The sequence below is a fragment of the Nostoc paludosum FACHB-159 genome (assembly GCF_014698835.1).
GTDB lineage: Bacteria > Cyanobacteriota > Cyanobacteriia > Cyanobacteriales > Nostocaceae > Nostoc > Nostoc paludosum.
Window position 1 is genome coordinate 1 of sequence record NZ_JACJTU010000012.1, and the last position, 57,671, is coordinate 57,671.

The 57,671-nt window shown below is 41.5% G+C and carries 49 protein-coding genes and 1 riboswitch (1 of these 50 running past the window's edge); of the genes, 34 read left to right on the top strand and 15 right to left on the bottom strand.

Going from position 1 to position 57,671, the window contains the following annotated elements; translation table 11 throughout:
• The first annotated feature begins 162 nt into the window (after positions 1-162).
• Positions 163-912: an SDR family NAD(P)-dependent oxidoreductase gene (locus H6H03_RS14160; RefSeq protein WP_190955732.1), complete on the top strand. Its 750-nt coding sequence runs from the start codon at positions 163-165 to the stop codon at positions 910-912.
• Between the two features lie 235 nt (positions 913-1,147).
• Here the strand turns inward: H6H03_RS14160 and H6H03_RS14165 are convergent, their stop codons facing one another.
• The 3 genes from H6H03_RS14165 to H6H03_RS14175 all read right to left on the bottom strand — a co-directional run bounded on the left by H6H03_RS14165 (position 1,148) and on the right by H6H03_RS14175 (position 3,821).
• On the bottom strand, positions 1,148-2,059 hold the full coding sequence (locus H6H03_RS14165) for a fatty acid desaturase (RefSeq protein ID WP_190955733.1): 912 nt from the start codon (positions 2,057-2,059) through the stop codon (positions 1,148-1,150).
• 587 nt (positions 2,060-2,646) lie between these two features.
• On the bottom strand, positions 2,647-3,255 hold the full coding sequence (locus tag H6H03_RS14170) for a TetR/AcrR family transcriptional regulator (RefSeq protein WP_190955734.1): 609 nt from the start codon (positions 3,253-3,255) through the stop codon (positions 2,647-2,649).
• A gap of 326 nt (positions 3,256-3,581) precedes the next feature.
• Positions 3,582-3,821, bottom strand: coding sequence for a hypothetical protein (locus tag H6H03_RS14175; protein ID WP_190955735.1), 240 nt, complete (start codon positions 3,819-3,821; stop codon positions 3,582-3,584).
• An 880-nt stretch (positions 3,822-4,701) separates the two neighbouring features.
• Between H6H03_RS14175 and H6H03_RS14180 the strand changes: the two genes are divergently transcribed.
• The 12 genes from H6H03_RS14180 (at position 4,702) to H6H03_RS14235 (ending at position 24,183) form a co-directional block, all read left to right on the top strand.
• Positions 4,702-6,441 (top strand): ShlB/FhaC/HecB family hemolysin secretion/activation protein, encoded by a 1,740-nt coding sequence (locus H6H03_RS14180; RefSeq protein ID WP_313931846.1) that lies wholly within the window; start codon positions 4,702-4,704, stop codon positions 6,439-6,441.
• Positions 6,442-7,079: 638 nt separating this feature from the next.
• Positions 7,080-9,536 carry a beta strand repeat-containing protein gene (locus H6H03_RS14185; protein WP_190955736.1) on the top strand — a complete coding sequence of 819 codons (2,457 nt, stop codon included), beginning with the start codon at positions 7,080-7,082 and terminating at the stop codon, positions 9,534-9,536.
• Between the two features lie 67 nt (positions 9,537-9,603).
• Entirely contained in the window at positions 9,604-12,099 is a 2,496-nt protein-coding gene (locus tag H6H03_RS14190; protein WP_190955737.1) for a two-partner secretion domain-containing protein, read from the top strand.
• A 615-nt stretch (positions 12,100-12,714) separates the two neighbouring features.
• Complete coding sequence (locus H6H03_RS14195; protein ID WP_190955738.1) at positions 12,715-13,458, top strand: pentapeptide repeat-containing protein; 744 nt, start codon at positions 12,715-12,717, stop codon at positions 13,456-13,458.
• Positions 13,459-13,647: 189 nt separating this feature from the next.
• The gene (locus H6H03_RS14200; RefSeq protein WP_190955739.1) at positions 13,648-15,123 is read left to right on the top strand and encodes a pentapeptide repeat-containing protein; all 1,476 of its coding nucleotides are present in this window, start codon (positions 13,648-13,650) and stop codon (positions 15,121-15,123) included.
• Positions 15,124-15,391: 268 nt separating this feature from the next.
• Complete coding sequence (locus H6H03_RS14205; protein WP_190955740.1) at positions 15,392-15,646, top strand: helix-turn-helix domain-containing protein; 255 nt, start codon at positions 15,392-15,394, stop codon at positions 15,644-15,646.
• A complete protein-coding gene (locus H6H03_RS14210; RefSeq protein ID WP_190955741.1) occupies positions 15,636-17,645 on the top strand; it encodes an ATP-binding protein in 2,010 nt (669 codons plus the stop codon). Before H6H03_RS14205 ends, H6H03_RS14210 begins: the two co-directional genes overlap by 11 nt.
• Positions 17,642-18,106 carry a response regulator gene (locus H6H03_RS14215; RefSeq protein ID WP_190955742.1) on the top strand — a complete coding sequence of 155 codons (465 nt, stop codon included), beginning with the start codon at positions 17,642-17,644 and terminating at the stop codon, positions 18,104-18,106. Before H6H03_RS14210 ends, H6H03_RS14215 begins: the two co-directional genes overlap by 4 nt.
• Before the next feature lie 11 nt (positions 18,107-18,117).
• Complete coding sequence (locus tag H6H03_RS14220; RefSeq protein WP_190955743.1) at positions 18,118-20,085, top strand: hybrid sensor histidine kinase/response regulator; 1,968 nt, start codon at positions 18,118-18,120, stop codon at positions 20,083-20,085.
• Between the two features lie 91 nt (positions 20,086-20,176).
• Positions 20,177-21,214 (top strand): serine/threonine protein kinase, encoded by a 1,038-nt coding sequence (locus H6H03_RS14225; RefSeq protein ID WP_190955744.1) that lies wholly within the window; start codon positions 20,177-20,179, stop codon positions 21,212-21,214.
• 654 nt (positions 21,215-21,868) lie between these two features.
• On the top strand, positions 21,869-23,179 hold the full coding sequence (locus tag H6H03_RS14230) for a serine/threonine-protein kinase (RefSeq protein ID WP_190955745.1): 1,311 nt from the start codon (positions 21,869-21,871) through the stop codon (positions 23,177-23,179).
• A 182-nt stretch (positions 23,180-23,361) separates the two neighbouring features.
• Entirely contained in the window at positions 23,362-24,183 is an 822-nt protein-coding gene (locus H6H03_RS14235) for a DUF4351 domain-containing protein (protein WP_190955746.1), read from the top strand.
• Positions 24,184-24,325: 142 nt separating this feature from the next.
• Here the strand turns inward: H6H03_RS14235 and H6H03_RS14240 are convergent, their stop codons facing one another.
• From H6H03_RS14240 to H6H03_RS14250, 3 genes are all read right to left on the bottom strand, one after another.
• A complete protein-coding gene (locus tag H6H03_RS14240; RefSeq protein WP_190955747.1) occupies positions 24,326-25,543 on the bottom strand; it encodes a M20 metallopeptidase family protein in 1,218 nt (405 codons plus the stop codon).
• A gap of 484 nt (positions 25,544-26,027) precedes the next feature.
• Positions 26,028-26,702 carry a dethiobiotin synthase gene (gene bioD / locus H6H03_RS14245; RefSeq protein WP_190955748.1) on the bottom strand — a complete coding sequence of 225 codons (675 nt, stop codon included), beginning with the start codon at positions 26,700-26,702 and terminating at the stop codon, positions 26,028-26,030.
• Positions 26,703-26,948: 246 nt separating this feature from the next.
• Positions 26,949-28,679, bottom strand: coding sequence for a serine/threonine-protein kinase (locus tag H6H03_RS14250; RefSeq protein WP_190955875.1), 1,731 nt, complete (start codon positions 28,677-28,679; stop codon positions 26,949-26,951).
• Positions 28,680-29,335: 656 nt separating this feature from the next.
• Between H6H03_RS14250 and H6H03_RS14255 the strand changes: the two genes are divergently transcribed.
• A complete protein-coding gene (locus tag H6H03_RS14255; RefSeq protein ID WP_190955749.1) occupies positions 29,336-30,352 on the top strand; it encodes a ribose-phosphate pyrophosphokinase in 1,017 nt (338 codons plus the stop codon).
• Between the two features lie 175 nt (positions 30,353-30,527).
• A complete protein-coding gene (locus H6H03_RS14260; protein WP_190955750.1) occupies positions 30,528-31,103 on the top strand; it encodes a Uma2 family endonuclease in 576 nt (191 codons plus the stop codon).
• A 49-nt stretch (positions 31,104-31,152) separates the two neighbouring features.
• On the opposite strand, the gene H6H03_RS14265 is transcribed toward H6H03_RS14260, so the two are convergent.
• Complete coding sequence (locus H6H03_RS14265; protein WP_190955751.1) at positions 31,153-32,457, bottom strand: chloride channel protein; 1,305 nt, start codon at positions 32,455-32,457, stop codon at positions 31,153-31,155.
• A gap of 410 nt (positions 32,458-32,867) precedes the next feature.
• On the opposite strand from H6H03_RS14265, the gene H6H03_RS14270 reads away from it, so the two are divergent.
• From H6H03_RS14270 to H6H03_RS14285, 4 genes are all read left to right on the top strand, one after another.
• Positions 32,868-33,629: an LmeA family phospholipid-binding protein gene (locus H6H03_RS14270; protein ID WP_190955752.1), complete on the top strand. Its 762-nt coding sequence runs from the start codon at positions 32,868-32,870 to the stop codon at positions 33,627-33,629.
• Positions 33,630-33,780: 151 nt separating this feature from the next.
• The gene (locus H6H03_RS14275; RefSeq protein WP_190955753.1) at positions 33,781-34,332 is read left to right on the top strand and encodes a DUF2231 domain-containing protein; all 552 of its coding nucleotides are present in this window, start codon (positions 33,781-33,783) and stop codon (positions 34,330-34,332) included.
• Between the two features lie 115 nt (positions 34,333-34,447).
• The gene (locus tag H6H03_RS14280; protein ID WP_190955754.1) at positions 34,448-34,858 is read left to right on the top strand and encodes a ribosomal maturation YjgA family protein; all 411 of its coding nucleotides are present in this window, start codon (positions 34,448-34,450) and stop codon (positions 34,856-34,858) included.
• The gene (locus H6H03_RS14285; RefSeq protein WP_190955755.1) at positions 34,842-35,069 is read left to right on the top strand and encodes a DUF167 domain-containing protein; all 228 of its coding nucleotides are present in this window, start codon (positions 34,842-34,844) and stop codon (positions 35,067-35,069) included. The genes H6H03_RS14280 and H6H03_RS14285 overlap by 17 nt, the downstream gene beginning before the upstream one ends.
• A 111-nt stretch (positions 35,070-35,180) precedes the next feature.
• Here the strand turns inward: H6H03_RS14285 and H6H03_RS14290 are convergent, their stop codons facing one another.
• The gene (locus H6H03_RS14290; protein WP_190955756.1) at positions 35,181-35,810 is read right to left on the bottom strand and encodes a glutathione S-transferase family protein; all 630 of its coding nucleotides are present in this window, start codon (positions 35,808-35,810) and stop codon (positions 35,181-35,183) included.
• A gap of 197 nt (positions 35,811-36,007) precedes the next feature.
• On the opposite strand from H6H03_RS14290, the gene H6H03_RS14295 reads away from it, so the two are divergent.
• The 5 genes from H6H03_RS14295 to H6H03_RS14315 all read left to right on the top strand — a co-directional run bounded on the left by H6H03_RS14295 (position 36,008) and on the right by H6H03_RS14315 (position 39,822).
• On the top strand, positions 36,008-36,685 hold the full coding sequence (locus tag H6H03_RS14295; protein ID WP_190955757.1) for an SOS response-associated peptidase: 678 nt from the start codon (positions 36,008-36,010) through the stop codon (positions 36,683-36,685).
• A gap of 104 nt (positions 36,686-36,789) precedes the next feature.
• A complete protein-coding gene (locus tag H6H03_RS14300) occupies positions 36,790-37,311 on the top strand; it encodes a photosystem I assembly protein Ycf3 (protein ID WP_096538254.1) in 522 nt (173 codons plus the stop codon).
• Positions 37,312-37,380: 69 nt separating this feature from the next.
• Positions 37,381-37,671, top strand: coding sequence for an Asp-tRNA(Asn)/Glu-tRNA(Gln) amidotransferase subunit GatC (gene gatC / locus H6H03_RS14305; RefSeq protein ID WP_190955758.1), 291 nt, complete (start codon positions 37,381-37,383; stop codon positions 37,669-37,671).
• Between the two features lie 546 nt (positions 37,672-38,217).
• On the top strand, positions 38,218-38,484 hold the full coding sequence (locus H6H03_RS14310) for a hypothetical protein (protein ID WP_190955885.1): 267 nt from the start codon (positions 38,218-38,220) through the stop codon (positions 38,482-38,484).
• An 825-nt stretch (positions 38,485-39,309) separates the two neighbouring features.
• Entirely contained in the window at positions 39,310-39,822 is a 513-nt protein-coding gene (locus H6H03_RS14315) for a hypothetical protein (protein ID WP_190955759.1), read from the top strand.
• A 136-nt stretch (positions 39,823-39,958) separates the two neighbouring features.
• On the opposite strand, the gene H6H03_RS14320 is transcribed toward H6H03_RS14315, so the two are convergent.
• Together H6H03_RS14320 and H6H03_RS14325 are read right to left on the bottom strand one after the other, a co-directional pair.
• Positions 39,959-40,540, bottom strand: coding sequence for a thioredoxin family protein (locus H6H03_RS14320; RefSeq protein WP_190955760.1), 582 nt, complete (start codon positions 40,538-40,540; stop codon positions 39,959-39,961).
• A gap of 142 nt (positions 40,541-40,682) precedes the next feature.
• Positions 40,683-40,898 carry a chlorophyll a/b-binding protein gene (locus H6H03_RS14325; RefSeq protein ID WP_190955761.1) on the bottom strand — a complete coding sequence of 72 codons (216 nt, stop codon included), beginning with the start codon at positions 40,896-40,898 and terminating at the stop codon, positions 40,683-40,685.
• A 195-nt stretch (positions 40,899-41,093) separates the two neighbouring features.
• On the opposite strand from H6H03_RS14325, the gene thyX reads away from it, so the two are divergent.
• Together thyX and H6H03_RS14335 are read left to right on the top strand one after the other, a co-directional pair.
• Complete coding sequence (gene thyX, locus H6H03_RS14330) at positions 41,094-41,816, top strand: FAD-dependent thymidylate synthase (RefSeq protein WP_190955762.1); 723 nt, start codon at positions 41,094-41,096, stop codon at positions 41,814-41,816.
• A gap of 15 nt (positions 41,817-41,831) precedes the next feature.
• A complete protein-coding gene (locus H6H03_RS14335; RefSeq protein ID WP_190955763.1) occupies positions 41,832-42,689 on the top strand; it encodes an Rpn family recombination-promoting nuclease/putative transposase in 858 nt (285 codons plus the stop codon).
• Positions 42,690-42,772: 83 nt separating this feature from the next.
• On the opposite strand, the gene dcd is transcribed toward H6H03_RS14335, so the two are convergent.
• Both dcd and H6H03_RS14345 read right to left on the bottom strand, forming a co-directional pair.
• A complete protein-coding gene (gene dcd / locus H6H03_RS14340; protein WP_190955764.1) occupies positions 42,773-43,420 on the bottom strand; it encodes a dCTP deaminase in 648 nt (215 codons plus the stop codon).
• Between the two features lie 56 nt (positions 43,421-43,476).
• Positions 43,477-44,013 (bottom strand): P-loop NTPase family protein, encoded by a 537-nt coding sequence (locus tag H6H03_RS14345; protein ID WP_190955765.1) that lies wholly within the window; start codon positions 44,011-44,013, stop codon positions 43,477-43,479.
• A 343-nt stretch (positions 44,014-44,356) separates the two neighbouring features.
• Between H6H03_RS14345 and H6H03_RS14350 the strand changes: the two genes are divergently transcribed.
• The 5 genes from H6H03_RS14350 (at position 44,357) to H6H03_RS14370 (ending at position 51,267) form a co-directional block, all read left to right on the top strand.
• Entirely contained in the window at positions 44,357-44,980 is a 624-nt protein-coding gene (locus H6H03_RS14350) for an adenylate kinase family protein (RefSeq protein ID WP_190955766.1), read from the top strand.
• Between the two features lie 158 nt (positions 44,981-45,138).
• Positions 45,139-45,885, top strand: coding sequence for a ribonuclease PH (gene rph / locus H6H03_RS14355; RefSeq protein WP_190955767.1), 747 nt, complete (start codon positions 45,139-45,141; stop codon positions 45,883-45,885).
• A gap of 824 nt (positions 45,886-46,709) precedes the next feature.
• Positions 46,710-48,704, top strand: a complete 1,995-nt coding sequence (locus H6H03_RS14360; RefSeq protein WP_190955768.1) for a hypothetical protein — start codon at positions 46,710-46,712, stop codon at positions 48,702-48,704.
• Between the two features lie 657 nt (positions 48,705-49,361).
• Positions 49,362-50,084, top strand: a complete 723-nt coding sequence (pgl, locus tag H6H03_RS14365) for a 6-phosphogluconolactonase (RefSeq protein ID WP_190955769.1) — start codon at positions 49,362-49,364, stop codon at positions 50,082-50,084.
• 304 nt (positions 50,085-50,388) lie between these two features.
• Positions 50,389-51,267, top strand: coding sequence for an FHA domain-containing protein (locus H6H03_RS14370; protein ID WP_190955770.1), 879 nt, complete (start codon positions 50,389-50,391; stop codon positions 51,265-51,267).
• A gap of 197 nt (positions 51,268-51,464) precedes the next feature.
• Here H6H03_RS14370 and H6H03_RS14375 read toward each other — a convergent pair whose 3' ends face one another.
• From H6H03_RS14375 to H6H03_RS14385, 3 genes are all read right to left on the bottom strand, one after another.
• Positions 51,465-52,736 carry a glycosyltransferase gene (locus H6H03_RS14375; protein ID WP_190955771.1) on the bottom strand — a complete coding sequence of 424 codons (1,272 nt, stop codon included), beginning with the start codon at positions 52,734-52,736 and terminating at the stop codon, positions 51,465-51,467.
• A gap of 161 nt (positions 52,737-52,897) precedes the next feature.
• A riboswitch (cyclic di-AMP (ydaO/yuaA leader) is annotated at positions 52,898-53,134 on the bottom strand.
• 139 nt (positions 53,135-53,273) lie between these two features.
• Positions 53,274-54,743 carry an ABC transporter ATP-binding protein gene (locus tag H6H03_RS14380; protein ID WP_190955772.1) on the bottom strand — a complete coding sequence of 490 codons (1,470 nt, stop codon included), beginning with the start codon at positions 54,741-54,743 and terminating at the stop codon, positions 53,274-53,276.
• A 272-nt stretch (positions 54,744-55,015) separates the two neighbouring features.
• On the bottom strand, positions 55,016-56,062 hold the full coding sequence (locus H6H03_RS14385) for a BMP family protein (RefSeq protein ID WP_190955773.1): 1,047 nt from the start codon (positions 56,060-56,062) through the stop codon (positions 55,016-55,018).
• A 122-nt stretch (positions 56,063-56,184) separates the two neighbouring features.
• Here H6H03_RS14385 and H6H03_RS14390 point away from each other — a divergent pair, with 122 nt between their 5' ends.
• The 3 genes from H6H03_RS14390 to H6H03_RS14400 all read left to right on the top strand — a co-directional run.
• Complete coding sequence (locus H6H03_RS14390) at positions 56,185-56,391, top strand: glycogen debranching protein (RefSeq protein ID WP_190955774.1); 207 nt, start codon at positions 56,185-56,187, stop codon at positions 56,389-56,391.
• 391 nt (positions 56,392-56,782) lie between these two features.
• Entirely contained in the window at positions 56,783-57,340 is a 558-nt protein-coding gene (locus H6H03_RS14395) for a methylmalonic aciduria and homocystinuria type D protein (RefSeq protein ID WP_190955775.1), read from the top strand.
• 203 nt (positions 57,341-57,543) lie between these two features.
• A protein-coding gene (locus H6H03_RS14400) for a heme-dependent oxidative N-demethylase family protein (protein ID WP_190955876.1) crosses the window boundary here: on the top strand, positions 57,544-57,671 show its start. The gene runs 820 nt beyond the window's last position; 128 of the gene's 948 nt are visible here — the first part of the coding sequence; it begins with the start codon at positions 57,544-57,546; its stop codon lies off the right edge, out of view.

A 57,671-nucleotide genomic window follows, 5' to 3' on the forward strand; every position in this document is an offset into this window, starting at 1 on the left:
GGGGAGTGTGGGGGGAAAGAGAATTAATGCTTCCCCATCCTCCCACACCTCCCACACCTCCCACACCTCCCACACCTCCCACACCTCCCACACCTCCCACACCTCCCACACCTCCCACACCTCCTGCTTGCCCAATGACAAATGACAAAGGACAAATAACAAATGACAGGTAAATTAAAAGAAAAAGTAGCAATTATTACTGGAGCTTCTTCAGGAATTGGAGAGGCAACAGCGATCGCCTTAGCGGCAGAAGGGGCAAAAGTAGTCCTGGCTGCTAGGCGTGGTGAGCTTCTTGAAGCATTGGCACAACGCATCGAAGCTAGTGGAGGTAAGGCACTGTCCGTTGTTACTGATATTACTGATGAGACTCAGGTAAATAACTTAGTGAACAAGGCAAATGCAGAGTTCGGTCGGATAGATATTGTAGTTAATAATGCTGGCATTGCTTTGCTTGGTACTATTGAGACAGGAAATCCGGCAGACTGGCGGCGATCTTTTGATATCAATGTTCTAGGGCTACTGTATGTTACTCACGCAGCTTTGCCGATTTTGAAACAGCAACAATCGGGGCATATAGTTAACATTTCTTCGGTTGCTGGCCGGACAGCACGGGCTGGTGTAGGTGTTTACAATGCTACTAAATGGGGTGTAAATGCTCTCTCGGAAGCATTGCGTCAAGAAGTTTACAAGGATAATATTCGTGTCACCATCATCGAACCTGGCTTAGTTGACACAGGTATTGATGACCATATTACCGATCCCGTTAGCAAACAGCGTATCCAAGAACGACGTAAATCAATTACACCTCTGCAAAGTGAAGATGTTGCTGCTGCGATAGTTTATGCTGTTACTCAACCACCCCGCGTGAATGTCAATGAAATCCTGATCCGGCCAATTGGACAAGAAAACTAACATAAATAACTAGCAAGAAAGTTAGGGTAGCACACCAGTGCCACCCTAGCTATATACTTAATAGGCTTCTTGCAAAAGTGGGTAAAGCGGTTCAGATAAAACCTTTTCCCCTTTTGCAAAACTATTTTTGCAAGAGACTCCATGAACAAAATTCACAACGAAGGAATGAAAATATTTCTTTCCTAGTCACCAGTCCCCAGTCCCCAGTCCCTATTTTCAAGGCAGCCTTAATTAATTATTCAGGATTAACAACTAGGCATTTACCTCTAAGCATATCTTTGAGGATTACTAAATATTCAGGGAATGAAATATACACCGTTCTTTCTGGTAGAAGATTTGTTTGAGGAAAGGGTCGAGTGTAAATATTAGACATAGAGTGATGTAATGAATGTTCTAGACAATGGTTATGGGTAATAAACAGAAAAAATCTTTCTAAGATACCAGAAGGTTTCAAGTTTCTAGTTTGTAGATTACGTTCTTTTAAGTTTCCTTCCACAATCAGATTTCCATGCTCTATCAATTCACAATGATGAACCATAAAAGATCCCATCCAACAGGTAATAAAATAAGAAATTAATATTTGACCTGTAGTTACTCCTAATAGTAAATGTGAAGTGTATCCAACTCCCCCCCAAATAATAATCCGCATCAAGATAGAAATTATTAATTTTTTAAAGCAGTACTGCTGTTTGAGTTTTGGATGCCGCGATATTTGGAAACTTGCCACAATTAAAACAAATATGTTTCCGAAACATATTTCCAAAAAGTTATAAATAATTCGCAATGATTTATTCTTAATCTCTCCTAAAGGATGAAATTCTATATCGTTGTAAGTATTGACTTGAGAATGATGATAAGGATGTACTATATCAAAAGTTTGTGGGTCGAGCAAGATGAGCCAAGATAATATTAAGTAAAAACGCTTATTGTTGATATGTGGTAAATATTCATGCCAACATTCATGCATAAACTGTGCTAATAAGCAAAGAAGATAAACTCCGGGGAAAAGCATAAACAAGAGTGAAAAAATATTTAAGTAAGCATATACATAAGGCAAAAAAAACAGATATATCAGCCAAACTGCTACAGTAGATATGAGTTTTGTCGGCTGTTTTTCTACTATTGAAATAGTATTAATAGCTGTCATACAGAATTCCTCTCAATATTTATTTAAACCAGAATTAACACATCCTCAAATAGAAGATTTTCCGGTTGTCACCGTTCATTAGATATTAACCATAAAGCTAAAAAATAAGCTATATCAATTCAACAATTACTGAATATTGTTAGACATAATACTTAATTCTTAAGTTAGAAAATATGAGCTTTAATTAGCACAATACCTTTCTAGACATAATCGTGAGGCAATACCTGATAAATAATGTTGCATTAAATACTTATATATCCCTCTAAATCCCAATACTGCTCAGGTTTTGCATTTTGAACTCGGAATTTGGTTTGGGGAAAAGGGTAACGGTTTTTTCTTTCCCCTTTCCCCTTCCCCTTAACCGACAAGTATTGCTCTAAATCTTACTTACTTCCTAATAGAGGCTTTGAGAATGTAATGTTATTCCCCTGTTGTTTTAGCAAAGATAATTTAATCCATAAGGTAAAAATTTTGTCAATATGTATAATTCAGTATCAGGCGTAGACACGTTAGCCAGTCTTCGAGCGTCAGTGGCTTGTCGAAGACATCGCACTGCTAACTAATACTAAAGTAAATTTGGAAGTCCCTTAAAGGGGAGTGATGCTGATACCACGCACAAAAATATCTACGCAAGTTTCAATATAGTCCTCACAGCTATAGTTGCCTTGATTGAATTTTGCAGTACGACATAGCATTCCAGCTAACAGCATTCCTGTAAACATATCGACTGCTGGAAAAGGATCGATATCTGCTCTGACTATGCCTCGTCTTTGACTACATTGCAAGTAAGCTACTAGTTTTTCCCTTAATGGCTTGGCAGCTTCTTGAATCACTTGTCTGGCTGCTTCAGGATGACGCTTGGCTTCTCCAATGAAGGTGCGAATTAAGTCTTCATGCCCCTCTAACATAGTATTGTAAAGTTGGGCATAGCGTTTTAAGTCAATTTTCAAATCCTGTGTCCACGCTTGTGGGTGTGCAAGAGCTTCTATCTGGAGTGCCAAAACATTTTCGATTACTGCTCCCAAAAGCTGTTCTTTGCTAGCAAAGTGGCGAAATAAAGTCACCTCATTCACACGAGCAAGACGAGCTATTTCACGGGTGGTTGCTCCTTGAACCCCTAAACTAGCAAATACCTGCGAGGCTGCTTCAATCAAACGTCTACGGGTAAGAGCTGACGAACGGATGGCTTTATTCATTTATGCTGGCAAATACTTACTGATATCACTAGGTTATGTTGAAAAGGATAATTAATAATGCAATTTCTAAAATTTATAACAGTTTGAAATCCTATGAAGTATCGTAATTCCTAAGGCTCAACTCACGAGTAACTGTCATAAGGAGGCGTATTTATGAATAAATTCTCTTTTTCCTGACAATTACGTATCAGGCCTGCAAAAAAACTATTCTTTACTCCCGACTTTTGAGTCAGTATTCCTTTTTCTCCTTTTATTCTAACATTTGCAGTATTTTTTTGTAACTAAAACACTCAAGTCAAAAATCCCAATGACTAATGACTAATTTGCTATACAAATAAAAAGAAAGCAATGAGAACGGCACTCAAAATAATAGCGAATACAATAGCGTATTCGACTCTGCGGCTAAAAAACCCCACAGCAGCAATCAGGGCGATCGCTAGCCCAATAATGCCAATGTACTGTTCTTTTTGTAAGTTGCGTGCAATTAGTGGATCTTTGTTTGTACTAGGTGGCGGAGTTTCTTGAATTGCTATTTGTGATGGTAATTTCTGTGTTAATAATTTCATAAATTTACTCCAGAAAAACTTTGATTTTTGAGATACTCCACAGGAACATCGTGATTGTATTGTGCATAGAAAATAAGCCTTTTAAAGGGGCGATCGACTACATTTACGGTACGAATAAACATTGCTAATAACTACCAATCACGAACAAAATGGAAATCGTTACTATCTGCTGAACACCGATAATTTTAAAATATGCCTCAATAAATAGTTTCTGAAACTGGTCAGCAAAAACACTATCTTTGGAATGATTTACGTCAAATAAACGAGAATAGGGAACAAAAAATCTACGATAGATGCCTACTGAGTCTTATTCAATAAATTAAATAGGAGTCCCATAGCAATTCAAGAAGAATTTTGGGCAATGTTGATTGCCCAAAGCCTTGAAGTACCTGAGTTTTTACTCAACACTGGCTTAATGCCCCACTACCAGTAACAACACTCATAAAGCACACGAAATTGGCTACAGAATACAAAGTTCTTCATAGATAGTTTGTATTCCATCGCCCGCAACTTAAGTTAATCTTCAAAAATCAGTATTTACACTGACGGCAAGTGTAAATAATACAGAGAATATGATATAAAATAATATAACACTTATTACATTAAAACCTCGTATATTAACTAGCGAGGCTGAAACATTATTGAGGAAAAAACAAACCTCAAATCTTTACATATCGAGGAAAATATATTAAATGCTCAAAAACGCTTGAAACCTAGATATATCAGGCAACTAGGCTAAATGATGCCAAGTCTTGTGTGTAAATACATACGAAGATTTTTTATCAGCGATTTTAACGTTTTGAAAATCAACTAAGTATTTATACGCAGGATTTAAAATGTGAAGAGAGAATCGATAATTAACTCTACGCGAGGACAGCAAATAACTCGTAAACCCCGCGTCGCAGTACTGAATATTCTAAAATTCGGCTTTGTTTTAGCACCAATATTGTGCCAGTATCATCAGGCCATCGCCCAAACTTCCAATCCTCAAACATTACCACCTGGCCGGATCGAAAATGTCCCAGTCACTCCCTTACCTTCGGATGTGCTACCGCAGCCATCAGAGCAAAATCAATTAGTTCCTTCCCCAAAACTACCGGAGCGGCCAATTCTAGGAGAGAACGATCCTAATGGCAAATTCCGAGTCGATCGCATTGAAGTTGTAGGCAGTACAGTTTTTAAACCAGAAGATTTTGCCCCTATTACGACTCCGTTTGTAGGACGAGAAATATCGTTTGCAGAGTTGTTGCAAGTCAAAGATGCCATCAGCAAGCTCTACACTGATAAAGGCTATGTAACTACCGGAGCTTTAATCACACCGCAGACAGTAGAAGGTGGAGTCGTTAAAATTCAGGTAGTCGAAGGTAGTTTGCAAGAAATTAAAATCGTTGGCAATCGGCGATTGCGTAGTCAATACATTCGCGATCGCATTCGACTCGGCGCTGGCCAACCTCTGAATGTCCCACGTTTAATAGAAAAACTGCAACTGCTTCGCCTCGATCCCCGCATTCAAAACCTATCAGCTGAGTTGCAGATGGGTGTACGTCCCGGAACCAATATATTGGAAGTCGAGATTCAAGAAGCCGATACTTTCTCCCTGACAACAAGTTTAGATAATGGGCGATCGCCCAGTGTTGGTAGTTTTCGCCTGGGTGTGGATCTCCAAGAAGCCAATCTACTCGGCTTTGGTGATACTCTCAGTGTGGGATACGCCAATACAGATGGCAGTAATACAATCAATCTGAATTACACACTACCGATTAATGCTCGTAATGGCACTGTCTGGTTTGGTTTTAACCAAGGGTGGAACCGGGTAATTGAAAAACCATTCAGCGTCCTTGATATTCAATCAAATACTAGCTCTTACGAATTCGGTTATCGTCAACCATTAATCCAAAAGCCAACTCAGGAATTAGCAGTTGGATTGTCGTTCTCACGCCAAGAAAGCCAGACAGAGTTAGGTCTTGATAATATTGGCGGGTTTCCTTTATCACCCGGTGCGGATGCCAACGGAAGAACCAAAATTTCCGCCCTGCATTTTACCCAAGAGTATACCCAACGCAGCAATCAACAAGTTTTTGCAGCGCGATCGCAATTTAGCGTTGGGGTAGATTGGTTTGATGCCAATACCAATGAAAATGCACCAGACAGCCGCTTTTTTGCTTGGCGGGGGCAGACACAATGGGTGCGACAATTGGCACGAGACACACTATTTTTAGTCAGAGGCGATTTACAATTAGCAACAGATTCCCTCGTGCCTTTAGAGCAATTTGGCCTTGGCGGACAGCTAAGTGTGCGGGGCTATCGCCAAGACACATTGCTTACAGATAATGGCATATTATTTTCAGCAGAATTACGGCTGCCTATTGTGCGTGCGCCAAAAATCGGCGGAATACTACAACTGACACCCTTTATTGATGTCGGCACAGGTTGGAATACCAAGGGCGAAAATCCATCACCAAGTACATTGGTGGGTACTGGTTTAGGGTTACTATGGAAACAAGACAATAACTTATCAGTTCGTCTTGATTGGGGGATTCCGCTAACATCAGTGGAAGGTGAAAAGCGATCGCTCCAAGAAAATGGTTTGTACTTCTCGGTGCAGTATTCACCGTTTTGATATTTGAGGATATTCAAGGCCATTAATTTAAGTGGCATTGCTGAATCTAGGGATGATTTTTACCTCACGCAAAGGCGCAAAGGCGCAAAGAATCTACCTTTAGCCTTCGTCAAAAATCTTAATTCATCCCGCATTTATGCAACGCCCATTAATTTAAGTAATTTCAGGAAGTGAGGAGCGATGTCTGCGGTAAGTCCTGTTTTCAGCTAGATTAAAACGCAAACTAATCGTCATATCGTGTCCGGTTAAAGACTTATCATTAAGATGGCAGGGGAGTAGGGGAGCAGGGGGAAAGAGGGTTTCCTGGTTTTTGCACAGATGCACCGAATTATAACTAATTAGGCGGACATGATATCAAATCCCCACATCGACAGACTTTCTTTGCCTATTGCCTATTGCCTGTTCCCTGCTAAGTAAACGGACATAATTAAATGTAAAATACAACTCACCGAAACCCTTTACTATTGAGGGTTTTACCTACTGCCTCCTGCCTTCTGCCTCCTGCCTCCTGCCTCCTGCCTCCTGCCTCCTGCCTTCTGCCTCCTGCCTCCTACCTTCTACTTATAAAACTGCGGATGGTGTTCAAGCCCAATGCCATTTAGGGAACCCTATTTATATATATTGATGGAAACCGAGTGATGAAAGCACCCTCTGTTTGCTGGGGTTTAGTTTATGCAACTTTGACAGCTGGGATGTTCCTGTGGTGCGGCTTTGCCAACGCTCAAGTGACCGCAGATAATACCCTCAAGACCACTGTTTCCCAAAGTGGCAATAACTTGATCATCACTAACGGTAGTGCCGCAAACAGTAACTTATTTCACAGTTTCCAGCAGTTTACTGTTCCCACTGGTACTTCAGCCATCTTTGATTTAATGAATACGCCTAATATATCCTCTATATTTGCTCGTGTTACAGGAGGTAGCGTTTCTCAGATCGATGGCATGATTCAAACCATCAACAGCAATAATCCGGTTAGCCTGTTTTTGATCAATCCCAGTGGTATTATCTTTGGGCCTAATGCCAGTCTGAATATTAGTGGATCGTTTCTTGGTACAACTGCAAATAGCATTGAGTTTGCTGATGGTTTAAAGTTTAGTGCTGCTAACACCACAGTAGCTCCCCTGTTAACGATCGCCGTGCCGGTTGGCTTGCAGTTTGGGCAGAACTCAGGCACTGTAGGCATCGCAGTACAAAACTCGATTAATGGCATCCCCCAAACTCCACTAGGTTTACAAGTAACTTCCGGTAAAACCCTTGCTTTGCTGGGAAATGGAATTAACTTAGAGGGTGGCGTTCTCAAAACAGTAAATGGCTCTATCGAAGTTGGTAGCGTCCAGTCGGGAGAAGTTCGCCTCACACAAGTGCCCCAAGGATGGACATTTGACTATTCTAATAGTGTTGGACTAAGCGATATCCAGTTGACTAAGCACTCACAAGTATCTGGTTCTGGGACAGGAAATAGTAGGATTCAAATGCAGGGTAGAAACATTAGCCTTTTGGAAGGTTCAACTGTTACCCTTCAAAATCAAGGTGGTCTTTCATCGAATCAGATTACAATTAATGCCATAGAGTCCTTTACCCTCGCAGGAACAAACTCAACAGGAACTATAAGCAGCCAATTAGCAAGCGATACAATCGGGATGGGGCAGGGTGGAAATATTACCATCTCAACTGGGGAACTATGGGTGCGGGATGGAGGGCAAATTAGGTCTCATAGCTACAGTTCGGGGCAGGGTGGGGATATCTTTGTGAAGGCTTCCGAGTCAATCTTTGCCAGTGGATTTAACCCTGCCAATCCTTCAACCATGACATCGATTCTAACAACCTCGTTTGGTTCTGGAAAGGCAGGAAACGTTACCCTTTCAACCCAAAAACTTATAGCTGCTAATGGCACTAGTATTGGATCAACTGCTCTGATAACTGGTGATAGTGGTAATGTCCAAATTGATGCCTCAGATTCGATAGATGTTTCTGGAATTAATCACGTTACATTGCTTCCTACTACTGTAGCGTCATCAACAGTAGGAAGTGGAAATGCTGGAAATCTAACTATCACAACTGCACGATTAACGGTGCGAGATGGCAGCTTAGTTACCTCTTCAACTGGTGCAATGGGAAATGCTGGCAATGTCAAGATTTTGGCTTCAGATTTCATCGAGGTGAGCGGCACAGCACGCGATAGTATGCTCAGTAGCAGCATTGGCTCTAATGCACTACGCCTCGATCCTATTACCCGTGCAACTTATCGGCTACCGGAATTTCCTAGCGGTAATGCAGGAGGGGTTATCATAATGACTCCTCAATTGCGCGTTCTGGATCGAGCTGACATAGGAGTGAAAAATGAGGGTACGGGCAATGCAGGTAATTTCGAGGTTTATGCTGACTCGATTCTCCTAACTAATCGCGGAACGATTTCCGCAGCTACACAATCTGGAAACGGAGGGAACTTAGTTCTCAATGCCCAAGAACTGTTGCTAATGCGCGATAATAGCAAAATTTCTGTGGAAGCGAAGGAAGCAGGGGATGGCGGTAATATCACCCTCAAAGCTCCTGTGGTCGTAGGTTTAGAAAACAGTGACATTATTGCTAATGCAGTCAAAGGTCGGGGGGGCAATATTCAAATCACTACTCAAGGCATTTTTGGATTGCAGTTTCGCGATCGCCTCACTCCAGAAAACGACATCAGTGCCAGTTCGCAATTTGGCGTTAGTGGCACTGTTCGAGTTAATACTGTCGGTGTCGATCCAAATTCGGGTTTAGTGGAACTGCCAGCAAATGTCACCGATCCATCCCAGCAAATTGCTACAGGCTGTTCCGCGAATACTGGTAATAGTTTTATCGCTACGGGACGGGGTGGTGTGCCCCAAAATCCCATTCAGGAGTTGAGGAGCGATCGCACCTGGTCTGATATCCGCGACATCTCTGCATACCGCAAAACAGGCGAAGTGATAGCCCAAATACCCACAAAAGAGGCAGTTCTTGTCCCGGCTACTGGTTGGCGACTTAATACACAAGGAAAAATTGAGTTAATTGCAGATAAATCTCTGACTCAGGTGCAACAACCATTAACCTGTGCTGCCATTACAAAAAGTTAATCATCCACTCGATAACACCTGCAACGGGAATACTAACTTGAAACCAAATATTGGGTAATGTTTAGTCATGAGAGTTTTAACCTTTTTACTTCTCTTTACTAGTGGGTTATTAACTCCAGGGATAATGCAAACGGCGATACTCCCTTCGAGTGGCTTTGCCAACGCTCAGGTGACATCTGATGGTACTACCAACACTACTGTCAACCCAAGCGGTAATAATTTTAATATTCTTAACGGTATAGAAAAGGGTAATAATTTATTTCACAGTTTCAGTAATTTCTCTGTGCCTACAGATGGTTCAGCGACTTTTGATTTAACCAACACACCAAATATTACAACTATATTTAGTCGGGTGACAGGTAGAAATGTTTCTAATATTGATGGTTTAATTCAGACTATTAAAAACACCAATCCCGTGAGCCTGTTTCTGGTCAACCCCAGCGGAATTATCTTTGGAGCCAATGCCAGCTTAAATATTGGGGGGTCATTTATTGGTACAACTGCCGACAGCGTATTATTTGCAGACGGGTTTAAGTTTAATGCTACCAATGCCACACCACTACCCTTATTAACTATGAGTGTACCTGTTGGCTTGCAATTTGGCAGCAATCCAGGAGCGATTGCGGTTCAAGGGTTAGGACACAATGCCCAATTAGGCGACTCACTTCAGGTTTCTGGACTGAATCTTGGTACAAGAGGATTACAGTTGCAATCTGGAAAAACATTAGCACTGCTAGGTGGGAATGTTGCCGTGGAAGGAGGGTTGCTCTCCGCACCGGGAGGACTAATAGAACTGGGTAGCATCACTAGCTCAAGCGTCACCCTCAATTCCATCCCTCAAGGATTCGCCTTTAATTATCCCAATACTGCGGCGAGTTTTGGCAATATTCAAATAACCCAACGAGCTTTAGCATCTACACGTGACCTCAGTGGGGGAAGTGGGGGGGCGATCCAAATTCAGGGTAAACAAGTCAGTATCCGAGATGGTTCGCTGATATTAGTACAAAATCGCAGCAACCAAACTGCTGGTAATATTGCCATCAATGCCACAGAGTCCCTCCAGATTATCGGCAAGTCTCCTAATTTTCAGAGTTCCAGCAGTTTAGTTAATGAAACTATATCGTCCGGTGCATCTGGGAATATTACCATTACCACCCCACAATTGAGTATCGATCGGGGTGGGTATATTTTCAACCGCACCTTTAGCGCAGCGCCGGGTGGCAACATTGTAATTAATGCCGAACAAATGCGCGTGAATGGTTTTGCATTTGGCGATCCTTCTCCTTTTCGAGCAGTCAGCCAGATATTAGCTGCTTCTTATGGAACTGGGAAAGGTGGAAATGTTAACATCTCCACTAAAAATCTTTCTATTTTAGCTGGCGGCAATATAGCAGCAAGACCCTACGCTTCTGGCAACGGCGGCGATCTCATTGTGAAGGCAGATACGATTCAGGTGACAAATGAGGGAGCGCCAAAGGGTTCGTATTTTAGTCTGTTGTCTACTGCCACATTTGGGTTTGGTAATGCAGGGAATTTGAAAATCGATACCCGCAAGCTGTCGGTTCAAGGTGGCGGCAGAGTGTCAGCTTCTAGCATAGTTTTAGGAAATGCAGGTTCACTGACTATCAATGCATCTGAATCGATTGATGTGAATGGTGTCAAAGATGCAGCAAATCCCAGCTATATTGGTACTGCTGTTCGTTCTGTTTTTGGAGTTTCCAGCGCTACTTCAGGTAACACCACGATTAACACCCCACTGCTTAACATCAGTAATGGTGCAACAGTTTTTGTCCAAAACCTTGGCTCCGGTAAAGCTGGTACCCTGAACATTCAGGCGAACACCCTACGACTCGACAATGGGGCAAGCATTTCAGCATCCACAAAAGCAGGCGGTGGTGGTAACACTAATTTACAACTGCGGGGTCTACTACTGATGCGTCATGGTAGTTTTATCAGTGCAGAAGCAGAGGGTAGTGGTAATGGTGGCAATCTCACGCTTAATGCTCCGAATATCGTGGGTTTAGAAAACAGTGACATTATTGCCAATGCAGTTGAAGGAAAGGGTGGCAATATCCAGATTGCTACTCAGGGAATTATCGGCTTAGGGTACCGTAATCTCCTCAATCCTAGAGAAGTTTCTAGCAATGACATTACCGCTAGTTCACAATTCAATGTCAGTGGCACAGTCCAAATTAATAATATCGGCGTTGATCCCAGTTCTGGTTTAGTACAACTACCAGTAAATCTAACAGACCCATCACAGCAAATTGCTACAGGTTGTTCTGCAAATACTGGCAGTAGTTTTGTGGCAACGGGACGGGGTGGTGTAACGCAAAATCCTACACAGGAAGTGAGGAGCGATCGCACTTGGTCTGATATCCGCGATATCTCTTCATTCCAGCAAAATAGCACAGTTACACCACAAATATCCTCATCTCCAGAAGTACTTGTGCAAGCTACATCTTGGCAACATAATGCAGAAGGAAAAATTGAGTTAATTGCAGATATATCTTCTACTTTGGTGCAACCATCCTTAACCTGTGCAGCAATTCTCAAAAATTAGTTACAGATTAGGGCGTTGCTGAATAATGGGATGATTTAGGCTGACGCGGGGATACGGAGACACGGAGACACGGAGATTATGTCTTGATGCAAACTCTCAAATCATCCCGCAATTATGCAACGCCCAGATTAGTCATATCCCTCTTTCAATAAACACGGGTGTAAGGGTGTGGGGGTGTAGGTGAAGAAAAAGTGTTTTTTTCATTCGTAGTATGTGGTGCGCCTGCTCCTAATAAAACAGAATTACAAGTATTAAATTAAACGCGATATCGGAATCATATTTAATTTCTGAAAGAACTAAGTACAGTTCTACTCTCTTTTTGCTGTTCTCTACTTACGCAAGTAAATTCTCCGAATCAAACCTGATTCCTATATAAATTTTGCAACTTATGAATTTTGACAAAATTATCATGACCGGGGTCAATTGTTAGTGAAGAATGAAAAACCCTGGGTACAACTAATGACTGATGACGACAGGCAGTATGTATGTTAGCAGCTACTTATGAAACAGTTATATTATCTACTTGGTTGATTGCGCTAGCATATTCCAATATTGCCTATGGATAAAACAATATCCATAACAAGGAAATTGTTAAAACCCTCTGGGTATTTTTTGATGTTTACAGTAATCACTAATACCTTTGATATCATGAAAAATATTTTACCAATCAATGACAAACTGTTATCAACAATATTCCTTAAGATATATGATTTTCAGGAACAGATTAAACAAATTCCCCATTCCTCACCAAAAAAACGTTTAAAAATAGCAATCGAACAATTAGGCGATCGCACAATAGAAAGCACTATCGTTATAATTAATGATTTAGAGCAAATTGCCCATAATCATCCACAGTACCACTGGATAATCATGGACATTCTGACTAGCTTTATTCGCAAAAATGCTTCTGACACACCCCAAAAGCAAGTTATTATCAACCCCTCAGCAAAACTTCGTAGAGATATTCAAGCAGCTCTTACCGTTATCGCTCGAAGAGATGTAAACCAAGACCCAGAAAATGAGCAGCTTGATTTGAGTCATACAGACATCAGAGGAGCAAACCTGAATCAAGCTAACTTAGAACAAATAAATCTTTATCAAGCTAATCTTGCTGGCGCTAACTTAAAAGAAGCCAATTTAGAGGGAGCAATCCTTAGTGCAGCTAATTTAGAACGAGCTAACCTCTATTCAGCTAACCTCAAAGGCGCAATCCTCAGTGCTAGCAACCTGCAATGGGCGAACCTCCAAAAAGCGAACTTGCATTGTGCCAGCTTATATTTAGCTAACCTGCGTGGGGTAATTCTCAATGATGCCACACTTGATGGAGCAAATTTCAGGGAAGCTAAATTTTCTGAGTAATTTGTAATTCCTAATTGCGATACTGTAAGGGTTTCGCTGATTTATTTACACGGTGATTTTCTAGTATATCGAATCTCATTGGTAAGTTAAATGATTCTTGTGACCATATTATAATTTTTTTGCTAAATGCTATACTATTTTGTCCAAATAACTAAGTAATAATTCTAGGTTGTAAGGAAAATTTTTACCATGTCTTCTAAAAAGACAGACACTCTGTTGAATTGGTTGATAAGTATAACAGTTATATTTGCTGGTTCATTGACTGTCATTTTCTTCGCATTGTCCAGTGTTAAAGAATTGTCAATTCAGGAGAAAATCCAGTATAGAAGCCAAGCATTAACAACCACTGCAATAGTTTTTCTCGCATCGGCAGCAATGTTCAATGCTTATTATGCAGCGAAGCGTACCCAAGCTTTGCAGAAAAATGCGATCGCTGCTGAGAAAAACTTAGAAATTGACATTCAAAATGCAAAACTCAATCAAGACAGATTGATTGCAGAACGGTTTATGGGAGCAATTTCCCAGCTAGGACATGAAAAAGTTGAAACTCGCACAGGCGCAATTTACGCATTAGAAAGAGTTGCTCAAGATTTCCCCAAAGAACACTGGACAATCATGGAAATCCTCACGGCTTTTGTGCGAGAAAATACACCAATTAAGCAAGTAAAACCAGAGCAACCAAAGCCAGAATACTCACCAGAAATCTATTCTAGTAGACGCAAAGGTGGGTCACGTCCGACACAGCAATTGCAGCCAAGCTTTCATGACGAAACAACAAAAATACGCACTGATATTCAAGCAGCTTTAACTGTCATCGCCAGACGGAATTTACTTGAAGACCCAAAAGATCAGAAACTTGATTTACGTAATACCGACATTAGGCGAGCAGATTTAGTAGGAGCTAACCTGCAACAAGCTGACCTCCGTGGAGCAGACTTGAGTGGGGCTGATTTGCGGGGGGCAGATTTATCTGAAGCTGACCTGAACGGCGCTAGACTCGTTCGAGCTATTCTTTATGAAACCAAATTGCTCAAAACCAGCCTGTGTGGTGCCGACCTTTGTTGGGCTAACCTCAACCGCGCCAATCTCTGCGGTGCAAATCTGCGCTCGGCCAATCTTGCTGGAGCAAGTCTGCGTGCAGCCAATCTCCAGGGAACAAACCTGTATAAAGCCAACTTGCAACAAGCAACCTTGAAAATTGCCAACCTCTCAGGAGCAAAGCTGTTTTTAGCTAACTTGCAAGGAGCAAAACTCGGTAAAGCTAATTTGCACATGACTGGTTTGATTGGTGCTAACCTTTCTGGAGCTAACTTGAACGGTGCTAACCTTTCTGGCGCTAACTTGAATGCAGCCAAACTCCAGCAAACAGAAGTTTATTTTGCCAACCTTTCCGAAGCTAGTTTAACCGAAGCAGATTTGTATCAAGCAAACCTCATCGGCGTTAATCTCCAAAGGGCAACTTTGCATCAAGCTAATCTAACTCAGGCAAATCTCATGGGAGCTAACTTTTTCCAAGCGAACCTGAGTGATGTGAAACTTGAAGGAACAATTTTGACAGGAGCAAAAAACCTAGAGTTGCAGCAGATTAAAAAAGCACTTGGCGATCGCACTACTCGCCTACCCGATTATATGGAAGCACCGAGCCATTGGCGACAATCAGGGTGATAGGATTTTGGATTGGGAATCCCTTGTGCATCTTTTTTGGTTTAAGTCCATCTATCGCAATCATTCATTAAATTGGGATTACCTGAGCATCAATTAGTTATCTAGGCGCATTCTACCAGTTTCACAAAATAATATAGTTTTTATCCACAACATCTCAATTTTTCAAAAAAACTCAACAACCATCAACCCAGAAAATATTCCCTAAGTAAGAGACAAAGTATAGGACAAGTGTCCTATTTTAGTCATACCGGAGGAATAGGAAAAGGAGATGTCCGTAACAAAACAACTGGAAATTTTAGATTTAATTCGGCAACTGCGGCAGCAACTCAATCTTTCTCAGAAACAGTTTGCTGTTAGACTGGGAGTCTCATTCAAAACAGTCAATCGTTGGGAGAATGGCCATACAGTGCCTTCACCGTTAGCGCTAAAACTCATAGAACAAATGATACGGCAGATGGGTGAACCCGGCAAAAGACTGCTAAATCAGTATTTTCCAGAAGCAGAATCCGGTTATGACTCATAAGATGAGGGTTTCTCAACCCGAACACATCTTTATTCGTAAAGCAAAAAAAAGCGGACTCATTCTTGAGCAGTTGCTACACTACTTTGTTGCTTTCCTATCTGTTTTCTTAGCAGTGGCAGCCACCCTCCTGCTAAATCCATATATCAACGCCACGCCTGCGGCACTGCTTTTTGCTGCGGTTATGGTAAGTGCTTGGTATGGTGGCTTAGGGCCGGGATTATTCGCAACTGTTTTGTCTACTTTGACACTCTACAACTTTTTATTAAAGCGCCTTTATCTAGTAAAAACTACAAATTTGAACATTTTAGTTTCCTTAGCTGTGTTCATATTGGCAGCAGTGTTAATCAGTTCCCTCAATGAATCACGCCGCACAGCTGTCCGCAAAGCCGAAGAAAGCTTGAGGTTTCTGTCGGAAAGCGAGGCAAAGTTCGATCGCTTCGTCGAGTCTAATGAAGAGATACTGTGGCGGCGAGAAACAGAATTTCACTCAATTACCGATACACTGCCAGTTTTGATTGCTTTTGTGGATTCACAACAGCGCTACCGCTTCAACAACCGAGCTTACGAACAGTGGTTTAGACAACCGGCCGCAGAAGCCTATGGAAAGTATCTTTGGGAAGTTTTGGGTGAATCTGCCTATGAAGTAATTCGTCCCTATGTAGAACAAGTTCTAAAAGGAGTGCAGGTTACTTTTGAAACTGAAATTCCTTATAGAAATCTTGGAACACGCTACATTAAAGCTATTTACGTTCCGCAATTCGACCGACACGCAACGGTTGAAGGGTTTGCGGTGTTGATTACTGATATTAGCGAACAGCAAGCAGCATTGCGCGATCGCTTTTTAGCAGAAGAAGCCTTGCGCGAGAGCGAACAACGGCTAAGATTTGCCCTACAATCAGCAGAATTAGGCGATTGGGATTTAGACTTGACCAATGGAACTGCTCGGCCTTCGCTGCGATACGACCAAATCTTTGGCTACGACTCTCTGCAACCAAAATGGACATATGAGATGTTCTTAGAACATATCTTACCTGAGGATCGCCCTTTGGTTGAAGCAAAATATGTGAGTGCCTTAACTAATAACGATATTTGGGATTTTGAGTGCCGTATTCACCGCGCTGATGGAGAGTTACGCTGGATTTGGGGGCGCAGTCATGTTTATTATAACGAGAGAGGAGAAGCAATACGGATGCTGGGACTGATTGGCGACATTAGCGATCGCAAACTTGCCGAAACTAAACTACAACAATTAAACGAAACCCTAGAGCAACGCATTCAAGAGCGCACAGCCCAGTTAGAAGCCGCTAACAAAGAACTAGAATCCTTCTCCTATTCAGTTTCTCACGACTTGCGAGCGCCATTCCGCCACATCGCCGGATTTGTAGAATTGCTTAACAAGCAGCCTAGCTCCAGAAACTTAGATGAAACCAGTCAGCGCTACTTGAGAATTATTGCCCAAACCGCAAAACAAGCAGGAATACTAATTGATGAGTTGCTGACATTTTCCCGCATGGGACGCACTGAGATGCGTTATGTCACCCTGAATATTGAAGAACTAGTGCAAGAAGTAAAACGAGATTTGCTCGCAGAAGTCCAAGGACGCGTCATTCATTGGCAGATCCAGCCATTACCCCAAGTGCAGGGCGATCCTTCGATGTTGCGCCTGGTGCTTAACAACCTGATGGGCAATGCCGTTAAATATACCCGGACTCGCACCATAGCAGAAATCACCATTGGCAGTATTGATAATGAAAACGAAATAATCTTTTTTGTGCAAGATAACGGCGTTGGCTTTAATATGCAATATGCCCACAAGCTTTTCGGAGTATTTCAACGCCTGCACAGCGACCCGGAATTTGAAGGCACAGGTGTTGGATTGGCAAACGTGCAGCGGATTATTCATCGGCATAATGGTCGAGTTTGGGCAGAGGGTAAAGTTGACAACGGAGCCACCTTCTATGTCTCACTGCCAAAGTTGTCGAACAAGGAGAGGGAATGAAAGAACTCAAGAGAATTCTGCTGATTGAAGACAGTGCTAATGATGCAGAATTAATATTGGCTGCCTTGTCAGAAAACCATCTAGCAAATGAAGTGGTGGTGGTACGCGATGGAGAAGAAGCTCTAGATTATCTTTATCGTCGGGGACTTTTCCGGTTGCGGATGGAAGGGCATCCTGTTGTCGTACTGCTGGATTTAAAATTACCTAAAATCGATGGACTAGAAGTGCTAGCACAACTTAAATCTGACCCAGTAATGCAAGTGATTCCGGTGGTGGTGCTAACTTCTTCTCGTGAGGAACCGGATTTACTTCGATGCTACAAACTAGGCGTTAATGCATATGTCGTCAAGCCCGTAGATTACCATGAGTTTGTCAATGCTATCAGGGGTGTAGGACTGTTTTGGGCAGTGATTAATCAGCCACCCCCTGGTGCTTTACCTCCTGCACCAAATCGTCAATAGGAGAGTAAGTGATGAATGTCCTTCGTTTCCTCCTTTTAGAGGATAGTCTCTTGGATGCAGAGCTTAGCCAAGCGATGCTAGCCGAAGGAGGAATTGATTGCCAAGTAATAAGAGTCGAGACTGCGGCTGAGTTTTTGGCTGCTATTTCCACAGAGGCTTTCGATTTAATTCTTGCCGATTATGCCTTGCCTGCTTTCGATGGCATTTCTGCCTTGGAAATTGCTCGAAACAAATGTCCAGAGACTCCTTTTATTTTTGTTTCTGGGGTATTGGGTGAAGAATTAGCCATCGAAGCTTTAAAGAATGGTGCAACAGATTATGTTTTGAAGCAACGTTTAGGGCGGTTAGTTCCCTCGGTGCAACGTGCATTGCGGGAAGCCAAAGAACGGCGCGATCGCCAGGTGATAGAAGAGTCTTTACAAAAAAGCGAAGCCAAGTATCGCCGAATTGTCGATACCTCTTATGAGGGAATTTGTACCATCGACTCACTCGCCCGAATAGAATTCGTGAATCAGCGGATGTTACAAATGTTAGGTTATGCAGCAGCAGAAATGCTCGGTCGCTCGATATTTGATTTTATCGAACGAGTTGATGGTGTTGATGTCCAAGAACAACTCGAATGGCTCAAAAAACAAGAGAGTGATTTAAAAGAAGGCCGATGGCGCTGCAAAGATGGTTCTTATATTTGGACGCTGATTTCTGCTAGAGCTATTTTTAACGAACAGGGTGAATTCTTGGGGGCGATCGCCATGTTAACTGACATCACCGATCGCAAACGCACCGAAGAAGAACGCGATCGTCTGTTGCAACGGGAAAAATTAGCGCGTGCAGAAGCAGAAGCCGCCAACCGCATCAAAGATGAATTTTTGGCGGTGCTTTCCCATGAATTGCGATCGCCCTTAAATCCGATTCTCGGTTGGGCAAAACTCTTGCAAAGCCGTAAATTTAGCGAAACAGCCCTGCAAAAAGCACTCTCAACCATTGAGCGCAATGCTAAATTACAAGCTCAACTCATTGAAGACTTGCTGGATGTTTCTCGCATCCTCCAAGGTAAACTCAATCTGAAGATGGTATCAGTAGATTTGGCATCCACCATTGAAGCAGCAATGGAAACGGTGCGTTTAGCAGCAGAGGCCAAAACCATTCACATTGAAACGTTGCTCGATCCGGCAGTCGGCAGAGTTTTGGGCGATCCAGCTCGCTTACAGCAAGTCGTGTGGAATTTATTATCCAATGCCGTCAAATTCACAGCTACAGGTGGACGAGTAAATGTGCAATTAGAGTGCATCGACGGTCACGCGCAAATTACCGTCACCGACACAGGAAAGGGAATTAGCCAGGATTTCTTACCCCATGTGTTTGACTATTTCTGTCAAGACGACAATACAACGACCAGAAAATTTGGGGGACTGGGATTAGGGTTAGCGATCGCTCGTCACTTAGTGGAAATGCACGGCGGATCGATTTGGGTGCAAAGTTTTGGCGAGGAGCAGGGAGCCACCTTCACAGTTAGATTACCACGAATTAAGGACAGTGCAACAATTAACTATGAAGTCAATGATAATCCTGCAACTGTCGTTTCTACCTTCTCGCCGCTGCTGGGGATACAAGTCTTGATTGTAGATGACAATGACGACAGTCGCGACTTTTTCACCTTTGTACTTGAAGAGTTTGGAGCCACAGCGATCGCAGTTGCATCGGCAAGTGAGGCACTAAATATCTTAGCACAATTAAAACCAGATATCTTGCTCAGCGATATTGGAATGCCAGAAATGAACGGCTATATGCTGATGGAAGAAATACGTGCTTTCGAGGTACAAACGGGGAGAGAAAAGATTCCAGCGATCGCTCTGACAGCTTATGCAGGCGAAATCGATCGGCAACAAGCACTTCGAGCAGGCTTTCAACAGCACCTCGTTAAACCCGTGGCACCAGACGAATTACTCATGGCGATTTCGAGTTTAATCAAACATAACTAATGACAATTTTAAAAATGATTGCGATAGATGCATCGCCAAACAAAAATCGCTTTATGCAAAAATTAATACAAGTCTTTGAGATAATTGATCGATGATCTGGGCATCTGGGCAGAAGTTACACAGTAACAGCTATGAAATTAAAAAACTCTTAGGACAGGACGACTTTGTGATTAGTTATCTCGCAGAAATGCAAGATGGCAAGAATGTTATGATTAAGACATTGGATGCTAATTTGCTTAACCTACTGAGTCACGACGAAAGCGATCGCTTAAAATCAGGTTTTGCAGATGAATCCCGTAAACTAGCAATATGTAAACACCCCAATATTGTCAAAGTCTTTGAAACCTTCTATGAAGGGGATTTACTGTGCATGGTCACGGAATATATTCCAGGAAATAATTTAGCCAACATTATCCAACCGCGAGGATTTTTACCAGAAAAAGAGGCTGTGGAATACATCCAGCAAATTGGGAAGGCACTAATAGAAGTACATAAACAAGAATTCTTGCATCGAGATGTGAAACCAAAAAATATTATTCTGCGGGCAGGTACACATCAAGTTGTTTTGATTAACTTTGACTTAGCACGAAAATTCGTTGAGAATCCCGTGTCAAGTCGTGGTAACTTAGTTGACAAATTTACACCAATTGAACTGTATTCAAACTCCGCCAGACAACAGCGGCAACGCGGCCCTTGGACTGATGTTTATTCTCTAGCTGCAACTTTATATATTTTATTAACAGGGCAACCACCAGAAAATGCGATTGATCGCCAGGATAACAATAAGCGTTTAATTCCACCTAAAGAATTGAATCATGAGATTAGCGATCGTGTCAATGATGCCATTCTCCACGCAATGGAACTACAACCCGATAACCGTCCCCAAACAGTAGAAGACTTCTTAAAAGAATTGGGTTTAAAAACAACAGGTTTTTCTCTTCCCCAGTTTCTTTGGGCACAACCTCTATGGGCAAGGATACTAGAGATTATGGGTGTATTAACATTATTTGCAGCCTTGATCTCAGGAATCAAAGATGGCACAGACTTATTCAAAGATTGGTTTCCAGACAAATCACCACCCCCGACACAACAAACGCCATCGTCTTCCACTCAACCACAAAATAGGTAATATAGCTAGGGACTGGGTGAAAACATGCGTAGGTTGGGTTTCACTCCGTTAAACCCAACAAAGATAAGATTTTGAGGTGTTGGGTTTATTGAATTCGGGATGCCGTTTATTGAATTTGGGATGTCGTTTATTGAATTCGGGGTGTCGTTTATTGAATCCGGGTTGTCGTTTATTGAATTCGGGATGTCGTTCATTGAATTCGGGGTGTCGTTTATTGAATCCGGGTTGTCGTTTATTGAATTCGGGATGTCGTTTATTATTTTTGTTCAATTTTAATTTCAGAAGGATAAAACTCAAACTCTTGCCCCAAAATCGTTTTACCCCACCCCCAACCCCTCCCCTTGGCAAGGGGAGGGGAGGTTTTGCGTCAGCAAAGCCGGGGTGGGGTAACGCGGATGGAACTCGTAAATGAGTGAATTCAAAACTACGTCATGACAAAGGTTTCACGTTAAGTTGACACCACTGGGCATTGCCGTGCCCCAACCAACGTATTTGTATCATCATTAAAGTGAAACGGTATTACCCTGCGGGAAGCAAGCTACGTTCCTCAACCCAACCTACACAATTTATTTTTTGGGCTTAACTGAACCGTCTTGCACCATAACTCACAAAAAGCGTGTCAAAATCAACATTAGCCATCAAGAAATCTGGTATATGTTCTGGCAAGACGGACAGCTAATATACAACGGCAAATACAAAATAGAAAAATACTTAGGTGGTGGCGGTTTTGCAGTCACCTACCAAGCAATGCACACCAAGCTAAACCGCCGAGTCGTCATCAAACCCCCTAACATTAGCGTCCAACAAGATCCAGACTATCCCAAGTACGTTGAACGTTTCAAAAAAGAAGCCCAAATGCTAGCAATGTGTTGCACAGATTCACATCCTCATATTGTGCAAGTATTCGACTTTTTTGAAGCAGATGATCGTTACTGCTTAGAAATGCAATACATAGCAGGCCAGAGTTTGTGGGACTATGTGCGACGCCAAGGTGCATTACCCGAAACTGAAGCTATAAAATACATCCGCCAAATGGGTTTAGCTTTGGTAGATGTGCATAAAAAAGGAGTCTTACATCTCGATGTCACTCCTCCTAATATTATGCTCAACTTCGATCCAGCAATTCCTAACTCAGGCAAAGCAGTGTTGATAGACTTTGGTATTGCGGGTGATATGTCCCCACCAAGTACGCTTTCCAGGTCTTTTGGTAACAAAGCATTTGCACCCTATGAATTAACACGCAAAGGGATTCGCCGCCCAACAGTTGATGTCTACTGCTTGGCTGGGTCTTTGTACTATGCTATCACTGGGCAACGCCCCACCAATTCCTTTGACCGCAAGTATGAACAAGAGGAATTAGTTCCACCAAAGCAACTTGTCCCAAGTCTTAGCGATGGAGTAAATCAAGCGATTCTGCAAGGCATGGCATTAGAAGCAAAAGACAGACCCCAGACAATGGAAGAATGGTTGAATTTACTCTCCTCCTCGCAAGCTAATCTCACAAGAGTAATATTGGCTTCAGATGTGGGGGTAAATTACCAAAACCTAGAGAATTTACTTAAAGCGGGGAAATGGAAAGCAGCAGACGAGGAAACTACCAGAGTCATGCTGAAGGTAGCCAAAAGAGAACAGGAAGGCTGGCTTAATTTTCAATCAATTGAAAATTTTCCCTGCACAGACTTACGCACAATTGACCAATTGTGGGTAAAATACAGCAATGGTCATTTTGGCTTTAGCGTACAAAAACGTATATGGCTAGAGTGCGGCGGTAAAGTCGATTATGAAACGGAGTGTCTTTTGGGCGATCGCTTAGGCTGGCGCGTAAAAAGCAGCTGGCTATCCAAAGATAAATACAACTATTCCCAAAATGCCCTGGCAGGGCATCTCCCATCGGCTTACGCTGCTCGCTTGTTAAGCTTTCTTAGTTATCAGTGGTTACTTCTTCTCTCGCGTCCAGACTTGTAAATTGTAATCTATAAAGGTTTCAGAGATTTGTAAAAGTTTCTAAACAACGTATATTCGACGAAGCTTTGCGGATTCTAGCTTTTCGATACCTGGCACTGCGGCTCAGGCGCACGCCTCGCAAACACAAAAAGCTGCGACTGCCATTAGATAAGATATAAATCAATATAAATTAGGTGTAAATAGTGTCCTTTGACAATGTTTGTAAAATATTAGCAGAAAAATATCCAAAAGATTTTGCCCGGTGGCTGCTACCTGATGAACCGCAAACAATTAAAGTATTAAAAACTGAATTAAGCATCGAACCAATTCGAGCAGATTCTGTGATATTTTTACAAACAGAAAATCGTATTTTACATTTGGAATTTCAAACAACACAAAAATCAGATACTCCTATTCCCTTCAGGATGTTGGATTACTTTGTTAGATTAGTCCGAAAATATGATGTTCCAATAACGCAGGTAGTAATTTTTTTACAAGAGACAAGTAAGGAAATCGCTTTTACCGAAGAATATGTAAATGAGATGACACATCATCGCTATCGTGTTGTACGAATGTGGGAACAAGATTCAGCGTTATTTCTCAATAATCTTGCATTATTACCGTTAGCACCTTTAACACAGACAAATTCCCCCCAAGGGTTATTATCCCAAATTGCCCAGAGTGTTGCTAAAATTTCAGATAGGGAAACAAGGCAAAATATCGCAGCTTACACAGAAATATTAGCAGGTTTGCGATTTGAAAAGGATTTTATTCGTCAGTTATTGAGCGAGGATGTTATGCAGGAGTCAGTGATTTATCAGGATATTTTGCAGAAAGGAGATAAGCAAGGTGAAGAACGTACAATTATACGCCAGCTAAATCGGCGTTTTGGTGAAATAAATTCATCATTGATTGAGAGAATTAGAGTGCTATCTGTGGAAAAACTAGATGATTTAGCAGAAGCATTATTAGACTTTTCACAAGTATCTGATTTAGTAGCTTGGTTAGATGAACAAAAAAGCTAATAAAAAACAAAATAACCCCAGCTAAACCTGGGGACAGAGCATACCTTAACAGGTTCTACAGCTGAAGATTTATTAGAATTTGTGGGCACTTGGGAAGGTTGAGATATTAGAGAATGCCTACAACTAGTTGATGACATTTTCCTCAACTAAAAAACTTCTCCACGCATCTGACAAATATTTCGACACCCATTCCCAACGCTGTTTCATCAAAATCAAACCGTGGGTGATGATGTGGATAAGCCAAATCTTTCTCAGGATTCGCAGAACCCAAAAAGAAATAGCAACCAGGGACTTCTTCTAAGAAAAACGACATATCTTCAGCAGCCATAGTTTGGCATTCTGGTACAATTCCCACAGGAGTTTCTACCACTTCTTCTGCTACAGACCGCACCAATTGAGCCATTTTCACATCATTAATTACTGGTGGATAAAGTGACCAATAATCTAACTCATATTTTGCACCCTGACTCTGACAAATTCCGGCAATAATCTGCTCAACCCGCTGATGGAAAAAGCCTTTAAAATTCGGATTGAAATACCTGACAGTAGCACTCATTCTCGCTGTGTCAGCAATTACATTCCGCTTGGTTCCAGCATGAAGTTCGCCTACTGTCACCACAGCCGAATCAATAGGATTCACATTCCGAGCAACAATAGTTTGTAAAGCATTGACAATTTGGGCAGCAACGACAACGGAATCCACAGTTTGATGAGGTAGTGCGCCATGTCCACCTTTGCCCAAAATTGTGCAGTTAAAGCACTCCACAGCTGCCATCAAAGCCCCAGCACGAACGCCCACCGTTCCTAAGGGCAAATTATTCCACAAATGCAAACCGATAATTGCATCAACATCAGGATTTTTCAGCACCCCAGCTTCAATCATCGGCTTTGCGCCTCCTGGTGATTCTTCTGCTGGCTGGAAGATGATTTTCACCGTACCAGAGAAGTCTTGACGATGCTGTTGCAGATAGTAAGCTGTACCCAAAGCGATCGCAGTATGTCCATCATGTCCACAAGCGTGCATCACTCCATCATGCTGCGATTTGTAAGCCACTTCGTTCAGTTCTTGAATTGGCAAAGCATCCATATCGGCTCGAATTGCCAAAACTTTCTCAGTGGGGAGTTTGTTACCTTTGATGATGGCGACAATACCAGTTTGGGCAATGCCGATTTTATGCTCAATTCCCCATTCTTGCAATTTCTGTGAGACGAATTCAGCAGTCAGTTTTTCCTGAAAACCCAACTCTGGTTGTTGATGTAATCGCCGTCGCCACTCTATCAATTGTGGTTGCAATGAGCGGATTGAAAGTCTAATTCGAGATAAGTCAACAGAAGAGGGGTTGGGAAAAGTGGAAACCATTATTAAGACAAAGTAGTTTCAGCAGAGCTAACTTACGTTATTTTTCCACTTTAACGCAATCTGTCGCGCATTTAGGTTGCACATACTTCAAGCAGTTTTTATTTCTCCCAGTTTTCTAATAGTCACTATCAGCCACACAAATACCTTTACATTTAATACCGTTCGTAGCGGTGCGCTGACAATGAGAACATAGAACTTTTTCGTTTTCTGTTTCTTGGTTTATCTCTATGCTAGTGCTTGCCTTTCCTTTGTCTTTTTCGGTTTGGAGTTCTACAGTCATAAGAATAGAGGAATTTTTTGGTTCTTCAGTACCTATTATGATAAAATCGCCATGAAAAATCCAAACAAGCTTGTTATGTAAGGGTAATCGTGCTGATTTTTTGACATTAATTTCTTAATATTGCCTTTTTTATCTGTTCCCTGTTCCCTCTTGCAGACTGTTAATTTAGCATAACAAGTACGGTAGAGCCAATTTTTTCGCGATTTACATTAGTCTTTCTAAATCTAAATCTGATGCTATTTGAGCAAGTTTCTCTAAATCAGTGAGGTTGTTTATATAAGGTAAGCAGCCTAAAACTGGTACGTTAGTTAATGATTGAATCAATTGGTGTGGTGTCCAGTCGGCTATTTCTGCATCTGAACGGGGTTGTACGCAGTTCAACACAATGCCCACCAGATTCACGCGCGATTGTCTAGCCAATGCTACATTCGCCACTGCACTAGCGATCGCTCCTAATCTCACTGGTACTACCAATACTGTTGGTAAACGCCATTCTGCGGCTAGATCGGCTACTGTCAATTCTTCTGTGACTGGCGAACCCAAGCCACCCAAGGCTTCTACCAAGACAAAATCACGCTCGGATCGCAATTTAGACAAGGCTTGCCACACCAAGGCTAAATCTACTCGGCGATTTTCTCGTGCTGCGGCGATGGGAGGAGCGAGTGGCGCTTGAAAATACAACGGTGTAATTTCTTCGGGAGATTGTTCTAGGGCGAATAGATTTTCATACCATTCGCGATCGCCAATTCCTGATTGAATCGGTTTCATGATTCCCCAGCTACGCTGCGGGTAATGTTTTTGCCAATAGGCTGCTAACGCTGTAGTTAAAACAGTTTTACCAGCCTCTGTATCAGTTCCAGTAATCAGTAATGCTTTCAACAATGATTGCTAAATAATTAATGTTTTTTCATTTTGAGAGCAGATTTCAGGTTAAGTGAAAGCCAAACACAGAGTTTGTTTTACTTTTTGAATTCTGCTGTAGTTATTAGTGATGAGAAAATAAACGCTAATAACTAATAAATCATTTTAGTACAATTTCGACAATTAAATTCATCGAGCGATGATTCCTTGATGGCACATAGCAAGCGAATTTATCGCTGGGGTCAATCCAAAATCGTCTAGCTTTTAGGGCGAAATTGTTGGATCTGGAATTAGTGTGGGTGTGCTATCAATCAGCGGATTATTGTTTTCTGTCTCTGGAGTTGGAATTGGTGTTGGTGTTGGTGTGGGAATTGGTATTAATGTTTGTGTGGGAATCGGTGTCGGAGTTTCTGTTGGAATTGGTGTTGGTGTTTCTGTGGGAGTTGGCGTTGGGGTTGGGGTGGGGGTGAGTGTGGGTGTAGGTTGGATAAGTTTTTGTAATGCAACATTGAGATTATAATTGCTTTCGGTAACTTCTGGAGGCAGAGTTAACTCAATAGTGTATACGCCAGGAAGTAACAATGTACCTTCATAAGATCTAACTCGCACAGAATTATTATCAATTGGTTGTTGATTGGGATTTAATACTGTTAGCAAAACACTGCTTCCTGCTTCAACAAATGTACTTAACTTGTCTCCTTCCTGGGCAACAAAAGTATAGCGGCTGATTTGATTTGCTTTGAGAGTACTTGCAACTGCGGTGGCGTTAAATGCTCCCAAATTCAAAGGCTTAGTAGATATAACAGGTTGTTCTTGAGTAGGGGTGGGTGTGGGTGTGGGTGTGGGTGTGGAGGTGAATGTAGTGCCACCAGAAATTACTGGTGAAGGAAAATTTTGGGGAAGCGTCTGGTCTGGTTGTGGTTTTGATTGGCTGCGAATTGAACTTACTAATGCCCAAGAACCAAATCCCGCGAAGATAACTACAGCACCACCAATTGCAGCGATCGCTAAGGGATTATCCAAGACTGAGCTAGTCTGGCTTGGTGGAATTACGGGAGCAGGTTTTTTTGGCGTCGCTGCTGGTGTCACCAAATCAGGGCGACGGCCGACAGCCATTGTTTGCAAGTGGGAAAAATCAGGGGTAGGGGCGCTAGGTTGCTGCAAAGATTGTAATGCTTGGGATACATCAGCAGCTGTTTGGTAGCGATCGCTGGGAATATGATTTAACATTCGATTCAAAATCTGGGCAAATCCTGGATTTACTTGTGCCCACTGCTGCCAATTCCAAGTTAATTGATTTTCATCAAATAAATCTCTTGGTTCTTTACCAGTCAGCAAAACAATCGCACTCACCGCTAATGCATACAAATCACTACTAGGATACGCTCCTCCTGTTTGTATTTGTTCGCTGGGAGAGTAGCCTAATTTTCCCACGCTAGTTACTGGCATTACGCTATCTGGCGATTGTAAACGCGTTGCCAGTTCTTTTACCACTCCAAAGTCAATTAATACAGGCTTGCCATCGCTATCTCGCAAAATAATATTTTCTGGCGAGATATCCCGGTGAATAATTCCTCGGCTATGAATATGGTCTAAAACAGGCAACAAAGACTCAATTAACCCAAATACTTCTGCTTGTGTGAAAGTTTGACCCACAGCTTGCTTCTCAGTCAGCAGTTCTCGGTAAGTCTGACCTGCAACGTAGTCCTCCACCAAAAACAAGCGTTGGTCTTGCTCAAATCTTTCCCGGAATTTTGGCACTTGTGGGTGTTCGATTTGATATAAGATGGCAGCCTCTCGGTGAAAAAGCTCTTGTGCCTTTTCCCAAGCCGCAGCTTCCATTGCTGTTGAAATCAATTCCTTAATCGCGCAAAGTTCGTTAAAGCGCCTCTGGTCTTCTGCTAGGTAGGTTCTACCAAATCCCCCCTGTCCGAGAATTTGAATTATTCGGTAACGGTTTTGCAAGACTGTGCCAACTGTAATTGGTGATTGCATGATGGAATGATTGGGTGTAATGGCAACTGAGGAGTAAGTCACCGACAAAGATTAAGTCCAAGTGGCGACGGACAGTTATATGCAGCGATATTTTACCTTACCAAAACGGATTTTACGTTGACTGTTGACTGATGAGTGTTGACTGATGAGTGTTGACTGTCAACCATCAACATCAGAATTTGCTTAAATACGGGTATTTTCGGTTTTTATTGTGTTAATTAGAACTTAAAATTAAATCTGTCAGTTTATTTATTTGCGGTTAAAATCGTAGGATATAATACAATACCCCCCTGAACACTTAGTCAAAAGCCTTCTTCTGTCTTTGAAAAATTTCAATATCACTTAAGTTGTAAATACTTTGCTCTCAGTTATAAATGAGGTAGTTAGAACAATCTGTGTATCACACCAATCTTTGAGGGATTATGGTTATTTACCTCAACACTAAAAAAATTCAACTAGTATATTTAGTGGGGTGACTTGACTTATTACCACAAAAGGTATTAGGAGTTTGTGAGCCAAGAAAATTAGACAATTACCAAATGATAATTTTATGGAAAAATGTTTAAATTTTGTATGGAAGCTTCAATAAAACTCACAGATGTTTTTTTAGGCTATTTCTTGGTTAAATCTATAAAATCTCTAATGATAATATTGCTATGAATGCACATCGAGGATCTGCTGTGCTCAGTTCTGCAACTTTCAAAGTGGAAGCATCTGCAACAGGACTGACTGATAATCATCGCCTGCGGCTGTTTTCTGGTTCTGCCAATCTCCCACTGTCTCAAGAAGTCGCTCGTTACCTGGGGATGGACTTGGGGCCAATGATCCGCAAAAGATTTGCGGATGGAGAACTTTACGTTCAAATTCAAGAATCGATTCGGGGTTGTGATGTCTATTTAATCCAGCCATGCTGCCAACCCGTAAACGATCACTTGATGGAATTATTAATTATGGTTGACGCTTGTCGTCGAGCTTCTGCACGACAAGTAACGGCTGTAATTCCCTACTATGGGTATGCTCGCGCCGATCGCAAAACGGCAGGACGAGAATCAATAACCGCCAAGCTAGTTGCTAACTTGATCGTCCAAGCAGGTGCTAACCGCGTTCTAGCAATGGATTTACACTCGGCTCAAATTCAGGGCTATTTCGACATACCCTTTGACCATGTTTATGGTTCACCAGTATTGTTAGATTATCTAGCAAGCAAAGAACTGCCCGACCTTGTAGTTGTTTCTCCAGACGTTGGCGGTGTTGCACGAGCTAGAGCATTTGCCAAAAAGCTCAATGATGCCCCACTAGCAATTATTGACAAACGTCGTCAGGCACACAATGTTGCTGAAGTCTTAAATGTGATTGGCGATGTTAAAGGCAAAACCGCAGTCTTGGTGGATGATATGATCGACACCGGCGGTACAATTGCTGAAGGAGCGCGACTACTACGTGAAGAAGGAGCGCGTCAGGTATACGCCTGTGCCACTCATGCAGTGTTCTCTCCACCTGCTGTGGAACGGTTATCCAGTGGCTTGTTTGAAGAAGTCATCGTCACAAACACGATTCCCATACCAGAAAGCAATCGCTTTCCACAACTAGTGGTGCTGTCAGTGGCTAACCTCTTAGGAGAAACTATCTGGCGAATTCATGAAGATACGTCAGTCAGCAGCATGTTTCGCTAGTCAATAAGAGACTGTCATTACTTTTAGAGGCTGAAGAATGGAGTTTTTAGACTTCATTCTTCAGCCTTGATTTTTTATTTATACGAATTCAAAAGAAGAAAGCTACAGATTCTCAAAAAGTAATGGAATCTCAGTCTAAAATTGAAGTGTCTATTAAGCTTGCGATGACATTATCATGAACAGCGAACAAGTAACAGTGGAATCTTTGTACACTGTCACTGATGAAGAATTAATGTTGATGAGTTCGCAAAACCCAGAACTGCGGTTTGAACGCAATGCTAATGGAACGTTAGAAACTATGCCTCCAACTGGTGGAATTTCTGGTAATCGAGAAATAAAAGCAGGAGCCTATCTGTTGAATTGGGTAGAAACTCAAGATTTAGGTGAAGTTTTTAGCTCAAGTACAGGTTTTAGATTACCAAATACGGCAGTGCGATCGCCCGATGCTGCTTTTGTCGCTAAAGGACGTTTACCAGAAGGTTGGGATGAGCAAGAGGACAAATTTATTAACTTAGCACCCGATTTTGTGATTGAAATTCGTTCTAAAAATGACAGCTTGGCAAAGCTCAAAGCCAAGATGGAAGAATATATTGCTAATGGTGTTCAACTAGGATGGTTAATTGACACCAAAAATCAGCAAGCTTTAGTTTATCGTCGAGATGGTTCAGTTACTCAATATCCGGCTACAGCAACCTTAAGTGGAGAAGATGTTGTACCTGGTTTTATGTTGCCTTTAAAAAAATTATTGTAGAGGCGAATGACACTCAGATCGGCTCATCCATCTTTAGTATTTTAAATTCTTAACTTTGTATCTCTTCAACAGATTGCTGTGATTTAAGTTGAGAAGCTATTAAGGGAACTTTTGGCGCGAGAAAAAATCCAATCAAACTAGCAAAAAGAATTGGTGTAAAAGGGCTAAAATTAGTCAATTTTGATAACAACAAAGTTGTACTTATGGGTGTGCGTGTCACTGCTGAATTGATAGCCGCCATCGTACAAATCATAGCTAGTGCAGGATTCAACCCCGGAATTAAAATTGCAATTGCTTTACCAATACAAGCACCAGTAAAAAATAAGGGAATAATAAAACCACCACGCCACCCACCAGTGACTGTAACGCTGATGGATGCCATTTTACCCAAGGCTAAAATTAACAAAAAAGCAACTGAAAAATTAGTACTTAGAACTGATTCTAATTCTTCATGTCCGAAATAACGGGTTAGGGGTAAGAAGGCTGCCAAAGTACCTAAGCCTAATCCTGCTAATGTGGTGCGTACATAAACGGGGCCAGGAACCATCGCCAAAAGTCTGTCACAGCTGCGAAAAATGGCCATAAAAATCCAACCTACAATAGCGCCGATGATTCCGAACACAATAGCCAAAGCAAAATCATCGATGTTCTCTAAACGGTATTGGGGAAAATGCCAGGTGGGAGCAATTCCTAAACGGGTGATAAAGGCAAATACTAAATAACTAGCGCAACTAGAAACGATCGCTGGCATTAAAGCTTCGTAGTATTCGATGATATGCTGATGGTGAAGAATTTCTAAAGCAAACATCGCCCCACCTAATGGTGCGCCAAATAAGGCGGTAAAGCCAGCTGCCATTGCTGCTAAACTCGTGGATCTCAGTTCTTCGCCCTCAAGACGCAGGCGATCGCCTACCCATGTCCCAAAAGATCCTGTAACCTGTACTAATGGCGCTTCCGGCCCTGCACTACCCCCAGCAGCGATACTCACCAAGGAAGCAAGAATCATCGCCGGATTTTTTCGCGCATCCAAACGTCCGCCACGAAAATGGATATTATCGACAATCACAGCAATTTCCCCAGGATTGCCTAAAAAATGAATTACCAAGCCAACAATTAATCCAGCTATTGGCATAACTATTAGCAGACTCACACCCTCAAATCTTCCTAGTTGGTGAGTCATCAGTTCCAGAATATTCCAGTACAAACTAGCAAATAGACCACAAACAGTCCCCACTACTACCCAGCGTAAAACCCACCGGGAAATGAAAAGAGGATTGCGTCTTACCAGTCCAAAAAGTTGTAAAAACTTCCAGCGCTGAGTTTGGTTTGTGGGAGTACGGTTATTTGGTAGCACAGTTGATTTCCTAACTGAAATAACTAAATGTCATGATTTTTTAACATTTATTATAGTAACGTAACTTAAAGGGCAATAGGTAAATGTCCGTAGTTCAAACTAGGGACTTATATAAAAAAGTATTATTTCTTGCGCTTCGCGTTTGGAAATAAATCTTGTTGTTTTTTGTCATAAATAAATTTAGTTGCTCTCTAAACCAAGATTGAAGCATGATTCATTACTCTTGCCTGCCAGAAGGGCTTGGTGAATCCAAAAGGTACAAACACAAAAAAATATGAAAAATTATCTTCTTATACTTTTAGATAGACAGGATTTACAATTTTACTACATCGCCAGATAGATAAATTTCTGATGCAAATTTATTAAATTAGCTCAAGGATATGATATTTAAAGTAGGAGTTAATTTAATAATGCCAGAGAATCCTGGGTTAGGAGAACAGGCGCTGAATAAAGCGGCAGAAATAGGATTATCTAGCCAATTAGATGAAGTAGAAAATTTAGATGTAAATATCAAAACCGATCCACTGAAAATGGTTCAGGGAGAGGTAGATTCTGTCACAATTGAAGGCGAAGGTTTAGTAATGCAGAAAGACCTCCGGATGGAGGAACTTGAAATGCAAATGAGTAGTGTTGCCATCAATCCTCTGAGTGTGGCTTTTGGCAAAATTGAACTCACAAAACCTGCTGAAGCTAATACACGAGTTGTTTTAACGGAAGCTGATATCAACCGTGCCTTCAACTCAGAATATGTGCGATGCCTACGGCGGGCTAAGCCTACGCAGCTACAAAGTCAAAAAATCCAGGTTAACGGACAACAGAGGACTATTGAACCGCAACATGTAGAGTTTCGACTACCTGGTGATGGAAAAGTAGCGCTAAATGCCAGCGTTAAATTAGCAGAAACAGGCGAGAATCAACAAGTTGCTTTTTCAGCAGTACCGACCATTAGTGCTAATGGAAAAAGTGTTTCGCTGGAAAGTGTTGAATATGGTGAAAGTGCAGAAATATCACCAGATTTGACCAAAGCTTTGATAAATCAAACCAGCGAGATTTTAAATTTGAGTAACTTTGATTTGGAGGGAATGAACCTACAAGTTAACCAACTAAAAGTAGAGGTAGGTAAACTAACCCTGCAAGCCCAAGCTTATGTAGAACAAATTCCTTCTGGTTAGAAATCAAGTAAGAATTCAGAATCCAGAATTGAGAAAAATTTGAAACATCAGCTTAATAATTTGAAGAGAATTAAAAAGCTATGAAACCTTTGTTTTTTCAATTCTACTGAATTCTTACAAAATAGACACTCATCAACTCAGGTTACTAATAATGGAAACTACAGAAACAACTCAAACAAGTTCAACACCTTTTCCAAATATCCCACCAGTTATTGAAAGTAACGATAGCGAATATCGCGATACTGGCGTACCCAGCACTGTGGCGATCGCCGGACATCCCTTACACCCCTTGAGTGTAATTTTCCCCATCGCCTTTTTAGCCTTAGCCTTGGGAACCGATTTTGGCTACTGGTTAACTCGTGATTTCTTCTGGGCTAGGGCTTCGATATGGTTAATCGGACTGGGATTAGGTGGAGGCGTCCTTGCAGCTGCGATCGGTCTAAGTGACTTTTTGAAAATCGAACGAGTCCGCAAACGTAGTGCTGGTTGGATACACTTGATACTTAATGTTTCTATCCTGGTTTTGACACTTTTCAACTTCCTCCTACGCTTGGGCGACGCCGAAGCCCGAATCCTACCTTGGGGATTGCTTCTCTCCCTAATTGTTGGTACGCTGACAAGCGCTTCCGGCTGGTTCGGCGCTGAACTCTCCTATCGCCACAAAATCGGTGTAGTCGGTGCCGGCAGTCGAAGATATCCATAATTAAATAATTCGTAATTCGTAATTCGTAATTCGTAATTAATATTCAATATTACGAATTATTGAGAAACGATTGTGCAGAGGCTAAAATTTTGCTTAGTCTCTAAGGTTTCAAAAAATGCCCCGGAACCAAAACCAAACAATATATATTCTTCTCTCTATGCTCATCGTTGTACCGATGGGTTTTTTCTTTAAGGATTACACTGGCCCTGGCCATAAGTGGTTTAATGACTACGGAGGAGATATAGCTTACGAAATATTTTGGTGTCTGTTTGGATTTTGGTTTTTTAGAAGTCGAGCAGCAGTAATCCAAATTCCAATATGGGTTTTTGCCATCACCTGTATAATAGAATTTTTGCAACTTTGGCATCTGCCACTATTAGACGAGATTCGCGCCACCTTCATAGGTAAATTGTTACTTGGTACTACCTTTGTTTGGTGGGATTTTCCTCATTACCTATTGGGTTGTATTTTAGGTTGGTTTTGGCTGCAACAATTACAAAAAATCGGTTATGCAAAAAAAAGTTAAAGTTAAACCTAACTCTAAACAGCAAAAAATCTTAGAACAACCTGATGACAGCCTGATTGTATATTTAAAATCGCCCCCAGTTGATGGCAAGGCTAATGAAGAGTTAATTAAACTTTTAGCAGAGAAATTTGGTGTAGCTAAATCTGATATTACAATTAAGTCTGGTTTGTCCTCTCGACAAAAACTGATTGAAATTGATACGGTTATTTAGTGATAACTATTTTATCTTTAATTGTTCGCTGCTTGGTAAAACTTCATGTAATGTTATGTATCACTGGATGTGACTAGAAATCGAGAGGTACAGGCTCGCAAAACAGAATTTTTAAAATTCCATATCTTTATGTATATCCTTAATACTGATATACCTAGACTGAGCTTTGACTCTTTCTATCCAAGCTTGGATAGCAGGAAATTGTGTTAAATCAAACCCACCTTCATCAGCTACATGAGTATAAGCAAACAAGGCAATATCAGCAATGGTGTAACGTTCTCCGACAAAAAAAGTATGATAAGTTAGGTGTTTTTCCATCAAGTTAAGTGCTGCATAAACTGGTTCGCGTTTTTGCTTTAAAGCGTCACTATATTCTTCAGGTTTACCTAAAATAGAAATCCAAAATCTTGATGGGGCAATAAAAGGTTGATAGCTGTATTGTTCAAAAAATAACCATTGGAGGACTTGCGATCGCAAGAAGCGATCGTAGGGTAAAAACTCTGTACCTTCACTCAGGTAAACTAATATAGCATTCGACTCTGCCAAATATTTTCCTGGCTCAATTTCCAAAACTGGAATCTTGCCGTTGGGATTTTTGCTTAAAAATTCTGGCGTTCGAGTCTCACCTTTCAAGATATTAACCTCTACCCTCTCAAAAGGCATACCTAGTTGTGTCAATAAAAGACGTATCTTGTAACCATTACCAGAAGGTAAAAAATCGTACAAACGCAGTAGTTCCATGCTAAAATACAAGAATGAATGTGTTGATAACTAAGGGTTCAAAATACAATATCTTACCAAAATATTTTACAAAAACCGGATAATTTCTTTTATATTTAACTTCTGAGTACGAGATAAAATCATCCCAAAAAATAAAAAAAGTATTATTTATTTCTAGATTGAGATGTTTAATTTATTCAGCGATCGAGAATAAAAGTATGTGTGGAAGATTTACGCTAAACCAGCCAGTAGAAGCTTTAGCTAAAGTTTTCGATGTTCAGCAACTTCCGGATTTAACAGCCGAATATAACATTGCACCTACGCAAAAAGTAGCAACAGTGTTACAAAATCCTGAAAGCAAAAAGCGTGAATTTCAGCAGTTGCATTGGGGGTTAATTCCTTCATGGGCAAAAGATCCGGGAATGGGGGCAAAATTGATCAACGCCAGGGCGGAAACTGTTGCTGAAAAACCTGCTTTTCGGTCAGCTTTTAAGCATCGACGCTGTTTAGTGCTAGCTGATGGCTTTTATGAATGGCAACGTCAACAAGCCAAGAAGCAGCCATTTTATTTTCGTCTCCAAGATGGGCAACCCTTCGCTTTTGCCGGTTTGTGGGAGAGATGGCACTCTCCTGACAACGAAGAAATAATTTCTTGTACAATTTTGACAACAGCAGCCAACGAATTACTCCAACCTATCCACGAACGGATGCCAGTGATTCTAGACCCGCAAGATTACGATTTATGGCTAGATTCCCAAGTGCAAACGCCCCAAACCCTACAACAGCTATTGCGTCCTTATTCACCCTCAGCCATGACTGCCTATCCAGTCAGCATCTTAGTAAACAACTCTCGCCATAACAGTCCAGAATGCATCATGCCGATTAGTAGCGACTAGGGGCTGGGAACTAGGACTGTATACTATGTATGGACTAGAGAAGAGTTTTCCTAACGGCCAGTCCCCATTCCCCAACCCGCAACATCCAATACCCACAAACAACTATGCCAAGAACGCAAAAAAACGATAACTTTATTGACAAATCCTTTACAGTGATGGCGGATATCATTCTCAAGATCCTGCCAGCCAACAAAAAAGCTAAAGAAGCCTTTGTGTATTATCGAGATGGCATGTCAGCCCAAGCAGAAGGAGAATATGCCGAAGCACTGGAATACTATGAAGAAGCGTTAACACTAGAGGAAGACCCCAACGATCGCGGCTACATTCTCTACAATATGGGTCTAATCTATGCCAGCAACGGCGACCACAACAAAGCTTTAGAACTGTATCACCAAGCAATTGAGTTAAACCCACGTATGCCCCAAGCCTTGAACAACATTGCTGTGATTTATCACTACCAAGGCGAAAAAGCAAAAGAAGCTGGAGATAACGACGGTGGTGAAGCACTGTTTGACCAAGCCGCAGACTATTGGATTCGAGCCATTCGCATGGCTCCCAATAACTACATTGAAGCTCAAAACTGGTTGAAAACTACAGGGCGATCGCAAATTGACGTATTCTTCTAGTCATTAGTCATTAGTCCTTTGCAAATGCCCAATGCCCCATGCCCCATGCCCAATGCCCAATAACAATTTATGATTGACCAAGAACAAGTCCACAAAGTAGCTAATCTTGCTCGTTTAGAGTTAACTCCAGAAGAAGAAGAACAATTTACCACTCAATTGGGAAGTATTCTCGATTATATTCAACAACTCAACGAACTCGATGTTAGTGATGTGCCTCCAACAACACGGGCAATAGATGTAAGTAATGTCACACGAGAAGATGAACTGCAACCCTATCCTGACCGTGAAAGCATCCTCAACAGCGCCCCTGAACAAGAAGGTGAATTTTTCAAAGTACCAAAAATCCTCAACGCTGAATAGTCCAAAGCTATTCTGATTTCTGGCTCCCAGTGTATAAGTTAATATTATTCCGGTGTTGCAAAAAAAACGTTGCTCTTGCCAAAATTGCCGTGATAAAGTACAAATACTGAAATCTACGGCACACCAATAGTGTCTAAGTAGATCCATAGAGTTATGAAATTATTTTTCACAAGCAGTTAGGTGTTTTCTTTTTGACACCTAATTCTTGAAGATTAATAATTTTATAGCTCTATATCAACTTGGATTTGTATGTATGAGCCAATATGTTGGTTTGGCTATTAATTATGTGAATCCTGTACAGAGCAATTCTGACACCAGGGATTTACATGTTGAACTGCAAACTTTTAACACACAAACGAGATTCATGCATATTTCGTTTGCGTGTTGGGTTCTCAACCCAAACTAATTCAATTTATGAATACAACATTCTCGTGACTCAAACATTTGAAAAAGCTATTGGTTGTGAAAAAAATCAGTAGATGTTGTATTTGTGTGTGAGGAATAAATGTGAGTCACGAGTAATTAAGATGCGTTGCGAAAGTTAGTTTGTTGTGCTTAGTTACAGGTTCAATTTTACTGGGAGCAGATCCTACACTTGCTAATCCTACTGAGACGCAGCCTAATTTTAGTATAGATAATCAATCTCCAAATACCAATGCGATTGGTCAGGTCAACTCCGTATCTCAACTATCTGATGTTAGACCAACAGATTGGGCTTTTCAAGCATTACAATCTGTAGTAGAACGTTATGGTTGCATTGCTGGATATCCTGACAGATGTGTTTCCTGCCATTACCCCCTACGCCAGCGATAGCCAAGGAGCAATTTCTCGATTTGCAGGCTACAAAGCTGCTGTACGAATTACTGGAGTAGTGGTTTACTTGCAGGCGCTGGTTTTTTGTGGAATCCTTCAAAACAAGTAGGACTTGGAGTTATATACGGGAACGGTACATCATTTGCAGTTTAGACCGCAGGGGAGCAGAGGAGCAGAGCAGCAGAGGAGAGGGTTTAAGCCATTTATTCATAATTTCAATAGTGCAGCTTAAATGCTGATTAGCTTACCATTTTGACTTTCTAATACGGGCATGGGGGATGGGGCATTTGTCATTTGTTTTTCTTTGCGTCCCAGCGTCCCCTTCCATATCTTCCGCATCCCTCCATCTCCACACTTACCTCAAACAAAACAGAAAGCTCTTCCGGAATTTCTACGGTTATAACAGAAGACAAGAGTAGGATACACTGGCTTTTGAATACACCAGAAGTTCATCAGCGATTTGATTTGCCGCTGCTGCTTCTTCCTTAGTATCTTACGCTTTTTGTTCTATGAAACTTACTCAAATCTACGGTAAGTCCTTCCAAGAAGGTTTTTTTGCATCTACTTAAAGACTCCCACTGTTTTGGGTCTATAGCTTTAGAATATTTACAAGCTTTAATTACAAATTAGCTCTCTCTAGAAAAACTGCTGTTTTTGCTATCTGGGCTTATGTCCTACCTGTTTATATACCAATTTGTGTAGCTTAGCCAACCAGCGAATTCAGTTAATATTAAGCCTGTTTTACTATTTAGTTTCTTACCCCGACCATTAGACTCCTAGTGTTCATTTCATTTTGTTCAATAGCTTTTAGCCCTTATCGCTCCCATGCTGACCCATCACCGCAAGCCCGTGTGCTTATCAATTATTTCTACTGACCTACCAATCTGGTCTGTTGTTGAAACTGCCGGCACATTGTATCAAAAAGACACTGACCGGTTTCATTTACTGTTGACTGCACCGCCCCTAATTACTTGCGAAGTCGAGAGTGTCCTTAGTCCAGAAGACGCTTCTCCTCAAAGTAAGAGCAAAGCCTATGCCCCTAGCAGTCCCAGAATTTTGTGGTTGGAAATTTCCCCATATCGGGTAATTATGACTATGCAAGGTAACGCCCAAGTGAGCTATCGTCACTTCTGGGAACAGGGTGTTTATGGTATTAGTCGTTATTGGTTGCCAAATGAGTCGTTGCAATCTAACGATCCGATTCGTTTACGAAACTTTACTAGCAGCCTAGCTCTCAACGCACATCCTTTACCAGAGCATTTGCGACTGGAATATGAATTGTGGGCAGAAAAAATCCAACTAGGACGCTACATTCTGAATTTAGAAATTAAGCACTGATATGTGGGGACTGGGGACTGGGGACTGGGGATAGAGAGGTAGAGTACATAATTCCCTAACTCCTAACTCCTCACAGGAGCAACGGAAACGTCTCCGGCTTTGCTCAACAGTCAACAGTCAACACTCCCCACACCTTTCAACCAAAATAACTCGGTTGGTTTCCAGGTTTCCATTTAATGTTGCAACCAACACTCGGCTTTTGCTCAGTTGCAACAGGTTTATCAGCTAACACTGCTTCAATTGCTGCACGTAAATCTGCACCTGTGACAGGTTTACCATTACTAGGACGACTATCATCTAATTGTCCCCGATAAACAAGTCGGCGCGAGCCATCAAATAGAAAAAAGTCTGGTGTGCAAGCTGCTGTGTAAGCTTTTGCTGTTTCCTGGCTCTCGTCGTAGCATAAGGTAAAAGTAAATCCTTGTTCTGTGGCAAATGCTTTTAACGAGTCTGGTGCATCATCTGGATAATTTTTGGCATCGTTAGCGCTGATGGCAACGATCGCTAAATCACTCGTAAAATAATCTTTTCCTAACTGCGCTAATTCTTGTTGCACATGCTTGACAAATGGGCAATGCCGACAAATGAACATTACCAACAGCGCTTTTTTATCTGCAAATGTAGAAAGTGAAGTTGCCTTTCCAGATACAACTTCCGGTAGATCGAAATCTGGTGCTTTGGTGCCTATCGGCAACATTGTTGAAGCTGTTAAAGCCATATTTCACCCGATATTTTTACCCTGATAAAGGCTTTTACTATCAGTATGTTTTCAACATATCACTAAATATTCAACAAATCTAAGAGACGAGATATTTCCCGCCTCTTAGATTTGTTGAAAATTATTTTATACAGTTGATTTATTATAGGCTGGTCAAAAAACCCACGATCCCGTGTCCTGTTACTACTTCTAATACTATTAGAGAAACAAAACCAATCATTGCTAAACGACCGTTGAGCATTTCTGCATAAGGTGTAAAGCCAGTGCGATCGCCTTGAGCGTCTACATAAACCTTTGGCTCGATCGCAAAGTTGTTCAGTTTGCCTTGATCGTCAACTATAGCAGTACCTGTACGCATGTGATTATCCCCTTTTTTTTCTATGTAAAGAAGTGTAACAAGTTTATTAATATTTGTAAAGTATCTTAATCTATGCAAGTAGAAGGCCAAGGCAGAGATATGATTATGGATTGAGTTCAAAGCCATGTTTAACAACATAGGCTCTGCTCTTTGTTCTGATGCCCTCTCAATCACCAATCCACTTCCATACAGCCAATGCATCGATTTCGAGTAGAGGTTATTGCCAAAACCCCAAACCCGCAGCAGGTAATTTACGCCGCGATGCACCAAGACTATACCGATGGGTTCGTGTTTGACGAGCGCGACTCATGGCCAACGGAAAGCATGAGTGGCGAAATTATTGTCAAGCGACTTTTAGCGGGAGAAAGAGGACACTATGGGCCTCTAGAGCATCCCCAGATTATTTTCAACTGTGGCTACTTTCCCCACAGTGTTATGCAACAGGCACGTACCCATCGGGTTGGAGTATCATTTGATGTACAATCTTTTAGGTATACAGGCAACCAATTTATCGACGTAGTAGAAGGCAAGAAAGACATAGAAGATGTTATTTATCTGCGTCCCGTTGGTTATTACACAGATAGACAAGGTAAAAAATACCACTATACACCAGAACAACGAGCAGCTGATTTGGAGTGGTGCTTAGAAGCAGCTAAACGATATAAAGCTGATTTTGAAGGTGGAATGTCTGAAGAACACGCTAGAGGTAAAGTACCTTTTGACTATCGTCAGCATTTTGTAGTTAGTTTCAATTTAAGGTCTTTCTTGCATTTTTGTGACCTGAGAAACAAGAAAGATGCTCAACTTGAAATTCAAAAGTTGTGCGAACTGATGTGGCCTCACTTTGCAGACTGGGCACCTGCGATCGCCCAATGGTATGAAAAGCAACGTCTAGGCAAAGCAAGGTTAGCACCTTAATCGGATTTACCATAGATGACAAAACCTGCCGATATTAGTACCAAAAAATTAATCAGCCTTGCACCAAATAATTGGGCAAGATGGGTAACAGGAATTTCCGACATTGTTACAGGAGAAATCTTAAATACAGAATTCCAATGGATTAGCCGACAAAGCGATGTTGTGATTCAAGCTGAAAGTCCCCACTACGGAAAATTTCTCATCCTCAATGAGTTGCAATTACGGCACACAGCAGAAATGCCCCGTCGGATGCGTGCTTATGCTGCTCTTGCAGAAGAAAAATATAAACTACAAACTTATCCCGTATTAATTAATATTCTTAAAATCACCAACAGTGAAATACCTACAAGCTTTACATCAAATTTTATTGGATTAAGGGCAATTCAAGATTATCGCGTTATTAATCTTTGGGAAGTTGATGTAAATATTGCTTTTGAGACACCATTACCGTCGCTACTTCCTTTTGTACCAATTCTCAAGGGTGGAGAAAACGAGTCTACAATTAGAGAAGCATTGCGAATGCTACGTGCTGATGAGCAATTAAATCAACTTGAGACAGTTCTGGCCTTTTTTGCAACCTTTGTATTAGAAAGTGCTTTAGTTCAAGAAATCATGAGGTGGGATATGACAGTCTTAAGAGAGTCACCCTGGTATCAAGAAATTTTACGCGAGGGAGAAGCGCTAGGAGAAGCACGTGGAGAAGCACATGGAATAATCTCTAGCATTGAAACAAGTTTAGAAGCGAAATTTGGCAGCGATGGTTTGGAGTTGATGTCGGTGATTTCACAAATTTCTGACTTACAGCAATTAAAAGAGATTTTACGCAGGATTGTTGTAGCAAATACAATTGAAGACTTACGGAATGTTTTGTAATTATATTTTTGATTTCGCGCGATCGCTGTGAGGCACCAAAAGCAGCATCTTGGTTAGGTACGATTAGCACCTTCAGCAAAAATCTAAACACGAGCCAAAGTCACAATTTCTAACTGATCCTGATATTTACCCCGTCTTGCTTCGTAACTAATAGCACAGGGTTCGCCTTCTAAAAATAGCAATTGCACCACACCTTCGTTAGCGTAAATCCGGCAATCTGCACTAGAAGAATTAGAAAACTCTAACGTCAGATGACCACGCCATGCAGCTTCCGCAGGCGTTAAGTTAGCTATTATACCACAACGTGCATAAGTCGATTTACCTATACATATCACTGTAATATTACTTGGAACCTCCAGTTTTTCTAAAGCAACGCCAAGTCCATAACTGTGAGCAGGCAAAATAAAGTAACTCCCATTAACATCTGTGTGCAGTGTTGTTGGCTCAAGATTGTGGGGATTAAAGTTTTTAGGGTCAACAACAGTTCCAGGTATGTGGCGAAAAATGCGGAACTCAGCCGGAGAAAGGCGTATATCGTAGCCATAAGAAGATAAACCGTAGCTGATTACAGGTTGAACTGCTACAGACTCATCTATGTTAGAAAGTTCCGATCCCAGAGAAGCTTGGCTCAGACTTTGCGTTTTTTGTACTTTTCGGATTAAACTTGGCTCAAAGGGTGAAATCATGCCTTTTTGAGCCATTTCAGTAATCCAGATATCGTTTTTAATCACAAGTTCACAGCTAATTCAAACCGAACTACTAGGATACCTTGAACTGAGTTTTTTGTTTAGGGTCGATGACTGCGGCGAATTTCTGTAATTTGATCTGCCACATCCAACAGAGATTTCGGCATCTCTGGCCCTGTGAGAATGATATCGATATGGGGAGGGCGTTTTGCTAGAAACGCTAAAACTTCAGTTTCTGGAATCAAACCAAAGTTAATCGCTAAACTTAACTCATCTAAAACTACGAGAGAATACTTACTTTCATGCACTACTTGTTGTGTATACTGCCACAGTTTTTGTAAAGCTTCGTTTTCTGTATCGTCGAGATGTGGTGTATCAATGCAACGAGGTAAATCACAACGAATCCAATCTAAATTTTGTCCTAGTTGTATGGGTCGTTCCTGTCCTTGACGAATACCTCCTTTGAGGAACTGGACTATTAAGACTGGCGTTCCTTGCCCAGCGATTCTCAGTGCTTGAGCCATCACACTTGTAAAAAAATTGCGATGAGAACTAGTAAAAACTTGTATTAGTCCTTCAACTGGATATGGTAAGTTAAGGGTTGAATTTATACTCGGCGTTTCTAACTGTGCGACCATAGGTAAAGTTCAAAAATTTACAATAAGTTACAGACTATTACTTAAAATTAGTTATTGCGAATCTACCTGTATAATCAATCTGTTTTTCACAGGTGCAGGGGTTAGGGCAAATTGCATTCTTAGTCAAACACTACCTTTATGCTGAAGTCAAGAGTTATTTTGATTTAAATTTTCGTTTTCTCTCTGAAATTAGTCGTAAAAATGATAACAAATAAGTTACAGTTACAATCACTTAAAAAAGCTATAAATAGCGGCTGAAAGTCTCTAGATATTGGATTTTGCGGTTATTTGCATAAAACGACCTATAAAGTAGTAAATTTGACACGATGAGGGGTGAATTGTTGTGAGATTAGTGATTCTGGGAGGTTCAGGATCGGGTAAAAGCACTCAAGCACAAAGGCTTTCCAGATACTTTGATATTCCTCTGATTTCTACAGGTGAGATTTTACGAGAAGCCATATCTGGTGGCAAGTTCTTGCCGAACTTCCAATGGTCGCAAACTGATTCCCGGACTTATCTTTCTGTTTACACTAGCCTGAATGAATTGGGCTACCATGCACGGCCATATGTAGAAAAAGGGGAATTAGTTCCAGATGAAATGATTATTGAATTGATCCGAATTCGCCTCAGACAACCAGATATTAACTGCGCTTGGGTGTTGGAGGGCTATCCCCGCACTGCTTTTCAAGCTGAAGAATTAGATTTTTTATTAGATGATTTAGGCCAAAAATTAGATTGGGCGATTTATTTACAAGTTCCAGAAGCGGTGATGGTTAGCCGATCCTTGGGGCGATCGCTACCAGATGACCAACCCGAAATCGTACAACGCCGTGTAGAATTATTCTACGATCGCACCATCCCCATCCTAGAATATTACGACCGTCGTCGCCGCCTATTAACCATCAATGGCGACCAGTCACCAGAGATGGTGCTGCAAAATATTTTGACTCTGCTTTCTGTTCCTTAGAGATGGATAGGGGGGCAGGGGAAAAGGTTAAAGGGAAAAGGAAATAAATTTAATCTTTCCCCTTTTCCCCTTACCCCTTTCCCTTTCCCCATGCCCTGTTTGGCCTACTAAGGTAACCTTAAGGCAGTATTCCATTTAAAAATCTTGAGGCAAATCCAATGGCTTGGCAGCGTCCAGATGGTCGTCTTCCCTACGAACTACGTCCGTTAAGTTTTTACCCCAGTTTTACCCGCTTTGCTCCCGGTTCTGTTCTGGCAACATGCGGCGATACTCAGGTACTTTGTACTGTCAGTGTGACTAAGGGAGTTCCTAAGTTTCTCGAAGGAACAGGTAAGGGCTGGTTAACTGCTGAATACCGAATGCTACCATCTGCTACACAACAAAGGCAAGAAAGGGAATTATTGAAATTATCTGGACGGACGCAAGAAATTCAGCGTTTAATCGGACGCAGTTTACGCGCAGCATTGGATTTTGAGATACTGGGAGAGCATACGCTGACTGTGGATGCTGATGTCCTGCAAGCAGATGCTGGAACTAGAACCACAGCGATTACGGGTTCTTTTGTGGCTTTGGCTCATGCCATTTCTAAATTATTGCAGCAGGGAACGTTGCAGCGATCGCCCCTGTGTGGTCAGGTAGCAGCGGTTTCCGTAGGATTACTAGAAAAAGAGGCGTTTTTAGATTTAAATTATATAGAAGACGTAGCTGCAACAGTAGACTTTAATGTGGTGATGAATCAACATCTCGAAATCATTGAAGTTCAAGGTACAGCTGAAGAAGGTAGCTTTAGCCGGCATCAGTTGAATCAGCTCTTAGATGTCGCCCAAAAAGGAATTGAGCAATTGTTAATCGCTCAACGCGAAGCGATCGCTGACTGGGAAAAGCTATTTGTGAGTGATTTTTAATATTAAATTCCTTAAGCTGTAGACATTCCGTGTCATCAATAAGTAAGTTGGTGTGAAAAAATCAAACTATGTTAATAAAGGTTAAGTGAACTAAAACCCTCTTTCCTTCTGCCTCCTGCCTCCTGCCTTATCCTGACGATAAATATTCACAACTACCTATTTATTGCATCCATTAGTTCAAATGTTGCATCCTTTACCCGACATAAAAACTCCTATGCTGCTTGACGGAATTCCAAGGGTTGTGGAAAAACATCCATAACGGCAGATGAAGGAAGGCAAGTGCTTCTTTCATCTTCCGTTACTGGGATGCTTGTTCTTACAGGCATCCCTTTATTTTTTGCACTCCCATTATTTAGCGATCGCTCTGTTTTAGTCTAAAGTCCAGTTTCAACAGCAGACATAGCTTTATTGATAAGCTTAACCTTGCCTCTTGATAATAATTATCATTCTTGTAAATAGTGATTTTATTGCTTGGAAGTCTCCGATCTGCTTGCAGGCTTAATAAAATCACGTCATAAATTAACAATACTTTATTTGACATCTACCGAAAGAAAGAGTTATTAACTAGAAAGCTAATCGCTGGCAGAAATACTCGCAAATCGCTAAATTTTACTTTTGCAAGTTATTTTGCGTAAAAATACTGAACTTTTTCTTTTCAATACAGTTAATTATTGGTTACTAACATAATAGTTCCTAGTTTTACTAGCAGTGCAAATCTAAAACTCAATTATTTTCAAAAGGCTTTTAGCTTTTGATCGGCCATAACTAGGTCAGTTTATTAGTTTGACGGTAATAAAGTTCAAATAATCGAGGGTGTATTCCAAATGACTGAAAACATCGTCCTTAATAACTCAAACACTGAATCAGCAAAAATAACCAAGATAGAGGTTGGTAAACCGCTCAAAAAAGGCGAACGATTAGTATCTCCCAATGGAAATTTTTTTGTTGAACTGACGGACGCCACCGGATTAGCTATGCGAGATACCCAAGGAAAGACGCTTTGGGTTTTAGACGTTACTCCGACATGGGCGGTAGATCGCTTAGAAATGCAGAGTGACAAGAACTTGGTTCTGTATACAGCTACAGGAAAAGCGTTATGGGCTGCAAATATCCATCCTGCTGGAGTGAGTGGTAGCGAGTGCTGTGTGCTTGATGATGATGGAAAACTGGTCGTTTCCAACTGGGGTGGATCTTTGTGGTCTTTGGATGAGGCAAAAAACATTGTTCAAAATCCGTCTGAGGGCTATCTGAAAGGACAAGAAGCTCTTCTGCCAAAAGATGCTTCTGGCAATCCCTATCAGCCAGGAAGCAGACCAGGAGAAAGAACTGTGATTGAGGTTGGTAAACCACTCAAAAAAGGCGAACGATTAGTATCTACCAATGGAAAGTTTTTTGTTGAACTGACTGACGCCACCGGATTAGCTGTGCGAGATATCCAAGGAAAGACGCTTTGGGTTTTAGAGGTTACTCCCACATGGGCGGTAGATCGCTTAGAAATGCAGAGTGACAAGAACTTGGTTCTGTATACAGCTACAGGAAAAGCGTTATGGGCTGCAAATATTCATTCTGCTGGAGTGAGTGGCAGCGAGTCTTGTGTGCTTGATAATAATGGAAGACTGGTCGTTTCCAACTGGGGTGGATCTTTATGGTCTTTGGATGAGGCAGAAAATATTCTTCTGGCTCCGTCTGAGGACTATCTTAAAGGACAAGAAGCTCTTCTACTAAAAGATGCTTCTGGCGATCCCTATCAGCCAGGAAGTAGACCAGGAGAAAAAACTGTGATTGAGGTTGGCAAACCACTCAAAAAAGGTGAACGATTAGTATCTACCAATGGAAAGTTTTTTGTTGAACTGACCGACGCGATCGGATTAGCTATGCGAGATGTCAAAGGAGAGATACTTTGGTCTTTAAATATTCCTTCGCCCTCGGATGTCGATCGCTTAGAAATGCAGGGTGACAAGAACTTGGTTCTGTATACAGCTACAGGGAAGGCTTTATGGGCTGCAAATATTCATTCTGCTGGAGTGAGTGGCAGCGAGCGTTGTGTGCTTGATAATGATGGACAACTGGTCGTTTCCAACTGGGGTGGATTTTTATGGTCTTCACAGGGAGCAGAAAACATAGTTCCGACTAACAACTATACTAATTATCTTAAAGAGCAAGCAGCTCTTCGCTTAAATAAAAACAGAATTAAGGTTGGCGAATCACTTAAAAAAGGTGAGCGATTAGTATCTGCTAATGGAAAGTTTTTTGTTGAACTGACCGACGCGACCGGATTAGCCATGCGAGATATTGAAGGAAAGATGCTTTGGGTTTTAGATATGGACTTGGAAAAACTCAAAACTCATCGAGAAAAACTCAAAATCGATCTGGAAAAACTCAAAGTGGATGAAATGGATTTTGTGTTCAAGGTTGAAGAAAACAAGGAACTAATTAATTCATTGAACAAGGAACTGATTAATTCATTGGAAATAGATTGCTTAACAATGAAGAATGACCAAAATTTTGTTCTGTATATAAATAGTGCTTTATGGGCTACAAATACTAATTCTGGTAGAATTAGCAAGTGTACATCTTGTATAATTGATAACAATGGCAACTTATTAATTTTCAGTTTGGATGGAATTCTTTGGTCTTCACACGAAGCAAAAAACATTGTTCAAAATCCGTCTGAAAATTATCTTCAAAACCAGAACAGTCTTCTTCAGCGCAATCGTGAGCTTTTTAAAGAACTACAGGATCTGAAGAGAAAAATCGATAAATGGAATAATCCTAATCGCTTCACAGACAATGAATTTCTTGACATTTCACGCGAGTAAGTAAAAGTATCTAGATTTCCCCTAACGCTTTTTTATCAATTTAGGCAAAGAATATCCTGAAACCATTGTTTTTCCAAATTCACCCCAAAGCCAGCTAAAAGCTAAGACACGCGGGGAAATTTAACGCTTGTATCCTGAGAATAAAACTGTCCCGATCGGACAGTTTTATTTAGCTTTATTTTGTTACTCTAGTCAGAGGAAAAAAAGAAAAAGTCAAACAAAAGAGATCGATATCCACAGGAGCTTTGGCATCAAGACTGATACGTAAAACGCTTTTATCATCTAAAGCTCATTGATGACAAAAGTGCTAGTTGCTCAAAAATTGCATCAATGATTTTATAAAATTTTGTTAATTTTTGATAAAATTTTCCATTTGCCGTCAATCAAACAAGTATTAAGTAACTGGATGTTAATAAAGTATAATCATGACAGTAGTTAATAGTTAGTACGAGCGAAGGCGAGCGAAGGCATCTAAGTTTATTCAAGCTCAACTCTCGTGTGATAAATCATACAACGAGGGCAGAAAAATATTTCCTTTCCAGTTATCAGTCAACAGTCAACCGTCAACGCTATGTTAAATGTTTCAAAAGTTAAAAAGGAGGATTGTAAGAAGTTAGTTATTGTATTGCTGGAAGGCAGCAATATGATGATAAAGCTATGAACAAAACGGTTGAAGTTCTACCGGATCAGTCAGCGCTAGTTGCAAGGGCGCTAGAATTAATTCTGTCCAAGTTAGAAACAGCCATTGAGCAACGGGGGCGATTTACCATCGCTTTATCAGGCGGTAGTACACCTAAGCCGTTATATGAAGCGATTGGCAATCAAAAATTGCCTTGGGATAAAATTCACGTATTCTGGGGGGATGAACGTTACGTACCACCCGATCATCCCGATAGCAATGAACTGATGACGCGTCGTGCATGGCTAGATCGTGTTGATATCCCAGCTGCTAACATTCACCCCGTACCGACTTTAGAAGCTGACCCAGCCCAGGCTGCTGCTAAGTATGAACAGCATCTAAAAGAATTTTTTAATTCTTCTGGAGCGGAGTTTCCCGTGTTGGATGTAATATTACTGGGAATGGGTGATGATGCACATACCGCATCTTTGTTTCCCCACACAGAGGCACTGAAAGTACGCGATCGCTTGGTCACTGTAGGTAACAAAAACGAAAGCCTGCGGATAACTTTTACATACCCCTTCATCAACTCTGCTCGCAGCGTGATTTTTCTGGTTGCTGGTGTTAACAAAAGACCTGCTTTAGCGCAAGTCTTTGCACCTGTAGCCGATGACTTCACTTACCCATCCCGTTTAATTCAGCCCCAAGGAGAACTTTGCTGGCTTCTCGATGCAGCAGCAGGTTCGGAACTCCAAACTTAAGCAAAGGGGGACTGGGGCATGGGGCAAAGGGCAAAGGGGAAAAGAAAGATCCCTCCCTTTTCCCTTTTACCTTTCCCCTTGGCGAAGCCATCCCCCCATCCCTTCAGGAGTAATTGCTAGAATCGAAAGCTAAGGCCGCCCCTGGAGCTTGCCAGTCCTAAGCTATTACGCTTTTAAGTTGCACAGTTATTCATGAGGTTCGTTGACCTTCAACAGTCAACAAGCAACACGAAAAAATGTGCTGCGTTAGACGCGCGACAGCTTACTTTATTTTTATGATGATCTTGAACAAAGGCTAAAATCGATGATCGTCTGCCCTAATTGCAATCATCCCAATCCTGACGGTGCTGTCCAGTGTGAAGCTTGTTATACGCCGTTACCAGCAACTACTCACTGTCCCAGTTGTGGGGCAACAGTGCAGGCTGATGCTGCATTCTGTGGTCAGTGTGGCTATAACTTGCACTCATCAACAGTTCCACACGTTCATGCCCCAGTGGCTGCAACAGTGACTCCCGATATCGCCGTGGAAGTACCGCCGTTAGTTACACCCGATCCCCTTGTAGAACTTTTACAGCCAGATGCCTTGGGAATTAACAGTCCGAACTCCCATCCTCCTGTTAGCTCATCCTTACCACCAACAGCGGTGGCGGCTGCTCCAGTAACTCCGCCACAGCCATCTGTTACAGAAAACAGCCCCCCAACACCACCGCCAACCGTCGCCGCCCCACCTGTGGTATCTAGCCAAGGTATTCCGACGCCACCACCTTTGGAGCCAGCACCAACCCCACCAGATGAAGTACCTCCACCACTAGCACCACCACCAACGGTAACTGCTGCCAGAACGCAGTTACAACAAGTGAATGCGCGGCTAGTCCACGTTCAAACGGATAGGTTGATTGAATTGCCGCAAAATCTCTCTGTGATTCATATCGGCAAGCCTAATGACCGGATTCCTCCAGATATTGATGTTTCAGGATTTCCCAATTCAGAAATTGTCTCCCGCATTCATGCAGATATTCGCGTCGAAGGTGACGCTCACTATGTAGAAGATGTGGGAAGTTCCAATGGCACTTACATTAATAATTTGCCCCTGTTGCCGGGAAATCGCCACAGGTTGCGACCAGGCGATCGCATTAGTTTGGGCAAAGGAGATTTGATGACATTCCTGTTTCAACTTGCTTAGCTGATTTTCGAGCAATCGTAACATTAGTCTAAGTATTTTCTTCCTCCAGCATCCATTTTGGAGGAGAAACAAATCAACGGCATCAGACAAGCAATGGATAACTATGTTGTTCTGTTTAAGTAGTTAAATGCTGTGTAGTAACTCCCCTTTATGGGGAGTATTATTAACTTTAATACTATTGAAATATTTACAGTTGGTTAAGCTGCAATCCGGGCGCGGGTATCGGATGTGGTTTGAGCTAGCAGACGAGTGTAGAGCTGAGTTAGTCGGAATCCCACACTGTACCAACTAAAGGCAATTTCTGTGCGTTGCCGAGCTGCTTCACCTAACTGGTCTCGCCAAGTTGGGTTAGTAAGAATGCGGTCTATGGCAGCAGCAAAAGCTACTTCATCTTTTGGCGGTGCAAGTAAGCCTGTGACTTCTGGTACAACAGTAAATTGCAATCCACCAACATTACTAGCTACCACTGGAGTTTTACTCGCCATTGCCTCAATGGCAACTAAACCAAAAGGTTCATAGTGGCTGGGCACGACGCAGACATCAGCAGCGGCGTAGTAAAAGGGAAGGATAGTATCATCTAGGCGGCCGGGAAAGGTTGTACAATTTTCTAGTCCGAGTTCTGTGACGATGCTGGCAATGCGATCGCGTTCGATGCCATCACTCTGACCCGGACGACTACCACCGCCAATTATTAGCTGGAAGTTGTCCTCACCTCTAAAGCTAGACTTGGCAACGGCTCTGACTAAGGTTTCTATTCCTTTGCGACGGTCAAAGCGTCCAACGTAGAGAACTATTTTAGCCTCTGGTGCAATTCCCAACTTTTCCCGCGCCACAGACCGGGGAATTTCTCCAAATTTGTCGATATCGGTACCGCAAGGAATCATATCAATGTTTCCCTTGCTGGAAACGAGTAGCCGCATATGCTTCTGCTCTTGCGGACTAGTTGCAACCACACAGTCTACAGTTTCCAAGCAGGCTTTTTCTACAGCTAATCGCTGGGCAGCAATTACAGGAACATCACCAATACTTCTGTATTTGACTGCTCCTAAAGAATGGTAAGTGTGAACTTGAATCAGCGGTTGCTGCTTTTTCAATTCCATACCAACCCAAGAAGACAACCAGTAGTTAGTATGAATTATGGGGTAACGGAACCCTTGCTGCTGCTGGAATTGCTGGAATTCTCTGATGAATTCTGGTAGATGGTCGAATAAGTTATCTCGCCCAATAAACTCTGCTGGGCCGGCTTTTAACCGAATAGTACGACAGTTTGGACTATGTTGAACGATGGCTGCTTGTTCGGGACTACTACGACGAGCAAACATATCCACCTGCCAACCAAGGTTTGCTAGTGCATAACCGACTTGACGCACATATACATTTTGACCTCCAGCTTCTTCTTGACCGATTTCAATAGCTGGGTCTCCATCAACAGAAATGAGGGCAATGCGATGTTTCTTATTCTGGAACATGGTTGAACTTTACCTCAAGGTAAATAACCCTGCCTCAAACGCCAGAAATCAAGGTAATATTATCCTCTTCTCAAGGCCGAGGGCAGGTACGACGAAGTGCAAAGTTACCAGCCAAAGGACACTGACGAGAACAAGGCATTACTTGTAGGAATGCTGCTCGTTCAGTCTCCTCTCAATGCCTACGAAGTTAGCTGACGGGCTAGGACTGAGAGATGTCCTTCTTGAAAAAGTTATGAGTTATGAATTATGAGTTATGAGTTATTTACTTATTAAGCTTTAACTCTTTGACTCTTAACTCCTCACTTTTTCCTAGATACGCCCCAAAATTGGTTCCTCCGCTCCGGTTTACCCTTTACAAAAGTTTTCAGGTAATAAAGTGGATTAGGCAGACTGTATTTAATTTTCTTAAGATTTTATAACGTGGTTCATCAAACATGTCAACAGTGTGAACAAAAAATGTGTCGTGGGGGAGAGGGAATGGGGATTGGGCATTGGGCATAGGACATAGGGTCATAAATTCTCTTTTTCCCCATCTCCCTATTCCCCACTTCCTCCAGCCATCAATAGACCAATCTCTTCTACTGTCGTCTTTTGTGCATCCAAAACGGCGATAAACTCACCTCTGTAGATTACGGCAATGCGATCGCTCATGGACATTACTTCTTCTAACTCAGTAGAAATATACAAAATTGCTGCACCGCGATCGCACTCTTGCAATAATCGAGAATGTACTGCTTGTGTCGCCCCCACGTCTAAGCCCCGCGTTGGTTGCATGGCGATAATTAAATCTGGTTTTTGTGCGAGTTCTCGCGCCAAGACTATTTTTTGTTGGTTTCCTCCCGATAGCTGACTTACTTGCAAATTTTCGCCTGGGGCGCGGATATCAAATTCTTGCATGGTAGATTTGGCATAATTGGCGATCGCTGTTTTTTGTAATAAAAAATAACGACAAAATGGCAAAATTTTAAAATTCTTCAAAATCAAATTTTGAGCAATAGTAAATTGCAATACCAAACCAGTTTTTTGCCTATCCTCTGGGATGTATCCGATGCTTGTTTCATTTGTAAAAAATTCTATTTTTCCCTGTTTGGCACTTCGTAAAAAAGCAATTGCATCTGCTAATTCTCGCTGTCCATTTCCATCAACACCAGCAATTCCTAAAATTTCTCCTGCTCTGATTTGGAATGATATATTACGTACAGCAGTCAAACCTCGTTCATCTTCAACGTCTAAATTCTGCACCGACAATACGATTTTTCCTGGGGAAACTGGAGATTTATTGAGTTGTAAAACAACTTCTCGTCCCACCATCAATTCTGCTAATTGTTGAGGCGTTGCTGCTTGAGTTTTTGTAGTTGTGACTACCTTTCCTCGTCGCAATACTGTTACTGTATCGCACAGATTTATCACTTCTTCTAATTTGTGGCTAATAAAAATAATTGTTTTGCCAGCACATGCAAGTTGACGCAAAATAGTTATTAATGATGCTACTTCCGGCGGTGTTAAAACTGCTGTTGGCTCATCGAGAATTAATAATTTTGCTTGACGGTAGAGAACTTTGAGAATTTCTACGCGCTGTTGTGCCCCTACTGATAAATTTTCTACTTTGACAGTAGGGTCAATTGCTAATCCGTAAGCTTGGGATAAGGCAGCAATTTCTTGTTGCTTTTGACGTAAATTTAGACGCCAATTGCTATTTGTCCCCAAGATAATATTCTCTGTGACAGTTAACTGTGGTATCAGCATGAAGTGTTGATAAATCATACCAATACCAAGTTTAATAGCCTCATTGGGCGAAGTAATTTTTACTGGTTGTTCCTGCAAATAAATTTGACCAGCATCAGGTTGATAAAGACCACTAATCAGATTCATTAAAGTAGTCTTTCCTGCTCCATTTTCCCCTAGAATTGCATGTATTTTCCCAGCTTCAATACTCAGGTTTATATTATCGTTTGCCAGAAATGAACCAAAGTACTTGCAGATTTTTTCTAAACGTAAATATATCATTTGCAATTATTTTACAATAAATATAGCAATCCTAAATCATTCATGAAAAAATTTATTGCCTATACTTCGACTTCTCTACGAGACGCTACGCGTAGCTTGCTTCCCCGTAGGGGTACGCTCAGTACAAGTTGCCTATTGCCTACCCACATAGATAAATTCATCAATCAAATCAGGCTGCTATATTTTAAAATCTCTTAAGGTTTTGAAACTTGCGGGGACACGTTTCGTTTGTGTAGATGCCGTTTATAAGTGCTCATTTCCCTTTTCAGCCATTATTTTTTAACGCAACGTGTATCCTTACCAGCATCTTTGCAGTTTTCAAAGGTAATTTTTTTATCTACAATTTCTTGTTTCGCCTGCAATGCTTTTTGTTTGACTGCTTGTGGTACTGCTGCTCCAAATTTTCCTAAAAATAAAATATCTGGTCTTTCTAGACCAATTGTATATATTTGCCCCTTGAGTTGTTTTTGTTTTGCCAGTTCTGCAAGATAGGCAATCGCTATATCCAGCCGTTTGACGGCACTAGTTAAAACTGCTTTTGGGGCAACATCTAACTGATCTTGAGTATTACCAAAGGCATACACTCCCTTATCACTGGCAGTTTGCAACACTGCGGCTGAGGCATTATCTAACCATTGATAAATTACATCTGCTCCTGTAGAAATTAAAGCCAAAGTCGCTTCCTTTCCTTTAGCAACATCATTCCAATCTCCTGTAAAAGTAGAAGTAATCTGAATATTTGGTTTAACAGATTTTGCTCCTAATTCAAATCCCCGTAATTCTTGTTGAGTGGCTTCAAATTCCTGTCCGGCAATATAAGCTAATTTGTTGGATTTAGTTAAAGAAGCAGCGATAATGCCACACAAATAACTACCTTGGAGGTGGTCTATCCGCAAAGCGGCAATGTTATCACCTTTAATAGAACCGTTAACAGCTACAAAGAATGTATTGGGAAACTGTGAAGCAACTTGTTCTACCGCTGCATCAAATTGTCCGCCGTGGGCAAAGACTATACTGTAGCCTTTACGAGCAAAATCTGTTAAGGTTTCTGTCTGATCTGCTTGGGCTACTTGTTCGACATAGGCAATGTCTCCACCAAGCTTTTGTTTCGCCAGATTTACACCTTCGTAACCAGATTGATTCCAGGCTTTATCGGTGATGACTCCAGGGAGAGCGATCGCTATTTTAAATCCTTCCCCACCACCTGCATTACTTTGTGTTGTAGTTTGGTTATTGCTACTACACGCTTTCAGCGCTAGGCTGCTAGCAAAAACCGCGCAGCCATAAATCAATTCACGCCGACCAAAGTTTCCCGCCATAAACTAGTCCTCAAATTAATAGTTTTTTTAGTAACAACATATATACATTAAAACTCGCAGAACATTTAATATTTTAAAATGATGGATATCTTTTTTAACTAAAGTTTTTGAGGGAATACTTTATGACTATTTGGGTAAATGAGCAAATCGATCCGTCTGGCATGATTCATGCTTGTATTGCTTGTTGTAACGAATCTCAAGCCAAAGATTGTCATCATTCCTTTGAGAATAATTTGACCCAGACGCAAAAAGCAGCCGGTTGGGTAGCACGATTACGCACAGTCGATTCTTGGGATGAAGTTCCAGTCAATTCTTTAAAACTCAATTAAGTAGTCGTCGTTGAGGTAGTGAAAAGTAGCCAGAACTGCATTCTTTCTCTAACCTCAACGGCACTCACAACTCATCACCAAATCCCCATTAGCTAATGGATACAACCTTTGCAGTTCCACAAAGCTGCTGCACTGTTATTTTCCTTGAGCCTTTCGACACGTTTGTTTTCAGCTATTACGCTTATAAATTTCATAGTCACTCATCAGGTTCGTTAACCGCTTAAACAGGTTAATAAAGCATAAAAATCAGATTAAAATTATCAAATTATTAACAACTACTTCCCAGAAAACTAATCTATTATAGAAATTTGATGATTTTTTGCAACTATTAAGAGCTATCATCTATACCGTAGATTAAATTAAAAAACTTGCTTTCAACCGAATCAATTTAGTGAACTATCCCAGAGTTTACGCTTCAAAGCAAGGCTATCCCATTAATTTAGTTGGCGAAACGGGACAAGCGGTTCAAATTTCAATTCATCCCCCCAGTCAATATATCTGTGCCAACTGCGAACGGATATTACCAGATTGGAAACACCAGCCATTTTTGAGAGTAGTGATTGTCTTACAGCAATCGCGTTATCAATTAGTGGAAAAGACCGTCGAAATAGAGGCAGACAAAGAAGACTTGCGAGAAAAGTTTATGAGATTTGGCTGCGATTTGGCATTTAATCTGCGCGATCGCGGTTACTTAACTGACCTCATCGACCCTCGTACAGGTTACCCTTTATTATCGCATCCCGGAGCAATTCCCCACGACGACACAGCAGTTGTTCAAGCTTTACTCAACTATCCAGTAGTTAAAAATCAATGCCGTGTGTTAATTCATCCCGAATGGGGTGCAGCAGTTTATCCTAGCATTATGATCTCAGAAGCTCCACCAATTGTAATCGAATGGGTTACTAAAGCGATAGCACCAATGCATGGTTGGAATGAAATTAATTATTAGTTATTAGTCATTAGTAGAGACGCGATGAATCGCATCTGTACAATAGTGATTGGCCATTAGTTATTCTCCACGTCTCCCCATCTCTTCTATATTGGAAATGAGAAAATAAAAACAAGCATCATAAATCTGTGTCTGTAAACAACTTGTTCCAAGAAGTTAGGACAGTGGAAGCTTCTGATAATGCGGCTTGCTACTTCCCCCTGATGAGTGGACGCTATGAAGTTAAGCCAGGGATGATGCCTTTTGGCTGCTGTTTGGGTAACACTCTGGTTGATAGACAGGTATTTCAAATTGATGATAATTTTACCGACTACCGTCAAGCTAAGCTTTT

Excerpts from the sequence above, each read along its gene's own strand:
- H6H03_RS14160 (WP_190955732.1), top strand. The coding sequence starts at position 163 with ATGACAGGTAAATTAAAAGAAAAAGTAGCAATTATTACTGGAGCTTCT.
- H6H03_RS14165 (WP_190955733.1), bottom strand. The coding sequence starts at position 2,059 with ATGACAGCTATTAATACTATTTCAATAGTAGAAAAACAGCCGACAAAA.
- H6H03_RS14170 (WP_190955734.1), bottom strand. The coding sequence starts at position 3,255 with ATGAATAAAGCCATCCGTTCGTCAGCTCTTACCCGTAGACGTTTGATT.
- H6H03_RS14175 (WP_190955735.1), bottom strand. The coding sequence starts at position 3,821 with ATGAAATTATTAACACAGAAATTACCATCACAAATAGCAATTCAAGAA.
- H6H03_RS14185 (WP_190955736.1), top strand. The coding sequence starts at position 7,080 with ATGAAAGCACCCTCTGTTTGCTGGGGTTTAGTTTATGCAACTTTGACA.
- H6H03_RS14190 (WP_190955737.1), top strand. The coding sequence starts at position 9,604 with ATGAGAGTTTTAACCTTTTTACTTCTCTTTACTAGTGGGTTATTAACT.
- H6H03_RS14195 (WP_190955738.1), top strand. The coding sequence starts at position 12,715 with ATGTTTACAGTAATCACTAATACCTTTGATATCATGAAAAATATTTTA.
- H6H03_RS14200 (WP_190955739.1), top strand. The coding sequence starts at position 13,648 with ATGTCTTCTAAAAAGACAGACACTCTGTTGAATTGGTTGATAAGTATA.
- H6H03_RS14205 (WP_190955740.1), top strand. The coding sequence starts at position 15,392 with ATGTCCGTAACAAAACAACTGGAAATTTTAGATTTAATTCGGCAACTG.
- H6H03_RS14210 (WP_190955741.1), top strand. The coding sequence starts at position 15,636 with ATGACTCATAAGATGAGGGTTTCTCAACCCGAACACATCTTTATTCGT.
- H6H03_RS14215 (WP_190955742.1), top strand. The coding sequence starts at position 17,642 with ATGAAAGAACTCAAGAGAATTCTGCTGATTGAAGACAGTGCTAATGAT.
- H6H03_RS14220 (WP_190955743.1), top strand. The coding sequence starts at position 18,118 with ATGAATGTCCTTCGTTTCCTCCTTTTAGAGGATAGTCTCTTGGATGCA.
- H6H03_RS14225 (WP_190955744.1), top strand. The coding sequence starts at position 20,177 with ATGATCTGGGCATCTGGGCAGAAGTTACACAGTAACAGCTATGAAATT.
- H6H03_RS14230 (WP_190955745.1), top strand. The coding sequence starts at position 21,869 with ATGTTCTGGCAAGACGGACAGCTAATATACAACGGCAAATACAAAATA.
- H6H03_RS14240 (WP_190955747.1), bottom strand. The coding sequence starts at position 25,543 with ATGGTTTCCACTTTTCCCAACCCCTCTTCTGTTGACTTATCTCGAATT.
- H6H03_RS14250 (WP_190955875.1), bottom strand. The coding sequence starts at position 28,679 with ATGCAATCACCAATTACAGTTGGCACAGTCTTGCAAAACCGTTACCGA.
- H6H03_RS14255 (WP_190955749.1), top strand. The coding sequence starts at position 29,336 with ATGAATGCACATCGAGGATCTGCTGTGCTCAGTTCTGCAACTTTCAAA.
- H6H03_RS14260 (WP_190955750.1), top strand. The coding sequence starts at position 30,528 with ATGAACAGCGAACAAGTAACAGTGGAATCTTTGTACACTGTCACTGAT.
- H6H03_RS14270 (WP_190955752.1), top strand. The coding sequence starts at position 32,868 with ATGCCAGAGAATCCTGGGTTAGGAGAACAGGCGCTGAATAAAGCGGCA.
- H6H03_RS14275 (WP_190955753.1), top strand. The coding sequence starts at position 33,781 with ATGGAAACTACAGAAACAACTCAAACAAGTTCAACACCTTTTCCAAAT.
- H6H03_RS14280 (WP_190955754.1), top strand. The coding sequence starts at position 34,448 with ATGCCCCGGAACCAAAACCAAACAATATATATTCTTCTCTCTATGCTC.
- H6H03_RS14285 (WP_190955755.1), top strand. The coding sequence starts at position 34,842 with ATGCAAAAAAAAGTTAAAGTTAAACCTAACTCTAAACAGCAAAAAATC.
- H6H03_RS14290 (WP_190955756.1), bottom strand. The coding sequence starts at position 35,810 with ATGGAACTACTGCGTTTGTACGATTTTTTACCTTCTGGTAATGGTTAC.
- H6H03_RS14295 (WP_190955757.1), top strand. The coding sequence starts at position 36,008 with ATGTGTGGAAGATTTACGCTAAACCAGCCAGTAGAAGCTTTAGCTAAA.
- H6H03_RS14300 (WP_096538254.1), top strand. The coding sequence starts at position 36,790 with ATGCCAAGAACGCAAAAAAACGATAACTTTATTGACAAATCCTTTACA.
- gatC (WP_190955758.1), top strand. The coding sequence starts at position 37,381 with ATGATTGACCAAGAACAAGTCCACAAAGTAGCTAATCTTGCTCGTTTA.
- H6H03_RS14315 (WP_190955759.1), top strand. The coding sequence starts at position 39,310 with ATGCTGACCCATCACCGCAAGCCCGTGTGCTTATCAATTATTTCTACT.
- H6H03_RS14320 (WP_190955760.1), bottom strand. The coding sequence starts at position 40,540 with ATGGCTTTAACAGCTTCAACAATGTTGCCGATAGGCACCAAAGCACCA.
- H6H03_RS14325 (WP_190955761.1), bottom strand. The coding sequence starts at position 40,898 with ATGCGTACAGGTACTGCTATAGTTGACGATCAAGGCAAACTGAACAAC.
- thyX (WP_190955762.1), top strand. The coding sequence starts at position 41,094 with ATGCATCGATTTCGAGTAGAGGTTATTGCCAAAACCCCAAACCCGCAG.
- H6H03_RS14335 (WP_190955763.1), top strand. The coding sequence starts at position 41,832 with ATGACAAAACCTGCCGATATTAGTACCAAAAAATTAATCAGCCTTGCA.
- H6H03_RS14345 (WP_190955765.1), bottom strand. The coding sequence starts at position 44,013 with ATGGTCGCACAGTTAGAAACGCCGAGTATAAATTCAACCCTTAACTTA.
- rph (WP_190955767.1), top strand. The coding sequence starts at position 45,139 with ATGGCTTGGCAGCGTCCAGATGGTCGTCTTCCCTACGAACTACGTCCG.
- H6H03_RS14360 (WP_190955768.1), top strand. The coding sequence starts at position 46,710 with ATGACTGAAAACATCGTCCTTAATAACTCAAACACTGAATCAGCAAAA.
- pgl (WP_190955769.1), top strand. The coding sequence starts at position 49,362 with ATGAACAAAACGGTTGAAGTTCTACCGGATCAGTCAGCGCTAGTTGCA.
- H6H03_RS14370 (WP_190955770.1), top strand. The coding sequence starts at position 50,389 with ATGATCGTCTGCCCTAATTGCAATCATCCCAATCCTGACGGTGCTGTC.
- H6H03_RS14375 (WP_190955771.1), bottom strand. The coding sequence starts at position 52,736 with ATGTTCCAGAATAAGAAACATCGCATTGCCCTCATTTCTGTTGATGGA.
- H6H03_RS14380 (WP_190955772.1), bottom strand. The coding sequence starts at position 54,743 with ATGATATATTTACGTTTAGAAAAAATCTGCAAGTACTTTGGTTCATTT.
- H6H03_RS14385 (WP_190955773.1), bottom strand. The coding sequence starts at position 56,062 with ATGGCGGGAAACTTTGGTCGGCGTGAATTGATTTATGGCTGCGCGGTT.
- H6H03_RS14390 (WP_190955774.1), top strand. The coding sequence starts at position 56,185 with ATGACTATTTGGGTAAATGAGCAAATCGATCCGTCTGGCATGATTCAT.